Origin of the sequence: Proteiniphilum sp., from assembly GCF_040307845.1 — a bacterium.
Classification (GTDB): Bacteria; Bacteroidota; Bacteroidia; order Bacteroidales; family Dysgonomonadaceae; genus Proteiniphilum.
In genome coordinates this window covers 1-49,328 of record NZ_JAWRIS010000051.1, presented here as the reverse complement: position 1 = coordinate 49,328, position 49,328 = coordinate 1, and the positions used below count along the sequence as shown (strand labels likewise).

39 protein-coding genes and 1 pseudogene are annotated in these 49,328 nt (G+C 45.1%); 24 read left to right on the top strand and 16 right to left on the bottom strand.

What is annotated here, in order from left to right; all coding sequences use genetic code 11:
* The 3 genes and pseudogenes from ABV001_RS12295 to ABV001_RS12285 all read left to right on the top strand — a co-directional run.
* Positions 1 to 109: pseudogene (locus tag ABV001_RS12295) on the top strand (IS4 family transposase); the annotation flags it as partial.
* 26 nt (positions 110 to 135) lie between these two features.
* Positions 136 to 495 carry an APC family permease gene (locus tag ABV001_RS12290; protein WP_352423079.1) on the top strand — a complete coding sequence of 120 codons (360 nt, stop codon included), beginning with the start codon at positions 136 to 138 and terminating at the stop codon, positions 493 to 495.
* 168 nt (positions 496 to 663) lie between these two features.
* Complete coding sequence (locus ABV001_RS12285) at positions 664 to 846, top strand: hypothetical protein (RefSeq protein WP_352423078.1); 183 nt, start codon at positions 664 to 666, stop codon at positions 844 to 846.
* A 106-nt stretch (positions 847 to 952) separates the two neighbouring features.
* On the opposite strand, the gene ABV001_RS12280 is transcribed toward ABV001_RS12285, so the two are convergent.
* Complete coding sequence (locus ABV001_RS12280; protein WP_352423077.1) at positions 953 to 1,150, bottom strand: hypothetical protein; 198 nt, start codon at positions 1,148 to 1,150, stop codon at positions 953 to 955.
* 162 nt (positions 1,151 to 1,312) lie between these two features.
* On the opposite strand from ABV001_RS12280, the gene ABV001_RS12275 reads away from it, so the two are divergent.
* The 8 genes from ABV001_RS12275 (at position 1,313) to ABV001_RS12240 (ending at position 9,796) form a co-directional block, all read left to right on the top strand.
* On the top strand, positions 1,313 to 1,738 hold the full coding sequence (locus ABV001_RS12275; RefSeq protein ID WP_352423076.1) for a DUF2975 domain-containing protein: 426 nt from the start codon (positions 1,313 to 1,315) through the stop codon (positions 1,736 to 1,738).
* Positions 1,739 to 1,747: 9 nt separating this feature from the next.
* Positions 1,748 to 1,957, top strand: a complete 210-nt coding sequence (locus tag ABV001_RS12270; RefSeq protein ID WP_323424898.1) for a helix-turn-helix domain-containing protein — start codon at positions 1,748 to 1,750, stop codon at positions 1,955 to 1,957.
* Between the two features lie 36 nt (positions 1,958 to 1,993).
* Positions 1,994 to 2,968: a CPBP family intramembrane glutamic endopeptidase gene (locus ABV001_RS12265; RefSeq protein ID WP_352423075.1), complete on the top strand. Its 975-nt coding sequence runs from the start codon at positions 1,994 to 1,996 to the stop codon at positions 2,966 to 2,968.
* A gap of 131 nt (positions 2,969 to 3,099) precedes the next feature.
* Complete coding sequence (locus tag ABV001_RS12260) at positions 3,100 to 4,521, top strand: tetratricopeptide repeat protein (RefSeq protein ID WP_352423074.1); 1,422 nt, start codon at positions 3,100 to 3,102, stop codon at positions 4,519 to 4,521.
* A 9-nt stretch (positions 4,522 to 4,530) separates the two neighbouring features.
* Complete coding sequence (locus ABV001_RS12255; protein ID WP_323424895.1) at positions 4,531 to 5,040, top strand: NfeD family protein; 510 nt, start codon at positions 4,531 to 4,533, stop codon at positions 5,038 to 5,040.
* 28 nt (positions 5,041 to 5,068) lie between these two features.
* Positions 5,069 to 6,055 carry a flotillin-like protein FloA gene (gene floA, locus ABV001_RS12250; RefSeq protein ID WP_323424894.1) on the top strand — a complete coding sequence of 329 codons (987 nt, stop codon included), beginning with the start codon at positions 5,069 to 5,071 and terminating at the stop codon, positions 6,053 to 6,055.
* Positions 6,056 to 6,076: 21 nt separating this feature from the next.
* The gene (locus tag ABV001_RS12245; RefSeq protein ID WP_323424893.1) at positions 6,077 to 6,943 is read left to right on the top strand and encodes a nucleoside phosphorylase; all 867 of its coding nucleotides are present in this window, start codon (positions 6,077 to 6,079) and stop codon (positions 6,941 to 6,943) included.
* A gap of 48 nt (positions 6,944 to 6,991) precedes the next feature.
* Positions 6,992 to 9,796, top strand: coding sequence for a M16 family metallopeptidase (locus tag ABV001_RS12240; protein WP_352423073.1), 2,805 nt, complete (start codon positions 6,992 to 6,994; stop codon positions 9,794 to 9,796).
* 59 nt (positions 9,797 to 9,855) lie between these two features.
* Here ABV001_RS12240 and ABV001_RS12235 read toward each other — a convergent pair whose 3' ends face one another.
* The 5 genes from ABV001_RS12235 to dut all read right to left on the bottom strand — a co-directional run bounded on the left by ABV001_RS12235 (position 9,856) and on the right by dut (position 15,835).
* On the bottom strand, positions 9,856 to 11,136 hold the full coding sequence (locus tag ABV001_RS12235; RefSeq protein WP_352423072.1) for a nucleoside permease: 1,281 nt from the start codon (positions 11,134 to 11,136) through the stop codon (positions 9,856 to 9,858).
* Between the two features lie 154 nt (positions 11,137 to 11,290).
* Positions 11,291 to 12,640 carry a murein hydrolase activator EnvC family protein gene (locus tag ABV001_RS12230; protein WP_352423071.1) on the bottom strand — a complete coding sequence of 450 codons (1,350 nt, stop codon included), beginning with the start codon at positions 12,638 to 12,640 and terminating at the stop codon, positions 11,291 to 11,293.
* Between the two features lie 134 nt (positions 12,641 to 12,774).
* Entirely contained in the window at positions 12,775 to 13,623 is an 849-nt protein-coding gene (gene lolB1, locus ABV001_RS12225) for a lipoprotein insertase outer membrane protein LolB1 (RefSeq protein ID WP_352423070.1), read from the bottom strand.
* Positions 13,624 to 13,625: 2 nt separating this feature from the next.
* Positions 13,626 to 15,377, bottom strand: a complete 1,752-nt coding sequence (locus ABV001_RS12220; RefSeq protein WP_352423069.1) for a tetratricopeptide repeat protein — start codon at positions 15,375 to 15,377, stop codon at positions 13,626 to 13,628.
* A 23-nt stretch (positions 15,378 to 15,400) separates the two neighbouring features.
* Entirely contained in the window at positions 15,401 to 15,835 is a 435-nt protein-coding gene (gene dut, locus ABV001_RS12215; protein ID WP_323424935.1) for a dUTP diphosphatase, read from the bottom strand.
* Between the two features lie 104 nt (positions 15,836 to 15,939).
* Here dut and ABV001_RS12210 point away from each other — a divergent pair, with 104 nt between their 5' ends.
* The 7 genes from ABV001_RS12210 to ABV001_RS12180 all read left to right on the top strand — a co-directional run bounded on the left by ABV001_RS12210 (position 15,940) and on the right by ABV001_RS12180 (position 30,029).
* Positions 15,940 to 16,665 carry a hypothetical protein gene (locus tag ABV001_RS12210; protein ID WP_352423068.1) on the top strand — a complete coding sequence of 242 codons (726 nt, stop codon included), beginning with the start codon at positions 15,940 to 15,942 and terminating at the stop codon, positions 16,663 to 16,665.
* Between the two features lie 26 nt (positions 16,666 to 16,691).
* A complete protein-coding gene (locus ABV001_RS12205) occupies positions 16,692 to 19,574 on the top strand; it encodes a triple tyrosine motif-containing protein (protein WP_352423067.1) in 2,883 nt (960 codons plus the stop codon).
* 279 nt (positions 19,575 to 19,853) lie between these two features.
* Entirely contained in the window at positions 19,854 to 22,871 is a 3,018-nt protein-coding gene (locus ABV001_RS12200) for a SusC/RagA family TonB-linked outer membrane protein (RefSeq protein ID WP_352423066.1), read from the top strand.
* Between the two features lie 29 nt (positions 22,872 to 22,900).
* Positions 22,901 to 24,391, top strand: a complete 1,491-nt coding sequence (locus ABV001_RS12195) for a RagB/SusD family nutrient uptake outer membrane protein (protein WP_352423065.1) — start codon at positions 22,901 to 22,903, stop codon at positions 24,389 to 24,391.
* Between the two features lie 238 nt (positions 24,392 to 24,629).
* Positions 24,630 to 26,000 (top strand): glucoamylase family protein, encoded by a 1,371-nt coding sequence (locus ABV001_RS12190; protein ID WP_352423064.1) that lies wholly within the window; start codon positions 24,630 to 24,632, stop codon positions 25,998 to 26,000.
* Positions 26,001 to 26,107: 107 nt separating this feature from the next.
* On the top strand, positions 26,108 to 28,411 hold the full coding sequence (bglX, locus tag ABV001_RS12185; RefSeq protein ID WP_352423063.1) for a beta-glucosidase BglX: 2,304 nt from the start codon (positions 26,108 to 26,110) through the stop codon (positions 28,409 to 28,411).
* A 283-nt stretch (positions 28,412 to 28,694) separates the two neighbouring features.
* Positions 28,695 to 30,029 (top strand): ATP-binding protein, encoded by a 1,335-nt coding sequence (locus ABV001_RS12180; protein ID WP_352423062.1) that lies wholly within the window; start codon positions 28,695 to 28,697, stop codon positions 30,027 to 30,029.
* Here the strand turns inward: ABV001_RS12180 and ABV001_RS12175 are convergent, their stop codons facing one another.
* The 3 genes from ABV001_RS12175 to ABV001_RS12165 all read right to left on the bottom strand — a co-directional run bounded on the left by ABV001_RS12175 (position 30,030) and on the right by ABV001_RS12165 (position 35,512).
* Entirely contained in the window at positions 30,030 to 31,712 is a 1,683-nt protein-coding gene (locus ABV001_RS12175; RefSeq protein ID WP_352423061.1) for a THUMP domain-containing protein, read from the bottom strand.
* Positions 31,713 to 31,803: 91 nt separating this feature from the next.
* Positions 31,804 to 33,324, bottom strand: a complete 1,521-nt coding sequence (locus ABV001_RS12170; RefSeq protein WP_352423060.1) for a glycoside hydrolase family 10-like protein — start codon at positions 33,322 to 33,324, stop codon at positions 31,804 to 31,806.
* Positions 33,325 to 33,442: 118 nt separating this feature from the next.
* On the bottom strand, positions 33,443 to 35,512 hold the full coding sequence (locus ABV001_RS12165) for a cation:proton antiporter (RefSeq protein WP_352423059.1): 2,070 nt from the start codon (positions 35,510 to 35,512) through the stop codon (positions 33,443 to 33,445).
* Positions 35,513 to 35,713: 201 nt separating this feature from the next.
* Between ABV001_RS12165 and uvrA the strand changes: the two genes are divergently transcribed.
* Entirely contained in the window at positions 35,714 to 38,509 is a 2,796-nt protein-coding gene (gene uvrA / locus ABV001_RS12160) for an excinuclease ABC subunit UvrA (RefSeq protein WP_352423058.1), read from the top strand.
* A gap of 102 nt (positions 38,510 to 38,611) precedes the next feature.
* Here uvrA and ABV001_RS12155 read toward each other — a convergent pair whose 3' ends face one another.
* From ABV001_RS12155 to ABV001_RS12130, 6 genes are all read right to left on the bottom strand, one after another.
* On the bottom strand, positions 38,612 to 38,995 hold the full coding sequence (locus ABV001_RS12155) for a DUF2752 domain-containing protein (protein ID WP_352423057.1): 384 nt from the start codon (positions 38,993 to 38,995) through the stop codon (positions 38,612 to 38,614).
* Between the two features lie 8 nt (positions 38,996 to 39,003).
* A complete protein-coding gene (locus ABV001_RS12150) occupies positions 39,004 to 39,363 on the bottom strand; it encodes a CD225/dispanin family protein (RefSeq protein ID WP_352423056.1) in 360 nt (119 codons plus the stop codon).
* An 18-nt stretch (positions 39,364 to 39,381) separates the two neighbouring features.
* The gene (locus ABV001_RS12145; protein ID WP_352423055.1) at positions 39,382 to 39,945 is read right to left on the bottom strand and encodes a GYF domain-containing protein; all 564 of its coding nucleotides are present in this window, start codon (positions 39,943 to 39,945) and stop codon (positions 39,382 to 39,384) included.
* An 11-nt stretch (positions 39,946 to 39,956) separates the two neighbouring features.
* On the bottom strand, positions 39,957 to 40,358 hold the full coding sequence (locus ABV001_RS12140) for a DUF8479 domain-containing protein (protein WP_352423054.1): 402 nt from the start codon (positions 40,356 to 40,358) through the stop codon (positions 39,957 to 39,959).
* Positions 40,359 to 40,549: 191 nt separating this feature from the next.
* Positions 40,550 to 40,957 (bottom strand): helix-turn-helix domain-containing protein, encoded by a 408-nt coding sequence (locus ABV001_RS12135; RefSeq protein ID WP_323424852.1) that lies wholly within the window; start codon positions 40,955 to 40,957, stop codon positions 40,550 to 40,552.
* Positions 40,958 to 40,997: 40 nt separating this feature from the next.
* A complete protein-coding gene (locus ABV001_RS12130) occupies positions 40,998 to 41,420 on the bottom strand; it encodes a helix-turn-helix domain-containing protein (protein WP_323424851.1) in 423 nt (140 codons plus the stop codon).
* Between the two features lie 203 nt (positions 41,421 to 41,623).
* Between ABV001_RS12130 and ABV001_RS12125 the strand changes: the two genes are divergently transcribed.
* The 5 genes from ABV001_RS12125 to ABV001_RS12105 all read left to right on the top strand — a co-directional run bounded on the left by ABV001_RS12125 (position 41,624) and on the right by ABV001_RS12105 (position 49,127).
* Complete coding sequence (locus tag ABV001_RS12125) at positions 41,624 to 44,653, top strand: SusC/RagA family TonB-linked outer membrane protein (protein ID WP_352423053.1); 3,030 nt, start codon at positions 41,624 to 41,626, stop codon at positions 44,651 to 44,653.
* Between the two features lie 123 nt (positions 44,654 to 44,776).
* Positions 44,777 to 46,444 carry a RagB/SusD family nutrient uptake outer membrane protein gene (locus ABV001_RS12120; protein WP_502929886.1) on the top strand — a complete coding sequence of 556 codons (1,668 nt, stop codon included), beginning with the start codon at positions 44,777 to 44,779 and terminating at the stop codon, positions 46,442 to 46,444.
* A 420-nt stretch (positions 46,445 to 46,864) separates the two neighbouring features.
* Positions 46,865 to 47,551, top strand: a complete 687-nt coding sequence (locus ABV001_RS12115; RefSeq protein WP_352423051.1) for a S24 family peptidase — start codon at positions 46,865 to 46,867, stop codon at positions 47,549 to 47,551.
* A gap of 153 nt (positions 47,552 to 47,704) precedes the next feature.
* The gene (locus ABV001_RS12110; protein WP_352423050.1) at positions 47,705 to 48,472 is read left to right on the top strand and encodes a type IV toxin-antitoxin system AbiEi family antitoxin domain-containing protein; all 768 of its coding nucleotides are present in this window, start codon (positions 47,705 to 47,707) and stop codon (positions 48,470 to 48,472) included.
* 16 nt (positions 48,473 to 48,488) lie between these two features.
* Positions 48,489 to 49,127, top strand: a complete 639-nt coding sequence (locus ABV001_RS12105; protein ID WP_352423049.1) for a nucleotidyl transferase AbiEii/AbiGii toxin family protein — start codon at positions 48,489 to 48,491, stop codon at positions 49,125 to 49,127.
* Here the strand turns inward: ABV001_RS12105 and ABV001_RS12100 are convergent.
* Positions 49,103 to 49,328 (bottom strand): transposase (locus ABV001_RS12100; protein WP_352421729.1); only part of this gene is annotated, 226 nt, incomplete at its 5' end. The genes ABV001_RS12105 and ABV001_RS12100 overlap by 25 nt on opposite strands.

The following is a 49,328-nucleotide window of genomic DNA, read 5'->3' as shown; positions in this document are numbered from 1 at the left end:
CATCTCGTTGACCGATAAGACGAATCTTCGGGAACTTTTTGACAAAACTAAATTTCAAAATGACAAAGAACGATTTGGGCTCAATGGGCCAGGTTTATTTGATTTTTAATAACGTCCCTTTTTTATGGGACACTAGTGACACCACATATCACCACAATCATTATCGGGATCCTTGCCGGGATCATGTCCGGACTATTTCCCATCGAACTGCTCGGGCACATGGTTTCCATCGGGACACTACTGGCTTTCATTATTGTGTGCATAGGCATCATCATTCTACGCAAAAGGGAACCTGATGCGCCTCGTGCTTTCAAAACGCCATGGGTTCCCTTTGTACCCATCCTGGGGGCAATATGCTGCCTCGCGCTGATGGCCTCGCTCCCCATCGATGCATGGATAAGGCTGATAGGATGGATGACTATCGGCATGGTCATCTATTTCCTGTATGGCCGGCGCCACAGCCATGCAAGGAAAATGATGAATAAAAACAAATAACCATGGCGATATTGGGCTTGGTATAGATTTGAGCAAGTATCTGTGAGCAATTATTATAAGTATAAAGTCATTTTACAATAAATTTTTATCGTTTTTCGATATATTTTTATTGTTATATGAAAATATTATTTTATATTTGCGGCATCAATCTTTCAAAATGTGCCGAATATGAAACGAATTTCAGCTAAAAATTCACTTGCTTTTCTCTGCATTCTGGCGGGTATTGTTTATTTGCTAATTCTCATCCCCGCTATCATTAGAGGCATAGAAGGAGGTGTTGTCGCATTAATTATTTCCACAGTAATGAAACGTGCGATCGAGATAAAGGAAGAACAAGACCTCACTATTTAATTGAAAGAAACATGAAAACTAAATCTTTAATAAACAGCTGTTATGCCATCAGCGGAATTACCGCGATGATTGGAGTATGGGAACTTATGAACATAGCTACATTATCTTACGAAATGGGAAAAGACAGTAGTGATAGTTTTATATGGTATTTTCTCACTCGGGGAATACATGCCTGGGGGATAATAGGTAGTTGTGTTGTATTTTTCATCTTGGCCAACCAGGCCACAAAGTCAGCTATTTTTACCAAGGCAAACGAATCACTTCTGATGATTTCAGGATATATCATGATTGTTCTCGGTTGCATATCTTATCTCTTAATCAAATTACTCCCCATTGACTCGTTCTCTAGCCCAGCAAGTATCTTACTGATTCTGGAAGGACTCTCCTTCATATTTTTCTCTTTGATATTCAGCATATCACGAAAGTTAAAGGAAGAACAAGACCTCACAATTTAATTAAGACAGATATGGAAATAAAGCATTACAAAAGGATTAGCAACCTAATTGGTTTTTTATTGGGAATTTTTGTTTTCAAAGACATATTGGATTATCCTCTTTTATTCACCAATCTTTCTGAGAGTTCCACAAATAACCTTATTCCCCAGAGTATTTTTATACTTGGGTCAATGTTTCTTATTGCTTTTTACGCTACAATCTTACAAAACATAAAAAAGAGAGGCGTTTTTATTCGCAGAAATGAGATAACCTTCCGCTATTTTGGTTTTGTTATCCTTTTTCTGGGACTTTTATCTGACATACTTTTCGCATACTTTACAAGTGACAGACCTTCCGGGACACGCATCCTTGCTATTCTTGGCGGGACACTTGTCTTTGTATCCTATATTTTTAAGATCGGCATAAAAATGCAGGAAGAACAAGAATTAACTGTTTAAAAAACACGTATGCCAATTATTATAAATTTAGACGTAGAGATGGCCAAGAAAAAGATTTCCCTGAACGAATTATCGGAGCGCGTGGGAATCACTCCGGCCAATCTTTCGATCCTGAAGACGGGGAAAGCCAAAGCCATCCGTTTCAGTACGTTGGAAGCCATCTGCAAGGAGCTGAACTGCCAACCGGGAGATATCATGGAGTGGCGAGATGATGAATAATTGTAATGAAGAAATAATCTTTTAAACATATCAAAAATGAATCATTTAGAACGAGCCCTACAAGGCAAAAACAGTATCGGCCGCTATATCCTAATGGCCGTATTGGTATTTTTTATAGCACAAATGGCTGCTCTTCCCTTATTCCTTATATTGCTTCCTGCAATACTGTCCAATGGGGGGAATATCGGTGATTTCTCGGCCGCCATGCAAAACCCATCCGACTATGGTATCTCATCAAATCTTTTCTTACTGGTGATGATGGGCACCTTTGTCATCATGTTTTTCCTGTTTGCGGTATTGGTAAAGCCGTTGCATGGTCGTACAGTGCGTGAAACCATCAATGGATGCAAAAAAATACGATGGGATCGTATCAGGATGGGAATCATCGTCTGGGGAATCATCATCTTGGCAGATACAGCTATCAGTTTACTGGTCTCTTCGCCTACCGAATATGAATTCCGATTCAACGCCGCCGCATTTATTCCTTTATTGCTGATTGTCCTTATTGTACTACCGTTCCAAACAAGCATTGAAGAACTTCTTTTCCGTGGTTACCTGGCGCAGGGTGTGGCGCGATGGACAAAAAGCCGCTGGTGGGCGCTGATTATTCCCTCGGTGCTGTTTGCCCTGATGCACATAGCCAATCCCGAAGTGAAAGAATACGGCTTTTGGCTATCCATGCCACAATATCTTATCATGGGGTTGATGCTGGGACTTATCTCCATCCTCGATGACGGTATTGAATTGGCGTTGGGCATCCATTTTATCAATAACGGGCTCACCGCCCTGCTTGTCACGCATAAGGCCTCCGCATTTCAAACCGACGCTTTGTTCCTGGTCCACGATATCGATCCGGTAGCAAGCCTTATCTCCATTTCTGTCGCGAGCGTACTCCTCATCTTCATCCTGCAACGGATCTACAAATGGGATTTCGGCATTATGAACAGGAAAGTGCTCCCGGAACTTCCTCCCATCCCACCAATAGAGGCTGAGACTGTATCAAACCAATAGTCACACTAACCCTTCGTTTATCTTTACTCCTTATTCTTTACTCTTTGTTCTATGCAAAGTAAATTCTCACCCTGAATATAGGGCAAAAATGAAACAAATTATTATCTTTGGGGATTAGTTTGTAACGCTGTATGAAAATAAATCGCTTTTTTTCGATCTATATTTTACTGTTTTTTTGTCTTTGTGCAAAAGGGCAAACGCTGGATGAGGCCAAAAGTTGGTATCTGGAAGGCCGTTATGTCGAAGCGTTACCCGTTTTCCAGGCAGAATATCTCAATAATCCCAATAACCCGTCGGTCAATCAATGGCTGGGTGCAAGTCTCTACGAAACCGGAAGAATAACAGAAGCACAGAAATATCTTGAATTTGCTTCGGGGCGAAAAATCGTTGACGCCTATCTCTACCTGGGTAATCTCTATGCCCTACTCTATCGCTTTGAAGATGCAGAGAAAGAGTTTAAAAAGTACCAGCAAGCCAAGCGTAGAGACCGGGAAGCGTTGGATGTACTGGAAAAAAAGCGGGCGAACGCTGAAAATCTGCAAAGAGCGGTCAACCGGGCAGAAGATCTGCAGATCATCGACAGTCTGGTGGTCTTGAAGTCTGATTTTCTGTCGGCTTACAACCTGAGTGCCTCATCAGGCTCATTAATGCCGGTGCAGGAATTCTTCTCCGGACGTCCGGGAACCGACCAGACTCTCTATATGAACGAGCGCCAGGACAAGATATATTATTCCGACGGTGATGCTGCAAGCGGTACGGATCTTTATACAATGGACAAATTGCTTGATACCTTTGGAAACGAGAAAAAATTACCTTCCGCCATCAATAAAGAAGGTAGCCAGGCATTTCCATTTGTATTGAGCGACGGGATGACCCTCTATTTTGCGTCTACGGGTGAGCCTTCGTTCGGTGGGTATGACCTGTTTGTTACCCGTTATAATCTTAATTCTGACTCATATCTCAATCCCAATCAGTTGAATATGCCCTTCAATTCGCCTTTCAACGATTACATGTTGGCGATTGATGAAGAAAAAGGCATCGGCTGGTTTGCATCCGACCGCTTTCAACCGGCCGACTCGGTATGCATATATACTTTCATCCCAAACCCGCAGGTGCAACTGATCGAAGGTGAGGATGCCGATTATATGGCAAGAAGAGCGCGGATATCTTCCATAGCCGACACATGGAAGGAAGGCGCAGACTATGGACCGCTTCGCTCACTGGCGCAACAGAGGAGGGTCTCACGGGAAGAAACTACCGGTGATTTTACATTTGTGATCAATGATCTGGCCACTTATCATACCCTTTCGGAGTTCAGGAATGATCATGCCAGATCCCTCTTTTCTCAGGCGTTGGGGTTTGAGAAACAGTTACAGGCGATAAAGGAAGAACTCACACAGAAAAGAGACCAGTATGCCGGAGGAGCGGTAAATGACACCCTTGCTGCATCAATCCTCAGACTGGAAAAAGAAAGTGAATCGCTCTTCAGGGAGATGGAAAGACTCAGGATCCAGGCAAGAAATGAAGAAATACGTACTCAGTTTAATCAATAGTAACCCTATATGACATTCGATCTGATCATTATCATCGCCGTAATCCTATTGGGAGTAGTGTTCATGCTCATAGAGATTTTCCTGCTTCCGGGAATCAGTATTGCAGGAATTGCAGGTGCCATTTTCCTGATAGGGGGCATAATATATGCCTACATTTTTCAGGGTAGCACCATAGGAAATATTACATTGGCAGGGACCGCCGTGCTACTGGGGGGAAGTTTCTTCTGGCTGCTGAAATCAAAATCATTGCGAAAAATCTCGCTCGACACCAATATCGAAGGAAAAGTAGACACTTCCTATTTGCAGAAAATTACAGTTGGCGACATCGGTGTAACGCTTTCACGACTGAATCCCATCGGGCAGGTACTGGTCAACGATGTGGAAGCAGAAGCCAAATCGTTCGACGGGGAATTCATCGATGAAGACACCGAAATAGAAGTGATAAAAGTGGAAACCTATAACGTGCTGGTAAAAAGAAAAGAGGTCTTTACATCTTTAGAGAATACAAAAAACAACTGAATATAAGAAACACCTAAAATAAATAATTATGGATTTATTATCGTTCCCACTGATTATTACGATAGCCGTAATCGTCATCTTTTTATTGATATTCTTTCATTACGTCCCCTTCTTCCTGTGGATCAATGCGTTATCAGCAGGAGTACGGATCTCGCTCGTACAACTCTTCCTGATGCGCTTGCGCCGGGTACCGCCCCATACCATCGTTTACGCGATGATTGAGGCTCACAAGGCAGGACTGAAGATGGTTACCCGCGATAACCTGGAAGCACACTATCTTGCCGGAGGACATGTGGAAAAGGTAGTGCATGCCTTGGTTTCCGCCTCCAAAGCAAATATCGACCTCACGTTCCAAATGGCCACAGCCATTGACCTCGCGGGCCGTGATGTATTGGAAGCCGTGAGGATGTCTGTGAACCCGAAAGTGATCGACACGCCTCCCGTTTCTGCCGTAGCCATCGACGGTATCCAGTTGATCGCCAAAGCGCGCGTGACAGTACGCGCCAACATTAAAAGGTTAGTAGGTGGTGCCGGAGAAGAAACCATTCTTGCCCGTGTGGGTGAAGGGATCGTCTCCTCCATCGGTTCAGCCGTATCCCATAAATCGGTACTCGAAAACCCGGATTCGATCTCCAAGCTGGTATTGAAAAAGGGACTGGATGCAGGAACCGCATTTGAAATCCTCTCTATCGATATCGCCGACATCGATATAGGTAAGAATATTGGTGCCGTACTACAGATGGATCAGGCCCAGGCCGACAAGAATATAGCACAGGCACGTGCAGAAGAGCGTCGGGCCATGGCTATCGCTTTAGAGCAGGAGATGAAGGCCAAGGCACAAGAAGCCCGGGCAAAAGTAATTGAAGCCGAGGCGGAAGTTCCGATTGCTATGGCAGAAGCCTTCCGCAACGGAAACCTCGGTATAATGGATTATTACCGGATGGAAAATATCAAGGCCGATACGGATATGAGGGATTCTATCGCCAAACCGCAAAGCGGCGGAAATAAAAAATAATTATCACAGACAATACATATTATGAGAATCATACCTGAATCGGAGTTTATCATCAACTCCGATGGGAGTGCTTTCCATCTTCATATCCGACCGGAACAACTTTCGGATAAGATAGTAATGATGGGAGATCCCGATCGCGTAACAATGACAGCCGAATTTTTTGACAGCATTGAATGTGATGTGCACAGCCGTGAATTCCATACTGTCACCGGTACTTATAAAGGTAAACGGATCACTGCACTCTCTCATGGAATAGGCACGGACAACATAGATATCGTGCTCACAGAGTTGGATGCATTGGCCAATATCGATTTTAATACCCGGTTAGTCAAAGATGAACTCAAACAACTTACCATGGTGCGCGTAGGCACATCGGGGGGCATGCAACCACACTGTCCGGTAGGATCTTATGTGGTATCGGAAAAATCAATTGGGTTCGATGGACTTATCCATTATTATGCCGGTTCCGAATCGATCCGCGAAGAAGATTTTGAAGAGGCTTTTCAAAGGGAGGTAGGCTGGTCGCCATACCACTGCTCACCTTACGTGGTGAGCGCCGATGAAGAACTCGTCGACCGTATAGGCCACGATATGATCCGGGGAGTCACCATCTCCGCCATTGGTTTTTATGGCCCCCAGGGAAGACATGTACGCCTGCCGCTGGCCGATCCCAACCTGAACGCTAAGATTGAATCGTTCCGCTTCGGGGAGTATTCTATTACCAATTACGAAATGGAAAGCTCTGCCATCGCGGGTCTGGGAAAAATGATGGGACATAAAGCTATGACTGTCTGTGCTATCATCGCTAATCGCGTAGCCTTGAAATCAAATGCCGATTATAAAGGTTCTACTGAAGACCTGATTAAAATAGTTTTGGACAGGATTTAGGTTTTTAGAACAAAGAGTAAAGAACAAAGAATAAAGACTTTGAGTCAAATGAAAAAAACAATCACCCTACTGCTTCTTGTAACCACAATGGTTGCATTCGCACAACAGAATCCTCCTCTCCCTGTAGATCCGAAGGTGAGGACAGGAAAGCTGGATAATGGGCTCACCTATTATATCCGGCAAAACAACCTCCCCGAAAACAGGGCCGATTTTTACATCGCTCAGAAAGTAGGGTCCATGCAGGAAGAAGATAATCAGGCCGGACTGGCTCACTTCCTGGAACACATGGCTTTTAACGGGACAACCAATTTTCCCGGCAAAAGCATGCTCAACTACCTGCAGGACAATGGTATCAAGTTCGGCACCAACATCAATGCTTATACCTCTTTTGATGAAACGGTTTATTTTATGTCTAACATCCCGACAACCCACAAAAATCTGGTGGACTCGGCTCTCCTGGTGCTGTATGACTGGTCTTGCGGCATTGCCCTCGAAGAGGAGGAGCTTGAAAACGAACGGGGCGTGATTCGTGAAGAGTGGCGTACGGGCGGCGGTGCGCAGCAGCGTTTATGGGAACAATTACTTCCCAAAATGTATGTCGGCAGCAAATATGCCAACCGCTTACCCATCGGCAGCATCGACGTGATCAATAATTTTAAGCCTGAAGAGATCAGGGCCTATTACCATAAATGGTATCGTCCCGATTTGCAAGGCATCATCATCGTGGGTGATTTCGACGCGGACGAAATGGAACAAAAGGTAAAGGAATTATTCTCCGCCATTCAACTCGATGAACAGAGGGCTGAACGGGAATACTATCCTGTTCCTGATAATAAGGAACCGATCGTAGCTGTCGCCACCGATAAGGAAGCCCGCAACACGCGGATAACACTGTATTACAAGCACGATGCGATGCCCGACGAGTTGAGAAATACCCAGATGGGCTATATCACAGAATATATATTGAATGCCGCTGCCACAATGATGAACCAACGGTTTGCCGAAATCTTACAAAAGCCCGATGCGCCTTTCACTTCCGCCATGGCTTATAACGACGATTATTTCGTGGCCAGGACAAAAGATGCCTGGACCGTGGTGGCAGGAAGCGCGGAGGACAAGATAGAGGACGCGCTGGCAGCTATGGTACGTGAGACGGAAAGGGTCAGGCAGCATGGCTTTACTGCGTCGGAATACGAAGTGGCACGTACCAACATACTCAAGGGATATGAAGATGCCTACAACAACCGCGACAAGCAGCGGAACTCCTCCTATTCCCAGGAATATGTACGAGCTTTTACCGACGGGGAACCCATTCCGGGTATTGAGTTCGAGTATCAGTTTATGCAGGCGGTGGCTCCTAATCTCCCGGTAGAAGCGGTCAACCAGACCATCCGGCAATTGATTAGTGATGAAAACATAGTAATCGCCATCACCGGCCCTGAAAAGGAAGGGTTGGTCTATCCAGCCGAAGAAGCTTTACTTAATGTGCTGGCGTCCATTCAGTCCGAAACCATCGAGCCTTATGCCGGGGAAGTGATCGATGAACCGTTGGTGGCTACGCCTCCTACTCCGGGCAAGATCATAAAAACGGAAAAGGACGAGGCGATGGATGCCACAGTGTGGACATTGGAAAATGGGATGAAGGTAATCCTGAAAAATACCGACTTCAAGGATGACCAGATCATCATGACCGGCACCAGCGCCGGAGGATACTCCCATTATGGGGTGCAGGATCCGGTGAACAGCAGGCTGATGGCCAATATCGCCACACTGGGAGGAGTGGGAAAATTCAGTGCCACCGACCTGCCCAAAGTGCTGGCGGGACATACCGCATCCGCCCGTCCGGGTATCACCCTTACCACGCAGGACTTCAATGGATCTTCCTCCATGAAGGATTTCGAGACCATGCTGCAATTAGTGCACCTCTATTTTACTGCTCCACGAGCGGACAACGACGCTTTCCAATCGTTCATCCAACGCATGGAGACCCAGTTGAAAAACCAGGAAGCCGAACCGATGGTAGCTTTCAGCGACTCGGTATCAAGTGCTTTGTATGGTGATAATCCCTTGACAAAAAGGATAAAAGCCGACGACCTGAAAAAGGTCGATTACAATCGTGTTATGGAGATGTATGCTGAACGGTTTGCCAACCCCGGCAGTTTTGTGTTCACCTTCGTGGGCAACATCGATGAAGCGAAAGTACGGCCTGTCGTAGAACAATATCTGGCCTCGTTACCGGGCAAAGCGGAGAAAGGTGAATTCGTAAGGATTCCGATGGATTTCCAGAAAGGAAGCTTCGAAAATATTTTCCAACGGGAGATGCAAAATCCCAAAGCCTCGGTATTCAACATAATAACCGGAAAGACAAGCCGGGACATGAAGAACCGGATACTGATGAGCATGTTCGACCAGATCCTCGATATCATCTATACGGAAAAAGTACGTGAAGAAGAGGGCGGAACGTATGGCGTGTATGCAGGAGGATCCATCTCCCGTTATCCGGAAGGCCAGACCATCCTACAAATCATGTTCGACACCGATCCGGAAAAGATGGAACATCTCAATCAACTTGTCCTGGACATATTGAAGGAGTTTGCAGAAAACGGTCCGCGTGAAAGCGATTTCACAAAGGTGAAAGAGTATATGAACAAGAGCTACAATGAAAACCTGAAAGAAAACAGCTACTGGCTGAATATCCTTGATAACAAATATTTCTACGGTGAAGATAATCACACCCAATATATCGAAACCGTAAATGCCATCACAAAGGATAACCTCCGGAATTTTGCCAAAGCACTGCTCGACCAGGGTAACCTGAAAACGGTAGTGATGATGCCGAAGGTAACGGAGTAAGCTATCATTAAAAGATCTCATTATACAAACCCGCTTCGGAATTTCGGTGCGGGTTTGTTTTATTTTTCCGGTTGGTGCTTATACCGGAACAGGATGGCAAACAATATAGCTACCACGAGGGCATATCCGGCAAAGATAAACCATACGCTCTGCCAATCGCCAACCAGCAGGGATTTGGTGGTAGAACCCACAGTTAGGTCCGTCCATGAGCAGAAGCGGTTTACTACCCACTGTGCCCATAATGTACCAATGGTGGCTCCTATGCCGTTGGTCATCAACATAAACATTCCCTGGGCACTGGCGCGAATATTATGCGGCGCTTCCTTATCCACAAATAATGACCCCGAAACGTTGAAGAAATCGAAAGCCACGCCGTATACCAACATTGAGAGCAACAACAGCCAAACCCCATTGCCGGGATTACCCAAACCGAAGAAGCCGAAGCGTAATACCCAGGCCAACATGGCTATCAACATCACGTTTTTTATACCATACCGTCTCAGGAAGAAAGGGATGAGCAGGATGCAAAGTGCTTCCGATATCTGGGAAAGGGATATTAATATATTCGAATGCTGTACGCCAAAGGTATTGGCATACTCAGGATAAGCCTCGAAACTGGCTATGAAAGGATTGGCAAACCCGTTGGTAATCTGCAGGGCGACTCCCAGTAACATTGAGAAAATAAAAAAGAGCGCCATCTTCTTTATTTTAAATAGCTTAAAAGCATCCAGACCAAGGGCCTGAAACAAGGTCTTACTCCCAACTTCCTTGCTCACAGGACAATTGGGAAGAGTAAACGCGTACAGTCCCAGCATAAGCCCCAATAGGGCACTTACCACAAACTGCATCGATGAAGTCTGATACCCCAATATATCCACCAGCCACATCGTACAGATAAAACCGACCGTACCAAATACACGTATAGGAGGGAACGTCTTGACCGTATCCATTCCTCCCTTTTCCAGTATAGTATAGGCTACGGAATTGGATAAAGCAAGGGTAGGCATGTAAAAAGCCACGCTCAAGGTATAAAGGGTAAAGATAATGGAAAAAGAAACTCCTCCATCGCTGTATAACCCATACAAACCGGCCGAAAGCATAAACCCGGAGGCCAGCAAATGACTTATACCCAGCAGTTTTTGTGCCGGCACCCATCTATCAGCTACAATACCCATAATGGCAGGCATAAAAATGGAAACTATCCCCTGTACGGAGTAAAAAATACCGATATGCGATCCCAGCCCCGCCGGTCCCAAGTAACGGGACATGGAGGTGAGATACGCCCCCCAGACTGCAAACTGGAGGAAATTCATGATAATTAGCCTAACTTTCAATGACATATATTTCGATTGTTATTCAGTTGTTATTCAGTTGTTATTCGGTTGTTATTCGGTTGTTATTCGGTTGTTATTCGGTTGTTATTCGGTTGTTATTCAGTTGTTATTACGTGCAAAGCGTAAATGACACGAAGTGAATAACAACAAAATTGAATACCTATCTACTGAGCCAGGGTGCCGGATTAAGTTTATTGGTCTTCTGCCACAGTTGGAAGTGCATCGTGGAAACACCCGTATCGGGATCGGTAAAGATCCGACCTAACGACTGTCCGGTTTTCACTTTGTCTCCTTGTTTCACGAACAAGTCGTATATATTGGCATAAAATGTATAATAATCACCGTGACGCACTATCACACAGGTGTTGGAGCCGGGGAAGGAGAATACTTTCGAGACCTCCCCGTCGAACACACTGCGTATATTGGCCCCACTTTCAGCCTGAATATCAACTCCATTACTATTGGTAGTCACATTCCACTCACTGTGTTTCTTCGCGCCGAAATTACCCACAATCGCGGCTGTGCCACTAACCGGCATAGGCAATCTGCCCTTATTGGCCGCGAAATCTTTCGACAAATTAAAAGTCTCATCCGCGACAGCACTCCGCCCAATCCTGGGCCCCGGTGCTGCTTCGGAAGCATGTTCTTCCGCCCTGGCAGCAGCTTCACGCTTGATTTCCTCCTCACTCTTCCCTCGTCGGCGTGCCTCAGCCTGTTTCTCTGCCTCTTTTCTCCGACGTTCCGCCTCTTCGGCTTTTCTTCTGGCCTCAGCCTCACGCTCCTGGCGTGCCACCTCTTCAGCGATCAATTTCTCAATCTGGACATTTAACTGGTTGGCGCGTTGCTGTTTTTCACGGAGTGTTTTCTGCAATTCACGCTCTTGCCCCTTGACAGTTGCCATCTCCGACTGACGTGTTTTCTCTTCTCCCTGCAATTTTTTCTGTTCCTCCTGTAGCGCAGCCAATGCTTTTTCTCTATCAGTTTTGGCCTTAGCCAACAATTCCTGCTTTTCCTTTATCTCTGCATGCTGTTTCTTTATTTCTTCAGCCTGCGTCTTCTGCCACTTGGAATATTCCCGTAAATATTGCATCCTGCGTAGCGATTCACCTACCGATTTGCCGGACAGGATAAAAAGGAGTTTATTCTGGCTAAATTTATGATTCAACATGCCTCTCATCGCATCGGCATAGTTCCCTTGTTTTTCTCTCAGCTCCGCATTAAGCCTTGATATCTCGCTCTCGAGACGCGCTTCCTCTTTGCGCAATGCTTCAATTTCCCGATTCTGCACATCTATCAACTCTTTGCGGGCTGATATTTGATTATTGATCAGGTTGATCCTATCTAAGATACTTGTACTCTGCTTCCTAACGTCAAGATAAAGTTTATTCGTATTTTTTATCTCTTCCATCAACGCCTTCTGCTGCCGCTGCAAATTCTCAATCTGCCGGGTTTGCGACAGCAAGATGAGGGCAACAGCATGGAAAAGTAATAAGAGAACAAATTTTTTCATATAATTACCAGAGAACTGAGAACTAAAAACTGAGAAATTAAGAAGTTAAGAAGTTGAGAAATTGAGAAATTAAGAAATTCGATGTTCCATTCACATACCTAATCACTCAACCACTTAACCACCTTTCCACTTAGTCACTTTTTCGGCGAAAGTATTTTCAGAACCTCATTGATGGAAGCTTTCGAATAATTGGACGGTATATTCAGTTCCAGTTGCAAAGGGGTATTCGTAACCACATCTGAAAAGACCAACTCGGCATTGGTTTTCCGTGATGCGGATGAGAACGTCATATTCATCTTGTGAGGGAATATAACGTTATCCAACATCACAAAGTTATGGTATTCCCACTGCATATACAGCTTTTTCTCCGACTGCATCAGATAGGTGGAAGTGATCCGGTCATCTCCATTGACAGTAAATGCATAATCTATTCCTGAATCGGTGTCCTGGGCCATCATATGATAATACTGGTCAGAGGCCTGGTTATAACTAAAAGTGTCATAATCGGCAGCATCAATCTTATCTTTTCCTGAAACAAAAAGTGCGTTCGTAAACAATGACTGCATCGTATAATAATCGAATCCAACAGGATAGAGTTCTTTTAAAGTGGAGAACGATTCCAGCACATACCGTTTATTCATCCTGTCGAGCAGGAAAAGCGTATCGGGATTAATATAGAGCCGGAACATCTCTACGCCGAAAAGCGGCTGGATAGAGATCTGAAGGGCTTCGTCCTTTATAATCCGCAGATTTGCCCTGGAGTTATAAGATTTCGTACCCGAGGTCATTCCCATATTGAGTTTGGCGGAAAAGGTACGATAGGGAAATTCACAGGCAATCACATCATTGAAAAGTTCATGATTCGCTTTCTCTTCCACCGGAGAGGTAGAGTAAACGATCTTCTGTTTGGGTTTGCAAGCCGTAAATGCCACAGCAGATAACAGACAGATGATCAAAATTTGTCGATAATGAGAATTATTCATAATTACAATTCGCCGGTTTTAATTTTTTTATTCAATTCAGGAGATTCACCTCCTGCCTCATTGGCTTTCTTCCACTGTTCCAATGCCTTTTCTTTATCTCCGGTCCGGAACAGCACATCTCCATAATGCTCCAAAACCTCTGCGGAGAGATCGTCGTCCTTACTGTTCTCAACCGCCCGTTCTATATATATCTTAGCCAAGGTATAAGATCCTTGCTCATACAACACCCATCCATACGTATCGAGATAGGTAGGATTGGTAGGCTCTGCCTTCACTGTAATACCACTCATCTGTTCCGCCTTATCAAGGTCTTTCTTTTCCAATGACAGATAATAGCTGTAATTGTTTAAAACGGGGAGATTCTGAGGATAGAGTTGCAATGCCTTTTCGTAACTTTCGAAAGCCTTTTCCTTATCCCCGAGGAAATAATTCAAATCACCAATCTGTCCATGAAATTCGGACTCCACAATTGGGTTCCGCATAGTAGCATTGGCCAATCCCTCCTCGAAAACCTTCAGTGCCTCCCGATGATTTCCCTGTTGGAAGTATGCTGCTCCCAAATAAAAGTAGAATTGGGCTTCTTCTGGCAGATGTTCCAACGCCTCGGTGGTTACGAGTATTATTTTTTCCAGATCCTGTTCGGGTAAGGCAAGGCGAAGCAGTTGCTCATATCCTGCAGGATCTTCCGGATTCGATGCAACATATATTTCGAACTGTTTTATAGCACCCTCTTTATCTTCCTGTAATAAAAGGACGTTCCCATAGATCATATTCAGTTGGGAATTATTAGGATGTTGTTCAAAGAGCGTCTCAAAAAGAGAATTAACCTGCGTCATATCCTGTTGACTCTGTTGCAGGATACCCAGATAACGGGTAAGCAACTGTAATTTCACCTCTACATCCATCAACGAGTTTGTTACGGCCTTTTGTAACTCCGCTTGTGCCGCCTGCTTGTCGTTCGTCCTCTCATAATAATTTACCATGGAAAGGATAAGCGCCGGGGAATCGGGATCAACGGCCATAGCCCTCTTATAATATTTCAACGCCTCTTGAGGTTGATCATCTTCCAGATAAAGATCTCCTATCAGGATAAGGTATCTCGGCTCTGACGGATTTTTTTCAATGATCTGCCTTATCTCGTCGAAAGCTTGTTCTTTCTCTTCCATCATTGAATAGAGCCGAAACTTATTCAGGGCAATCATTTCATTGATACCGGTATTTTTTTCCAACTCGTCGAGTGTATTGATGGCGTCCTGAAACTCTCCAGCATCGGCAAAAGCATTCGCCAATTCGAAACGGACATCGAGTTTTTCAGGATACAATTGCGACAAATGCCGGTAGATATCAATTACCTCCTCCTTCAACCCAAGTTCCTTACTCAAACCGGCCAGCATCATGTTGTAATAATAATTATCAGGATCATAGTAAACAGATCGACGGAAAAAATCAAGAGCTTTATTTTTCTCCTGCAACACATTATAGAATGTTCCCAGTTCCACCAGCACATTCGCGTTGGTAGAATCGAGCGCATAACAATGCTGAAACAAATCGATTGCTTGGTCATACTCCCCCAGAGCCTTTGCATTCAATGCCCCGTAAAAATAATAATCGAATTTACGTCGTGCCTCTTCGTTGAGCCGGATCCCTTGTTTTTCTTGTTGCGCCGCCATTTTTACCGGCCATATTGCAGATACAGACACGAACAGAAGAAAAGTGAGAACTGTTTTTTTTATTACAATGATTGAATTTGACATTCTTGTTTTTATAAAGTTGTGGTTTACTGCCTTCCGGTATGCCCGAATCCCCCGGCACCGCGCTCAGTTTCATCGAGTGAATCCACCGGCTTCCACTCTACATGGGCATGTTGTGCAATTACCATTTGGCAGATACGCTCTCCGTCATGGATGGTAAAATCCTCGTTCGAGAGATTCACCAGAATTACCCTTATTTCACCCCGATAATCGGCGTCTATAGTTCCGGGAGCATTCACTATTCCAATACCATGTTTGATAGCTAATCCGCTACGGGGGCGGATCTGGGCTTCATACCCTGCTGGCAGTTGAATATAAATACCGGTGGGTACTAATGTCCGTTCAAGCGGTTTCAATACGATAGATTCTTCTAAATTGGCGCGTAAATCCATACCTGCAGCAAATGCAGTAGCATATTCAGGTAACGGATGCCGCGATTTATTGACTATTTTAATTTCCATCAGAAAGGTCTCATCTTGTTTAATCATGCGAATTTATATAATTCTGAGGAATTAAGAGCCTATTTGATGAAATTTAATGATGAAAAAGTCTTATCTTTGTAATTATGAGTGATCACAATGATCTTTTGGCGAAATTGCGCCAGACACTAAATGAACAAGGTATAGACTCATTCCATATTCTCGAAGACCTGGTACCGATTGAGGAACAAATGGAATTTTTCAGGTACTTCGACCTATTACGGAGGGAGAACAGCCCCTTTGTGCGCGATGATGAAGTGAGTATATTATTCTCTCCCGATGAGCCTATTGACCGGAAGAAGAGAAGCTTAACCCTGTTGGCATCCATTCCCGACGTGGGAGCTTACCGTTCCATAGAAACTTACCACAGCAGCCCGTTGGAACCCGAATTGGTACACTGGTCGTCGATGGCACTGGTCAGCAGCCGTATTGTGCTAAGTTCCGATCTTTCCGGTCACCAGCAGGTCTATATCTCTTCCGGATTGGGGGGGCAGGATAAAAAATTGCGTTTCTTCGCCCTTTTTACAACCAGTAACAGGCAACACTTTACCGAGTTACAGAAAGAGATGGTTGAACGTGAATTCACCTTTCAATTGCAAAAGGCAGATGTGGTGATAGAAAAATTCGAGATCAGGGAAAATTACTTTACCATTCTCATTCTTTTCCCTTTCAATAAGGATATAAAGTCGAGTCTCAACGACGCCGTCAATGAATGTAACCAATACGGAAATTTTCTTGATACTAAATTTCTTTTCACCAATGTGAAAGTGCTGAGCGAAAAAGAGATTGAAAATATACTGGAGAAAAAATAATCTTCTCCCCTGCGTGATATCCAGATATGATGATGCAACCGGCCTGTAGAAAACAGTTTTGCACGGTATTTTTCACCGTGATCTTCATGGCTTTTGCCATGCCATCCATCGCGCAGAAAATTCCCTTTATTCCTCCCGTATACAACTACACTACCGATCTTTATAATGCAGGGAACCAGAACTGGGCCATTGCACAGGGAAGGAACGGGATCATTTATTTCGGCAACAATAATGGACTCCTCAGTTATGACGGCGTCAACTGGGAAATGCATCATCTGCCCAACAACCTCTCCGTCAAATCCATCTATATCGATTCCAATAATAATTACGAGCGCATTTACGTGGGTTCATTCGAAGAATTCGGTTATTTTGAATCCAACGAAACCAATCAGCTCATTTATCACTCACTCAGCCGGAATATCAAGGATCATCAATTTCATAATGATGAGATATGGAATATCTATCCGTTTGGCGGAAAACTCTATTTCCAGACATTTGCGACTATTTTTGTGTACGATGGTGCGGAGATACGGGTCCAGAAGCCGTATCCCGCAGTGTTATATTTTTTTCCCGTAGGAGAAAAGATGTTTGCACAACTTATAGGCGGTGAATTCAGCCTCTTCGACGGTGAGAATTTTCATCCGGTATTTACACGAGATCGGTTGAATAACGACAACGCTATTGCCATGCTCCCCTATGGTGAAGATTGGCTGCTGGTTACTTCAAAAAACGGGTTATACCGGTTCTCCGAAAAAGAAAACACATTAACGCCATGGCATATTTCCGGCAGCAGTGAATTGCTTCAGAGCTCCATTAACCGCGCTATCGTTTCGGGCGATACGTATATCTTCGGGACACTCAACAGTGGAATTTTTGCCATTGATAAAGACGGTAAACAGTTATGGCACATCCACCGGGACAATGGTCTCAATAATAATACCGTACTCGCACTTTTCAGGGACCGTGACCAGACAGTATGGGCTGCTCTCGACAACGGCCTCTCCAACATCAGGACACACTCCCCGCTATCGTTTTTCGAACCGGCAGACAGCCAGATCGGACCGGTAGAGGATATACTGTTCCACGACAACCGTTTGTATCTGGCCACTAACCAGGGGATTTTCAGTTTCTCCGACACCGATGGAAAACTCACCCCTGTGCCGGGGCTCGATATACAGTCGTGGTTCATTAAAAGTTTCGGCAATCAGATCTTCGTAGGACATAACTTAGGGACATCCCTTCTGAAGGATATGCACGAGATTCCTGTTCAGGAGGCACACACGGGCGGCCTGGATATGAAACAGGCAACCATCAACGGCAGGGATATCCTGTTGGAATCTACTTACACCTCTTTACTCGTGTACGTGCGGGACAATTCCGGCAACTGGACATTTAGCCACCCGGTGGAAGGTTTTTCAGACCTGATAAAAAACCTTGAAATAGACTATGCGGGGAATATCTGGGCAGGACATATGTACAAGGGCGTATACCGTTTGAAACTCGATAGCGGGTGTATGAAGGTGATTGAGATGGAGAACTACTTGTCGTTCGACAGCACGCAGGTCTCAACCTACCGTCCTATCAAAGTGATGAAGTTAAGGGGAAGGATCGTTTTTGCCGATGGGGACCGTTTCTTCACCTATGACGACATTGAACACAAAATCATTCCTTTCGATTTATTGAATAATGACCTGCCCGGTTTTGCCGATACCCACCGGATCATTCCCCTGAATGACACACTCTTTTGGTTCATACGCCATAAAGAGTATCTTCTCGTGGAGTACCGCGACAACAAATACGTCATCAAAGACCGCATACCCTACAACATCCTGAATAATCCGCCCAATGCGGGGAGAGCCAACCTACTGGTTACCAACGGAAACAGCTCTTTCTTCTGCATGAACGGAGGAATTGGAAAATATTCGCTTTCTGGAGGACAACCGGAGGTAGAGAGAGAGTTGCAAACCGCCTCCATTACCTTTCATAACCGGAATAATGACCAGTTGTTTTATCTCGATCCTTCCCGGAAAGGAATACTCGCTTACCAGAGCAACAACATCACATTCAGATTCCGGTATCCCGAATTTTCTAAAAAAATATTTCAGGTGGAAAGTTATTTACAGGGATACGACAACCGATGGTCAAGTACGGATGGAACCAGATCGACCGCCTATTATAATCTCCCCGCAGGCGATTATATCTTGTATGCGCGCATAAAAGACAGTTCAGGAAAAGTGCTATCTACGATAAACTATTCGTTCCGCATTAAAAATCCATGGTATAAAACATGGTGGGCATATCTGATATATTCCCTCATTATCGGCTCCCTGGTAGCATTTTTAATAAAAAGGCACATACGGAAAGTTGTCCGCAAGAAACAAAAACTCTTCGAAGAACAGGAAAACAGACGACTTTCACAGATAGAACGGCAGGAAAAGGAGATTGCCACATTACAAAACGAAAAACTGGAGGCGGAATTAATTCACAAAGGCAAAGAGTTGGCCAGTGCTGCGATGATGTTGATCAACCACTCCGAGTTCTTAAAGAATTTACGCGAAAATGTCCAGTCGCTCATCCTTGCGGGAAAAATCAACCGTACTGAGGGGAATGAACTTCTCACCATGATCGGAAAAAACCTCCCCGAAGAAGATGAGTGGAGCCTGTTTCAGAACAACTTCGACCTGATTCATGAAAATTTCTTCCGCAATCTTAAAAAAAGATATCCGGCGCTCACCCCCACCGACCTGAAATTATGCTCCCTGCTCAGGTTGAACTATTCATCGAAAGAAATTGCCGAAATGTTGAACATCTCCATCCGCGGCGTGGAAGCCGCAAGATACCGGTTACGCAAGAAACTGAATCTTTCGGAAACCGACAATCTGGTCGAATTTATGATCAAATTCCAATAATACGGTACTGCTGTACCGGCTATATTCACTTTTACAATATACTCATAAACACACAATTACCATAAACAGAAGTAGTAAAAAAGTATCCTTTAAAAATATGTTATACAACATAGCGTACTTTTAACGGGGGTTTTTATTTCGTTAACGAGCAAGTCTGACCTTACTTTTGTTCAAAAATAATATAATGCTATTTATGAGCTATTTCTTTAAATCAAATGAGAAATAGTGAGGCAAAATGCAAGTCGTTTTTATTTTATTGAACAAATTAAAAAAGAATCCATGAAACTGAAAATTGTAACAGTATTCAATTTTTTCTTCTGTTCTCTACTTTTATCTGCACAGCAGGTAACCGTTTCGGGAACAGTAACGGAAGAAGCCACGGGAGAGCCCGCCATCGGGGTCACCGTGTTAGTGAAAGGTACTACCCATGGTACCGTGACAGATATGGACGGGAATTACTCTCTGCCTGACGTAGCGGGTGATGCAACCCTGATCTTTAGTTATATAGGAATGTTGAGTTTGGAGGAACCGGTTAACGGACGTACCACGATTGACATAACCCTGAGAGAAGACGTACAGGCATTAGAAGAGGTGGTAGTGATAGGTTACGGCTCTGCAAAATCGAAGGACTTGACCGCACCTATAAATGTGGTGAAGGAAAAAGAGATTGTAAACGTGCCCACATCGTCTCCCATGGCGGCTTTGCAGGGAAAAGTACCAGGTGTGAACATCATCAACTCGGGAACACCAGGCGACGGCCCCAAAGTTACCATTCGCGGTATGGGTTCTTTCGGCGACACTTCACCCTTGTATGTGGTGGACGGTATGTTTTACGACAACATCAACTTCCTGAACAATTCCGACATTCAGGACATGACCATCCTGAAAGACGCCTCCGCAGCGGCCATTTATGGTGTGCGGGCGGCTAACGGCGTTGTCATCATCACAACAAAAAGAGGTGTGCGCAACCAAGACGCCAAGGTTACGTACAACGGATACATGGGTATTCAGAAAGCCACCAACCTGCTGAAAATGGCCAACTCCCACGAGTATGCGACCATGTTGATGGAAGCCGATCCGGCCACTTACGGCTATCTGTTCGAAGGTTCCGTGAATGCGTTTGGCGGCGACCTCAATTCGTTGACATTCAATGCCGACACCGATTGGTACAACGAACTGTTGCGCACCGCCATGATGACCAACCATAGCCTGAACGTATCCGGCGGAACGGATAGAGCCACTTATTCCACCGGCTTAAGCTATCTGTCGCAAGACGGCGTCATGGACATCGAGAACTATTACCGCCGCCTCAACTTTCGCGCGGCGTTGGATTTCGATGCCAAAAGTTGGCTGAAAATCGGTTTCAACGGTGTGTTCAGCAACGCGCAACAGCAAATTCCGAACAATGCCGCATGGCAAAATGCGTTTAACATGCCGGGTATTATTCCGGTTTACGATGAATCGCGCGACTCGTCCATCTTTCCGGAAAAATATGCGTCACCCGAACAAGTGGGGTTATCCACTAATTTCTACAATCCGGTGGCCACGGCAACGTATTACGACAACCGCAACGAATCATATCAGGTGCTAAGTAATTTCTATGCGCAGTTCAACATCCTGCCCGAAAAATTGAACGTACGTTCGAGCTACAGCTACGATTATTCGCAAATCCGCGGCACCAATTTCACGCCCACTTATTACGTAAGCGCCAACCAGAAAGCAACGGTTACGAGCCTGACCAAAGAGGACTCGAACTATTACAAATATATTTGGGACAACACGGCAACTTACACCGATAAATGGGATAAGCACGCCTTCACCGGCATGCTGGGCGTTTCCGTGCGGCAAGAGCAATACAAATTCCTGTCGGGCACGGCAACCGATGTGCCCGAAGGCAGTGACGTGTGGAAATACATCGCCTTGGGCAACAAAGAAGGCGCAACCGTTAAGGACGACGGATGGCGTTACCGCGGATTGTCGTACTTCACGCGCTTGAATTACAATTACGACGACAAATACATGCTGATGTTCACCTTCCGCGCCGACGGTTCGTCGAAATACAATGACAAATGGGGCTATTTCCCGTCCGTTGGCGCCGCTTGGGTGGTTTCGCAAGAGCCGTTCATGAAAGACCAGCACGTGTTCGATTACTTGAAACTTCGTGCAAGCTGGGGTAAGTTGGGCAACGACAAAATTGCCGCAAGCGCCGGTTTTGCCAGTATCAACAATGTGCAAGGCGTGTTTGGCACCAACAATGCCATTGACGGTTACACCAACTCGTCCAACTTCAGTTGGCTGGGTTGGGAAGTGGTGAACGAAACAAATGTTGGCGTGAATTTCTCGACATTGAGAAACCGCTTGGAGGCCGATATCGATTGGTACTACCGCCTCACGGACAACGCTGTGATTTCGCCCAAAATTCCAATGCAAAATGCCACGCTGGCTGGAAACTACGGCGAAATTCTGAACACCGGCGTAGATGTGTCACTGAACTGGAACGACAAGTTGAACAAGGATTTCGCCTACACAATCGGCGCAAACCTTTCGTTCCTGCACAACGAAGTGAAGAGTTTGAAAGACAACATGACCATCATCAAAGGCGGAAAAACGGTGAACAAAGTAGGCGAGAAAATGAACTCGTACTACGGATTCAAAGTGGTGGGAGTTTATCAAACGCCGGAAGAAGTACAGGCCGATGCGGTAGCCGTGGCAAACGGCCTCGAACCGGGCGATTTCAAGTATGAAGACGTAAACAACGACGGCGTCATCGACGGAAGCGACAAACAAGTCCTCGGCTCGTATATCCCCGATTTCACCTACGGATTCAATTTGGGATTTGCCTACAAAAACCTCGATTTCGCCGTTACCACTTACGGACAAGCTGGCGGCGAATTGTGGAACCGCAAACGCGCGTTGCGCTATGCGGCATCGAACTACAATTTCGACAAAGACCAATTCGACAACCGCTGGACAACTGCGGGTTCCACCAACAGCAATCCATCGTCCAAAGCGTTGTTGAAAACGTGGAACGTTTCCGATAGCAACAACGCATCCTATTTTGTGGAAAGCTCCAACTATTTCCGCATTCAAAACGTCACGCTCGGATATTCGTTCCGCGACATCAAAATGGGTAACTATACGCTGCCCGGCATTCGCCTTTCGCTGACTGCCGATCGTCCACTCATCCTGTTCAAGGCCAACAGCTTTACGCCCGAACTGTCGGACGCCGAAGGCTGGGACACGCAGGTTTATCCTTTGACCGCGACTTATACATTCGGTGTTCAAATTGATTTCTAAACAGACAAAAACATTAAAAACTTATCGCAATGAAATTTCTGAAGAAAACATTCGCATATATTCTCCCAATGGTTTTGATATTGGGAGGCATCACAGCTTGTTCGGATTTCCTCGACATCGATCCCGAAAACAAGGTGCCCGAAGAGAGCGTCGATTTCACCCAAACCGCAAACATGTACGAACCCGTTGTAGGTGTTTACGCGCAACTGCGCACATCGGGCATGCACTGGGCCAACAAGCTGCTGATGATTACCCGCGACGGCGACGTGTGGTCGGGTCGCACCGACGACCAAGGCGCAGCCGTGGATTTCGGGCGCAACTTCAATTATTCCAACTCGTTTTGGGCGCTCAACAACGTATGGGTCACGTTTTACGAAATCATCCGCATCTCCAACTCGGCGCTGGAATCGCTCGACGGCTATGCCGCCTACCTCACCGAAGGATCGGACGATTACAAGAGCTATGAAAGTTATTGCGGCGAAGTACGTACCATCCGCGCATGGGCTTACTATCAGCTGGTTACCAATTTCGGACCGATTGTAATCTACAAAGACAACAAGCAAACCGATTTCCGCCGCTCAAAAGTGGAATCTGTTTACAATTACATGCTCGAAGATTTGACGTATGCCAAAGACAAACTGCCGCGCGTGCGCCCCAACCAAATGACGCATGCCGGTGCCGTAAGCGCATTTACCGCCGAAATGATAGCCGCCAAAGTGTATCTGCTGACGGGTGATTACGCGCAAGTGGAAACACTGACTGACGACATCATCAACAACGGCAATTTCTCGCTCTATTCCGATTTTTACCAGCTGTTCAAAATTCCGGGTAAACTTTGCGACGAATCACTCTTCGAGTGTCAAGTTACGGACTACGGAAACGGTTCGGGCGACTACATCGGGGTTGGCTCGTGGTTCCCGTTTTCAGGCCCGTTCTCCATCACAAGTTCATCGGGAACGTCATTCGGCGGATGGGGATTCATCGGCTATGAATCCGATTTCGTAACTTGGGCGGAAGCCCGGGGAGAAACGGTACGTGCCGAAACGTCCTTCCTGAAAGCCGGCAGCACAACCCAAGAGGGTTGGATGGTGAGCCCAGTGCAAGGCACCTCCACCAATTGCTGGAACGGCAAGGATTATCTGCCTTACAACCAGCTCACCACTGGCCGCACCGAATACGGACAAAACAATAACGTGCGCATCCTGCGCTACGCCGAAGTGCTGCTAATGAATTCCGAAGCCAAAATCCGCTTGGGAAAGAATGGCGACAGCGGCTATAACCTGGTGCGTGAACGCGCCGGGATGTCCACCAAAACCGGCGTAACGCTGGACGACATTTTGGACGAACGCCGTATGGAACTTTGCAGCGAATGGGGCACCCGCTACGTCGACCTAGTACGCACGGGAGAAGCTGCCACCGTATTGGGAGCAAAGGGCTGGACGGAAGCTAAGACGTATTGGCCCATACCCTCCTCGCAGTTGGACGACCTTCCCGATTTGGCACTCGATCCGTTGGATTAATTTACTGGTGGAATAGCATTTGTTGCTTTGGCGACAAATGCTATTCTCAAAAAATCGGCCGGTATGAGAAAAACAGGTTCTCCACAGGAATCGATCCGGCAGATAAATTCTCCCGTATTTCCGAGATACAGGAAGGATTAACAAAACTTGGTTTCGAGTATTCAAATTAACTGATCTGATTTCATGTCACGGCTATTCCAACAAAGAAAAAAGTAAAACAATTATAGTATTAGTAAAGATGAACAACCGGATTTTCTTATCAATCACCCTACTGGCTCTCAGCACTGTTTTTCTCATAACGTGCAATAACAATAAAAAAGAACAGGCTACAACCGGACAAGAGAGCCGTCCCCTTTCTTTTGCCTCGGACGATGAATTACTCGACTTTATTCAAAAAAAACATTTCAATTATATGTGGGAAGGAGCGGAGCCGACTTCCGGGTTGGCACCAGAGCGCATACATATAGACGGAGTCTATCCTCAGGATGACGCAGACGTCATCACCACAGGGGGTAGCGGCTTCGGTATTGCCGGTCTGCTCGTCGGTATCGACCGTGGATTTATCACCCGTGAAGAGGGGGTTGAACGATTGCATAAAATTGCCGATTATCTGGCTACTGCCGACCGTTTCCATGGTGTCTGGCCTCATTGGTTACATGGTCCCACGGGTAAAGTAAAACCATTCGGACAGAAAGATAACGGTGGTGACCTGGTAGAAAGTGCTTTCCTTATGCAAGGCCTGCTCTGTGTGAGAGAGTATTTCAAGAATGGAAACGAGAGCGAAAAACAACTGGCGGGAAAAATCGACATCCTTTGGAAGGATATGGACTGGACATGGTACCTGAACGGCCAGGATGTACTCTACTGGCACTGGAGCCCGGAATACGGATGGGAAATGAATTTCCCGCTGGAAGGATACAACGAATGCCTTATCACCTATATCCTGGCAGCCTCCTCACCTACCTACTCTATTCCTGCATCGGCCTACCATAATGGATGGGCACGCGGCGGAGCTATCAAAAGCGATGCGGTTGCCTATGGTCATCCATTAATATTGAAGCACAACGGGGCAGAGGAGTACGGAGGTCCATTGTTCTGGGCGCACTACTCCTATATCGGACTTAACCCGAAAGGATTGAAGGACCAATATGCCGATTATTGGCAACTCAACAGGAACCAGGCTCTGATCAACTACGAATACTGCGTGGAGAATCCCAAAGGATACGAAGGATATGGAGAAAACTGCTGGGGATTGACCGCCAGCTACTCGGTGAATGGATATTCGGCCCACATGCCGGTAAAGAATGACCTGGGGGTAATCACACCTACGGCAGCATTATCCAGCTTTCCCTACACACCCGAACAATCGATGAAAGCATTGAAACACTTCTATTTTGATCTGGACGATAAAATATGGGGAAAATATGGTTTCTACGATGCATTCAGCATACAGGACGACTGGTATCCCCAACGCTACCTGGCCATTGACCAGCTTACGATCGCTCCGATGATCGAGAATTATCGTACCGGTCTTCTCTGGAATTTGTTTATGGGTGCACCCGAGATTCAGGAGGGGTTGAAGAAACTGGGATTCACCTTTGAAAAGTGAAGAATGAAGAGTGAAGGATGAAGGATGAAAAGTGAAAAATGAAGGATGATTTAGGATTTCGTTATTCTCCACTTCTTAACTTCTAAAAACAACAAAAACAATAAAGAATGAAACGATACATTACTTCAATAACATATATACTGGCGGTGATTCTACTTGCAGCCTGCGGAACACCTTCATCTGGAACTACAGGCGCTACGGGATCCGGCAAGTGGCAGAGCTTCAGTGGCGACAAGCGGATTGAACAGCGGGTGGATTCGGTGCTGAAACTGATGACGCTTGAAGAAAAAATCGGACAGATGACGCAATTCTCCGCCAACTGGTCGATTACCGGCCCGGTGATGTCGGATGATTTTCAGCCCTACCTCGAAAAAGGATTGATCGGCAGTATTTTCAATGCCACTTCCGTGGAGGGGATCAGGAAGATGCAACAGATTGCCGTGGAAGAAACCCGTCTCGGAATTCCCATTCTCTTCGGGCAGGATGTGATCCACGGTTACAAGACCATCTTCCCCATTCCTCTGGCCGAGGCCTGTTCCTGGGATCTGGAGATGATGCAACGAACAGCCGAAATCGCAGCTATTGAAGCAGCATCCGACGGGATCAACTGGACATTTGCACCTATGGTCGATATTGGTCGTGACGCCCGCTGGGGGCGTGTGATGGAAGGTGCAGGAGAGGACCCTTATTTAGGGAGCAAAGTAGCTGAAGCAAGAGTGACCGGCTTTCAGGGAGGAAAAGATATAAGTTCCCTGGGTGAATCTACTACCCTGCTTGCCACCGGCAAACATCTGGCGGCCTATGGGGCCGCTGAGTCGGGCAGGGATTATAACCCTGCTGAACTTTCGGAACATACCCTCCGCAATGTGTACCTGCCGCCCTATCAGGCTGCGCTCGAAGCAGGTGTAACGACTTTCATGGCCTCTTTTAACGAGATCAACGGCGTGCCGGCTACCGCAGACCGGTGGCTGTTAACCGAAGTACTGCGCAATGAATGGGGCTTCAAAGGCTTTGTTGTCAGTGACTATACCGGTGTCAATGAGTTGGTGCCTCATGGCGTAGCAAAAGATGAGAAACAGGCTGCTGAACTGGCGGTAAACGCGGGGGTCGACATGGATATGACCGGTGCTACCTACATCAAGTACCTGACAGAGTCGGTTAAAGAAGGAAAAGTATCTGAAAAGACCATCAATAATGCGGTACGGAGTATCCTCGAAATGAAATTTCTGCTGGGTCTCTTCGATGATCCGTACCGCTATCTCAACGAAGAGAGAGCAAAACAGAACACAATGACACCCGAATTTATGGAAACGGCACGCAAAGCCGTAGCTTCATCGGTGGTACTGCTGAAAAACGACAATCAGGTCCTTCCCATCACCAAAGAGAGCGGAAAGACCATTGCCCTGGTCGGTCCGCTGATGAACGATTCCATCAACCTCAATGGTGAATGGGCCGGATTGGGCGACCGAAATAAGAGTATACCTATACTGAAAGGACTCACTGAAAAATATGAAGGCACTACGATAAAACTTATCTATACAGAAGGAGCCTCTATCACTGAAACTACGCCGGCAAAGATAGCCGAAGCAGTAGCGGCCGCACGACGTGCCGATGTCGTGATCGCCGCGATGGGAGAAGATTTCAACTGGTCGGGCGAGGCAGCCGTAAGAACCGATATACGCTTACCCGAAGCCCAGCGCGAACTGTTAAGGTCTTTGAAGGAGACCGGAAAGCCGGTGGTACTGGTCACCCTGAGCGGCCGTCCGCTCGATCTTTCATGGGAAGATGAAAATATGGAAGCCATCCTGCAGTCATGGTTCCCCGGCACACAGGGAGGACACGGCATTGCCGACGTGATTGCGGGTGATTATAACCCGTCGGGACGGTTGGTGATGTCATTTCCACGTAATGTGGGACAAGTACCCATCTATTACAACCAAAAGAATACCGGCCGGCCGGTGGACCTGGACGATGAGTCAATAGACTACAAATCCAGTTACCTCGATACCTCAATCACACCGCTTTATCCTTTCGGATACGGATTGAGTTATACCACGTTTGTGATCAATAATGCAAAGATTGATAAAAAGGCATTAAAGACAAAAGATGACAAGATCACCGTCACTGCAAATGTCCAAAACACAGGTTCTGCCGACGGAGAGATCGTGGTACAATTATACACCCGCCAGTTGGTTGCCAGTGTAACCCGCCCGGTAAAAGAGCTCAAAGGATTCCAAAAGATGGCATTAAAAGCAGGCGAGTCAAAACAGGTAACATTTGAGGTGACTTCCCATGATCTGGCTTTCTATGGTATCGATATGCAGAAAAAGACGGAACCGGGTAATATGAAACTCTGGGTAGCACAACATGCGGCCGACAATTCCAATGAAATCGATTTCTGGATTGAGTGATAATTGATGTGATGATGTGATGATTGATTAAATTTGATGATTCCATAATTTTAGAATCTCGAATTGAAAATCGACCCTATTTCACCATCGAAGCATTCAATGAGAATGGAATCTCTATTCCTTTAAAGATTATCCATGTGAAATAAGAGTATAAATCCAAATTAAATTCCGCGGCGGCGAAAATAACCGCCGTAAAATTTTGATTTCACCTGGGAACCTTCTATATTTGTATAAATTTCCGCAGCCGCGAAAATAACGGTCGCGACAAAACGAATATACCATTATGAAGTTTTATAACAGGGAACAGGAACTGGAATTATTGGCTCATACAAGGGATATTGCTTTCAAGAACCATTCTCAAATGACTGTCTTGACTGGACGTAGACGTATCGGCAAGACAAAACTGATTTTAAAAAATTGCGAGAATACACCCACTGTCTATCTATTTGTCAGAAGGAGTAATGAGGCAACAATATGTGCTCAATTTGCGGCAATCGCAAGTCGAGCACTCAACACCTACATTCCCTCGGAGATTACTTCCTTCGTAAGTCTCTTTGAGACATTGATGACTGCCGGACAACAGACCCATTTCAATTTAATAGTGGATGAGTTTCAAGAGTTCTTTTACATCAATCCCTCCATATATAGCGGCATACAGGATGTTTGGGACAGGTATAAAGACAGGACGCATATCCATTTTATAGCAAGTGGTTCTGTCTATACACTGATGCATCGGATCTTTATGGAGTACAAGGAGCCGCTATATGGGCGCGGCGACAGTATGATCAAGCTGAAACCCTTTCCGACGACAGTGCTCAAACAAATACTCTCCGACTATCATCCGGGCTACACCAATGATGATCTTTTGGCACTCTATACAATCACGGGAGGAGTCCCCAAATATATCGAGTTCTTATTGGACAACGGATATTTCACCATGGAAGCAATGATAGATGCTATCATACAAGAAAATTCTATTTTTCTTGAAGAAGGAAATATTTTGCTTATTCAAGAGTTTGGAAAAAAATACGGGAACTACTACGCCATCCTTTCCGCCATTGCTTCAGGAAGAAACACAGCTTCCGAGATATCGACATCTATTGGCAACAGTAGTGTTGGGGGTTTATTGCAGCGATTGGAAGAAGACTATGAGGTCATTGCAAAGAAAAGACCCATTTTATCTAAAGAAGCGACGCAGAATGTACGGTATGAAATCACCGATCATTTCCTTCGTTTTTGGTTCCGATACATCGTCAAATACCAGGATTTTGTACAGGCAGGGTTGTTCTCAAAACTTGCCGAAATCATAAAGGCTGACTATCCCACCTATTCCGGTTTCACGTTGGAAAGCTATTTTCGAGAGCAACTCAAAGAAAAACAGATTTATAAAAATATAGGAGGATGGTGGGAAACCTCCAAAGGAAAAAATATAGATCAAAATGAGATCGATATTGTAGCAATTTCTGCTGAATCAGAAAAAGTATTCATTGCTGAAGTCAAACGCCATCGTAAGAATTTCAAGCCGGCACGGTTCCAGCAAAAGGTAGAAGTGATGCGCTCCAAATTATTTTTCAATTATGTAATAGAGACCGCTTGTCTGACGCTGGAAGATATGTAATTATTTTTTTCTGAAATTTCTTGGTTTTGCATCCTTACCGGAGAAGGGCTTACCGGATTTGAAGGGTTTATCCGATTTAGAAGATTTGGCTCCGGACCTGTCAGGACGTCCTCCTCTTCCCTCTTCGCGAGAGGTACGTTCCCGCGACTTGAAGGGTTTATCACTCTGATTGGCTGAACGAAACTCCCGTTTTTCTCCGGTGGGCTTTTCGGAGCGTCCACGGGATTTAAAAGGCTTGTCCGATTTCATAGGCCTATCGGAATCAGAAGACAACCTTCGTGGTCTAAACGGTTTATCAGGCTTATAAGATCGGTCTTGCTCCCGAGCATTGTTGTTTCTCTTAGAACGGTACTCATCCCGGGGTTTTTCTTCTCCTTCCTCGCTTGCGCGTTGAGAACGACGGTAACCCTCACGGGAATTTCTTTCGTCGTGTGCTTCGCGCTCAGGAGACCTTTCTCTGCCACGCGTTCCTCCTTTTGCCGGACGATCATCCCGTTTACCGGAAAAGATCTCGTATTCGCGCATCTCACACTCCAAGGCACCGTTATAAAGGAAGTAACGGGCGGAGTGCTTCAGCCCGATCGCATCGAATGACTCCTTCCGGTAACTCAACACATAAGCACGGTATCCGGGAAAGACATGTTTTAACCGTTCGCCGATCATCGAATAGAGTTCATCCAGGTCCTCCACTTTAAGCCTCTCTCCGTAAGGAGGATTTGTCATCAGTAATCCTTCTTTTGTTGGCGCTTCGCTGAACTGCTGAAACGGCTTCACCTCCAGATCAATATATTTTTTCAGTCCCGCATTCTTTACATTCTTCTCTGCTATGGCAATCGCTTTGGGTGATATATCGAAACCCATGATGCGATGGTTGAATTCCCGGGCTCCTGCATCATCATTGTAAATAATACTGAAAAGTTCACTATCGAAATCTTTCCATTTTTCAAAAGCGAAATGCGTACGATGAATACCCGGAGGAATACCCAGGGCAATCATGGCCGCCTCAATCAGCAACGTACCCGAGCCACACATCGGATCAATAAAGTCGCACTCTCCTTTCCAGCCCGTTTTCAGGATCATACCGGCTGCCAGCACCTCGTTCAGGGGTGCATCCCCCTGTGCTACCCGGTAGCCGCGTTTATGGAGCGATTCCCCTGAACTATCAAGCGACAGGGTACATTTATTATGCGCCACATGGATATGCAACATGATATCAGGATTCGACACACTTACAGAAGGACGTTTATCGTACTTTTCGGTGAACCAGTCGGCAATAGCATCTTTCACCTTGTATGCCACAAATTTCGAATGAGTGAAGATATGCGAGAAAACTACGGCATCAATGGAAAATGTGGTATCTAATGTAAGGTAATCATCCCAGTTGAAATTCTTCACCGCTTCATATACCTCTTCGGCGCTCTCCGCCTTGAAAGTATAAAAAGGTTTCAGTATCCTCAACGCCGTGCGGCAATGCACGTTTGCCTTATACATCAGTGCCTTGTCGCCCGTGAACGACACCATCCGGGTACCCATTTCCACATTGTCCGCACCCAGCGCGATCAGTTCTTCCGCCAGTACATCCTCCAACTCCGCCAGGGTTTTGGCAATCATCGGAAAATGATCACTATGACTACCCGCATCTTCAAACTCATTCACTTCATGAAAGCCTTCGTTTTCAATCATCTGTTCTCTTTATTAATCCTGGCACAAAGATAACACCCGTGAAGCGATTTTACCTTATTACATCCTAATAAAATCAATATTTATCAAAGTTTCATAATTTCACTTTTATTTTTGCCGGTTTACCTTCGTTCTGGAAAGCATCAAGTGCGGTTATCACGTATGTATAACGGCTTTTTTTCCTTTCATAGGGCAATACGAAGAAGTTGTCGGGCGTGATCCTGATAATATTCTCCGCCCGGTTGGTATCGACTTTTTCTCCCTTGCGGAAACGGTACACCACAAACCGTTGGGGTGACTCGGGGTTCAGCGGCTCCTTTTTATGTTCCCATGTGAGGAAATGCATATCTTCGGTGTATACATCCTTCAGTTTCTTCACGGTTGCAGGAGTTCCTTTATGCAGATGGGTATAGGCCGGGATCAATGCTTTAGAACGGTGGATATCGGTTCTCAATACATCTGCAACTCCGGCGAAATTATCCAGTATCTGGTATCCGTACCAGTAACAATTGCCGTGTACGAAAGACATCTCCCGCGATTGGCGGATTTTTACGTTCAACTCGTTCTTATCGATGCTTCGCTTCAGGTCTTGCCCTATATAGAGGTGCTGTTCAAAATTATTGGCATTCCACCAGTGCAGCAGGGTGGTATAATCGGCAGCGCTATGTCCGATCTCCCAATAGAGTTGCGGAAGGTTATAATCGATCCACCCTTTCTCCACCCACAGTTTGATATCGGCATAAAGGTCGTCGTAATTCTGCAAACCGTTGGTATCACTACCGTTCGGATCACTGCGTTTATTTCGGTAAATCCCGAAAGGACTGATGCCGAAACGCACCCACGGCTTGGTGCCGGCAATCGTTAATTTTATCTGTTGGATAAGCAGGTTTACGTTATTCCGGCGCCAATCACCTCGCTGAGAAGAAGAAAATCCCTGAGCAGCAGCATATATGCTAAAACTCTTATCGTCGGGGAAGGAGGACCCTGCTATGGGATAAGGATAAAAATAATCGTCCATGTGGATGGCATCTACTTCATAACGCGTGACGATATCACGTACCACTTCACAGATAAATCCCCGGTTTTCAGGCAAACCAGGATCAAAAAACAACTGGTTCCCGAATTGCACAAAACGCTCCGGATATTTCCAGTAGATATGGTCTTTTGAGAGTGTGTTGCTGATATTGGTCTTCACCCGATAGGGGTTCAGCCATGCGTGCAATTCCATTCCCCGTTTATGGCACTCTTCGATGATAAACGCCAGGGGATCGAAGGAAGGATCGTCAGGTGCTTTTCCCTGTTCACCGGTCAGAAAACGACTCCAGGGCTCCAACTCCGAACGATAGAACGCATCAGCTTCGGGACGGACCTGAAAGATCACTGCGTTGATACCCGCCTCATCGAATTTACGCACCATATCAGTAATATAATGCTTCATAGCAGCGCTATTCATCTGACGATAACGAGATTGCCCCACCGTCTGCACCCATGCTCCGCGAAACTCCCGTTTCGGCGATGCATCCGGAGTACGTGTAAGAGACTGTTTGGAAGTACCACATCCTGTGATCAATACAACAATAAATAATAAAAAACTTAACCGAACAAAACGACTCATCTTCTTAATTACAAATTACAAATGACTAATTACAAATGACTAATTACGAAGTACGAATTACTAATGACTAATTACAAATTATCGTGCGAAACTCATTATCGCCGAAGGTATATCCTCCCTACGGAATAAAAATATGGTCTTCACTCTCCAACAGCTGATCCGCCAGATGTTGCTTGGGATAAACCACGATACGGTTATGATGGGGAAAACGGTTCTCCAATCGGGTAGGCAGACTCTCCATGACAGGAATATGGGAAATATAACCCACATGGGCAGAAATCAGTATAATCAAATCATCTTTTTTGATCAGATCACCGCAAGACAACGGATTATTCCAATCTACAAACGGTTGGAAAATAAAATTCCCCGATTTTTTTTGCCCGGAGATGACCTCCTGTGTTTCAGGGTGCCCCAGGTGTAACACCGGAACCGACAACTCGGACGAAAGCTTTGACACTTTATTTACCCATAATCCGAATCCGTCTTCCTTCTCCGCCAGCGGCGGCGAGATTACCACAATACGTTTGTTTGAAATGAGATTTTGCTCCACATGGCAGACAAACAAGTTTTTATCCATACTCTTGATGATCAGGTCGACTTTCTCTCCCAGCAATTTATCTAAAAAGCCCACTTTACCGGGCCACCCCAGGATAACGATATCCGCCATTGTCTCACGGGCTGTCCGCACAATGCCATCCGCCGGATTATGGTCGATAGTAGTGATAATATCCACTTTCACTTCAGCTGCCGTAGCTTTGGAGACAAGTCCCTGCAATTGCTTCCTGAAACTCACAATATTCTTTTCCGCCTCCTGGTTGTTAGGTACGACTCCCAGCAAAGAGACGGGATTTACAGATTTCTTGTCTTTCAACAGCAACGCCAGTTCCACATGTTGACCGATATTGGTAGGATTGGCAATAGGCACGAGAATCTTCTCCTGCGCAAACTCTCCCATCGAAGAGGGAGTCAACGGTTCATTCTCTTCACTGATCGCAATCTTTTTTGCCGCTCTCTGCGTAAAGACAGAAGCCACTATGCAGGTAATCAGAATAAGGATAATGGTACCGTTCAAAATATATTCGTCCAGTAGATCGGCCCTGTAGCCCACAAGGATAATGGCAAGGGTAGCGGCGGCATGCGAACTGCTCAACCCGAAGATAAGGGTCCGCTGGGTATTTGAGTAATGGAACGCTTTTTGTGTAACCCATGCTGCCAGCCACTTACCTACCAAAGCCATCAGGGTAAGCGTTAATGCCACGACAAGGGTACGGGGGCCCTCCAATACCACAGAGACATCCACCAGCATCCCCACAGAAATCAAAAAAATAGGGATAAAGAGCGCGTTACCGAAAAACTCAATCCGGTTCATCAATGCCGACGAGTGAGGGATTAACCTGTTCAATGCCAGTCCGGCAGCAAATGCACCGATGATAGGCTCAATTCCACCTAACTCTACAAGGAAGCCCGCAGAAAAGACGACGAGAAGTACAAAAATAAAAGTAGCATATTTCTCGGAGGTAGCTCTCTGAAAAAACCATTTGGCAATACGTGGCACTATCAGAAAAATAATCAGGGAGAAGAGCAGTAATGAGAGCAATAACCTTATCAGAAAACCGACATCAAGCCCCCCGTTACTGTTGGATAAAACCAATGCCAGTATGATCAATACTGCCGTATCGGTAAGGATAGTACCTCCCACCGTAATAGCGACCGCCTGATTACGCGCTATTCCCATACGGCTCACAATAGGATAAGCCACCAAGGTATGGGTAGAAAACATGCTGGCCGTAAGGAAACTGGCGTTTGGACTGTAACCGAGCAGATAATGACAAACGGGATAACCCACAATCAACGGGATAATAAAAGTAAAAAAACCGAAGGCAAGACTTCTGTCCTTATGGAGTACAAATTCACCCAAATCGAGTTCCAATCCCACAATAAACATAATATACAACAATCCTATGGTCGAGAACATTTCCACATCCGCATGGGTATTATCGATCCAGTTAAGCCCGTGGGGGCCGATGATGACTCCGGCTATAATCAATCCTATAATACTGGGGACATTGATTCTTTTCAGCAGGATAGGCGCGAGAAGTATGATCGACAGAAGCACAGCGAATATCAATACCGGATTGGAAAACGGCAAAGTGAACTCATGTTGGATTTCTGACAAAAAAGTTTCCATAGGATGACTTTTGATTCTCTATTATCACCTACAAATATAATTAATCTCTTTCATTTATCCGACAGCCGGCCTCTTTTTGTCGAATTATTGTTTATCTGCAGATGCGGAAAAACTAAACAATAAAGTTCACTCAATTGTTGAAAGAAGCACATTGTTTTTGGAGATAAAATCTTTATCTTTGTGGGTTATAGCAAAGGTCATATGAGTAATTCAAATCAGATCGAAATAAAGGGTGCACGCGTCAACAACCTCAAAAACATCGACGTAAGCATCCCCCGCAATACTTTCACGGTTATCACAGGACTCTCCGGATCAGGAAAATCATCACTGGCATTCGACACATTATATGCCGAAGGACAACGTCGCTACGTAGAGAGCCTCTCGGCTTATGCGCGGCAGTTCCTTGGCCGGATGAATAAGCCGGAATGCGATTATATCAAAGGAATCCCTCCCGCCATTGCCATCGAGCAGAAGACCACGTCACGCAATCCCCGCTCCACGGTAGGCACTTCCACGGAAATTTATGAATACCTGCGGCTGCTATATGCCCGCATCGGCAAAACGATCTCCCCCATTTCGGGCACGGAAGTAAAACGCCATTACGTACACGATGTGGTGTCAAAAATGGAAGAATACCGCGAAGGCACCCGTATGGCGGTGTTATCGCATATCCAGTTGCGGAATGGCCGCGACCTGCGAAGCCAGTTGGAGATACTCTTGAAAGAGGGCTTTACCCGCGTGGATGTGGGGGAACAATTTTACCGCATCGACGAACTGCTGGAACAGAAAAAACTGCCTTCGGAAAACGAAGTGTTACTGGTGATCGACCGCCTTTCCTGCTCTTCCGACAAGGCGACGGTAAACCGTTTGTCCGACTCGGTAGAGACTGCTTTTCTGGAGGGTAACGGCGAATGTATCGTCCGGTTCTGGAGCGGAGACGGCATTGAGTCGTTCACCTTTTCCAACCGGTTCGAAGCGGATGGCATCACTTTTGAGGAACCGACCGAGATGATGTTCAACTTCAACAGTCCTGCCGGAGCCTGTCCCAAGTGTGAAGGATTCGGAAAGGTAGTCGGTATCGATGAGAACCTGGTGATCCCCGACAAAAGCCTTTCGGTGCAGGAGGAATGTGTACAATGCTGGAAGGGAGAAAAGATGAGCGAATGGCGACAGGAATTCGTGCACAATGCCTATAAAGTCGATTTCCCTATCCACCGGGCTTATTACGATCTCACAGATGCGGAAAAAGATATCCTGTGGAATGGTCGGCATGACTTCGGGATTTATGGGATCAACGACTTTTTCGGGATGCTCGAGAAAAATCTCTACAAAATACAGTATAGGGTCATGTTGGCACGATATCGGGGCAAGACCGCTTGCCCCCTGTGTAGAGGATCGCGGCTAAAAAAGGAAGCCTCTTATGTGAAAATAGGCAGAAAATCAATTACCGAATTAGTCGTGGTACCGGTCACCGAATTAAAAGAATTCTTTGAACACCTCACCCTGGACGAAACCGATACCGCTATCGCAGAACGGTTACTTACAGAGATCAGGAACCGGATACAGTTTCTTTTGAATGTAGGATTGGGGTATCTTACCCTTAACCGGCTCTCCAACACTCTTTCGGGAGGTGAGAGCCAGCGTATCAACCTGGTATCGTCATTGGGCAGCAGCCTGGTGGGATCGCTCTATATCCTCGATGAACCGAGTATCGGGCTTCATTCACGTGATACCCACCTGCTCATCGGCGTACTCCGGGATCTGCAACGCATGGGAAATACGGTAGTGGTGGTGGAACATGACGAGGAGATTATTCGTGCAGCGGATTATATCATCGACATAGGCCCCAAAGCCGGTCGCTTGGGAGGTGAGGTGATCTACCAGGGCAGTGTGGCGGAACTGGAAGAAAAAAGTAACAGCTACACTGTCAGATACCTTACAGGCGAAGAACAAATCGAGATTCCCAAGGTACGGCGAAAATGGAACAATTATATAGAAGTGAAGGGAGCCCGGCAGAACAACCTGAAAAATATCTATGTGAAATTTCCATTGAACGTAATGACCGTAGTGACGGGCGTCAGCGGGTCAGGTAAATCGTCGCTTGTAAATGATGTACTTTTCAATGCATTGCAACACCATTATAAGGGAACATCCCTTGAACATGCCGAATTCAACGGAATAGGAGGCGATCTCAACCTGATGAAAGGGGTGGAATATGTAGATCAGAACCCCATCGGGAAGTCGTCACGTTCCAACCCGGTGACTTATCTCAAAGCTTTCGACGAGATCCGGAAACTTTTTGCAGCACAGCCGTTAGCCAAACAGATGGGTTTTTCCCCGGCTTATTTCTCTTTCAATGTGGAAGGGGGTCGCTGTAGTGAATGTAAGGGTGAAGGGACCATTACCGTGGAGATGCAGTTTATGGCCGATATCCGGTTGGAATGCGAATCATGTCACGGGAAACGGTTTTCGCCCGAAGTGCTGGAGATAGAGTACAAAGGAGCAACAATCTATGATGTATTGGAGATGACGGTCAACCAGGCGATCGAATTTTTCGGGCAACAGAAAGGGACGACAGAGAAGAAGATCGTGAAAAAGATGCAACCCCTCCAGGATGTGGGGTTGGGATATATCAAACTGGGACAGTCCTCCTCCACCCTCTCGGGCGGTGAAAACCAACGGGTGAAACTGGCTTATTACCTGGGAGAAGAAAAAGCACAACCGACCATCTTTATCTTCGACGAACCGACCACCGGTCTTCATTTCCACGACATCAAGACACTCCTTCAGGCATTTAATGCACTGATAGAGCGCGGCCACACGGTAATCATCATCGAGCATAATATGGAAATCATCAAGTGCGCCGACCATATTATCGATATCGGGCCGGAAGGAGGGAAAGCCGGCGGGCACATCGTCTGTGAAGGCTCCCCCGAGCAAATCGTAAAATGTAAACAATCACACACCGGGCGTTTCCTTAAAGAGAAACTCCATTGACATTGCTCCTGAAACCGGATATGGGATGGGTAAACCGTTGGAATCTGATATTGTAGCTGAGCCCTAATTTTTGGAACCGATAGCATTCCGAAAAAATCTGAACTATATTAGATTCCTTCCAACCCAGAAAGCAATTATTATAACCAGTATCGCCACAGCCGACCATCTTCCAAAAAAGAATTCTTCGACTGATGGAAACCGCCTTTTCCCTCCGAAATATTCCAGGTAAATACCCAGTAAAATATAGGGTAGCGCCAGCACCATAAAGGCATTGTACTTCAACGCGGCGCCTATTTTGAGATGAAGAAGGCTGTGGATTGCCCTTTGCGAACCACAACCGGGACATTCATAACCGGTAGCGAGCAAAAAAGGGCATTTCGGGAAAACAGGTTGTACTTCCGGATCGAAAGTATAAAAGATATAAAGTGCTGCCGCAAGTAAAACCACCGCGACAGCACCTATCCCTATTTTCAGTTCTTTTCGCACTACTGCGCTTAGAAATTATAACCGCTTGCACCCCTCTCGATAATATTCTCCATATATTCCGGCAGATTACCGGTCGCAAACAGGATTATCCAGAAGATAACATATAACAATGCTGCCCCCACTGAAGCCAGAGTCCACATTCTTGCTTTCCGGGACATCCGTTCCGACTCTTCATACTTTCCGTTAAAGTAAAGCGAATCAACTTTTGCGGCATAGATGATTCCTACAATTCCCAACGGAATACAACAAAGGATAGTAGCCACTATAGACTGCCACAGCCAGTTACGGGGTTTCAACGGCGGTATGTCGTATTCCCGTGTATCTTGCGGCGGCAGAGGTGGAAGTGTAGTGTTATTTTGATATTCCATTCCAAGATTTTTAGATGATCAGGTATTCAACAGATCTCCCATGCCGGAAAGATCCGAAAGGGAACCGATAAATACAAAAAACAATACGACGCCAATGATGATAAGAGCAATCCAGCCGATAGCTATCCACATGGCAATTTTGGTCCATTTTGCCGCAGAACGTGAAGATTCCAGCGAAGCAGCATAATCACCCCTGTTATAGAAAGATTCTACTTGTGCCGCATAGACGATACCGATTATTCCGAGGAGGCTGAGGAAACTACTGCATAGCATAAACGGAAGGATGGTGAACAGAATCGATTCCACCAGCCATGTCTTGGGCATCGGCTGCAACGGTTGTGTCTCGGCGGATCTGCCCGGACGGTCATACCGCACAGTAGGTTGGTCCACATTTGTCAAAGGCTCCCTGTACGCATCGGAAAACAAGAAGTATAGGTCTTCCGTCTCTTCAGCCCGTTTCCACTGCTCCATTCCTTGTGTCCATACAAGTGTATCGCGTTTTATCCCTTCTTGTCTCAGTTCTTCGGGCGAGAAGGTTCCTTTCTGCTTTCCTTCCGCGTCAATATAAAAATATCGGTTCATATATCTTTTTTTTACTGGTAATCCTGGGGGCCAATTTGCAACGATCGGATAATCCGTCCGGTCTCATCGTTGTAAACATATTCCATCGTCACATTGTTCTCCTTAAAAATACGAAGATCGGGATTCGAGGAGAATTCTTTTCCTATATTTTCTTTTAATGACTGCAATCCGTGTTCGACTAACGAATCGGCATTCGAGGTGTTCAATACCGTATAACGATACCGGAATATATTCCCCTGCACCACCGAAGCCTCCTCAAACCGGGTGTACTGGTCGAGCATTACCGGAGCCGACTCATTGAGATTCGCAGCCATCTCTTCCAGCTTCTTGTTGAGCGCCTTTTCTTTTGAATTGCACTGTATAAAAGAGAAAGAAAGGAGGAGGACAGAAAAAATGAAAATTATTTTTCGCATACCTTAATTTTATAGTACAAAAATATGCAAAAATCGGGATATGATAACTACCAACTCGTCAATCTTTTGTCTCAGGTATTTAATTTCTTCTTTCAACCAATTAATCTCTTCGTTTTTTGCGGTGATTAGTTCATTTGCCGTTTTTTCTGAAATATAGTTTTCACATACGGTTTTAACAATTTCACAACTGTCTATTCTTTCTCTTTTTTTAAAGATTCAAATTTCTCTCTTTCAATCTTCAATAACTCCTCAAATAGTTTTACGGCTTGTTCCATTGAAAAGTGATTGAGATTTTCTACATTGCTGATAGGTCCAATATTTGAAGCATTTACATGAGAATTCTCATAAAAGTTATTGGTATAATATAAAACAGTTTCTTCGGTAAACTTCTTCAGTCCCTCTTCGGTAACACCCAAAGCTTCGGACACCTGTTTCAGCTTATCATCATCTATTTTTTCAGTCTGCTCCATTTTTGAGACAGCCTGCTTTGTTACTCCCAGCAAGTCTCCCAAATCTGTCTGAGTCATTCCGCGCAGCCTGCGTATTCTTTCGATTTTTCTGCCTATATGCAAGGTATTCGTGTAGGTATCAGTGCCCATAATTTTAATCTAAGTTTATTTTTTAGCAAAGGTAATAATATCATCTGTTTTTTAATAACTCAATTTTTTCCCTTTCACTTTTCAGCAAACGCTCATATAATTCCACTATTTTGTCTAACGGATTGTTAATTTGTTGAGTAACAGACGTAGCGCCATGGTCAACTTGAGAAATTGAGGTAAAACCTTGCTCAAAAGTATTATCCCTGATATTGTTGATATTGTAAATGGCCTTCTCAATATCAAAGTCCCTGATTATCTCCGGAGATACACCCAATACATCGGCAATTTGTGATAATAGCCCTTCTTCAATTTCATCCTGCTGTTCGATCTTCGACACTTCGGACTGGCTGATTCCCAAATCAGAAGCCAATGCTTCCTGCTTGATGCCAAAATACATCCGAACCCTCTGTACATTCCGTCCGATATGCCTCCTGCTTAATTTTTTCGTCGGTTCAACATTCATTTTATCAAATATTTTTAAAGTGACTACGCTTTGGCAAAGTTAATAAAAATCAATCGATTTGGAATAATTGTCAACTCTAATTTTTTTGACCCGGAATAGAGGACATCTAACTTTGTCGGCATGAAGACACGCAGAATATTAATCAATTTCGGCAATACACAAAACATATACAATATTGTATTTTTTAATTCAATTTTAATCGCATGAACAAGACAATGAAAATCATTCAATTACCTCAATGGAGGAAGGCAGGGTCATTCCTGTCCATTCATTTCGTTTCTGTTTTTATATTATTGGGTACCTTCAACAGTTTTGCCGGCAGCAATATTTCCGACACTCAAACCTATTTTGTTGATCAACAGCAAAAAAGAACAGTTTCGGGAACCGTAACGGATATAAACGGCGAAGTTGTTATCGGTGCCAACGTAATGGAGAAAGGTACCACAAACGGTACTGTAACCGATATCAACGGACGTTTTTCCCTCACCATAGAAAACGACGGCGTACTCCAGATATCTTATATCGGTTACCTGGCGCAAGAGGTTCCTATTACCGGCAAAACTGTTATTGAGATTGTATTGCAGGAGGATACCAAAATGTTGTCAGAAGTGGTGGTCATTGGCTACGGCTCATTGGATAAGCGGCAGGTAACGAGTGCTATCACTTCATTGAAAGGTGAAGATATGATGGTGGGGGTTGGCGGTGCCGATATTACTTCTGCCTTGCAGGGAAAGATCGGCGGCCTTGTTATGAACAACTTGGGAAGCGCCAATTCAGGTACGACAATCCAATTACGCGGAATGACATCCATCAATGCCGGAAAATCGCCTTTAATCGTGATTGACGGCTTTCCGGGCGGGGATATCCGTTCATTGACGCAGGAAGATATCCTGTCGATCGATGTGCTGAAAGATGCTTCCGCGGGAGCCATCTATGGAACGCGTGCGGCATCGGGCGTGATCCTGATTACCACGAAAAGCGGATCGAATACCGACGGTGAAGTCAAATTGACCTATACGTCGGAATTCTCTAAAAAACAGGACTACAATGCCCTCAAAATGCTTTCCGGACGCGAATATGCAGAATACGGCATAGGCACCGACTATGGCGATGATGTAGACTGGTGGGACGAATTGATCGATCACGGCAATTTTTCACAAAAGCATCATGTAGCTCTGGAAATGGGAACGAAGAAAGCACAGGTATATACCTCGTTCTTCTATGAAAACAATGACGGCATCGCTTTACAGGACAGCCGTAACGACTACGGAGGAAGGGTGAATGCCTCCTTCCGTTTATTTGATAACTGGCTGGAAGTACGCCCGAATATGGATTATCGCCAGGCCGCCCGTAACAACCGTTTTCCTAACTTCCAGCAGGCATTGCGTAATAACCCGACCCGTTCCCCTTATGATCCGGATAGTGAAACGGGCTATAATGTCTGGATAAACGAGTCGTTGGATTATAATGTTGTCGCAGATGCGATGTTAGGGACTTATGAAGGACTCGACAAATGGTTTAAGCCGGAAGTCAATATCAAACTGAATATAAAGCCCGTCCCGGGACTAACATACCAGCAGGTGGTCGGTTATGAGAACCGTCAGTGGGAACTGCATACCTATAATTCAAGATACCACAGGGATGAATTGGAAAATTCCCGGAGAGGGAATGCTTACTTAGGATTCAGCAAGACCGAACACCTGACATCCGAAGGATATTTCTCGTATATCACGGAGTTTAAAGAAGGTCATGACTTGAATGCAACGGTAGGGTATTCTTACTTTGAACGGAACGGGGAGAACTTTAATATGAGAAACTATGACTTTGCCGTAGATGGTATAAAATATTGGGATATCGGTAAAGGAAGTTACCTGAGTGACGGGCAGGCGTCAATGAGTTCAGGCAAGGACATCACGGAACGCCTTTTCTCGGTGTTTGCCCGTGCAAATTATTCTTACCGGGATAAATATATGATTTCTGCTTCATTCCGTCATGAAGGTTCCTCCAAATTTGCGGTGGATAACCGTTGGGCTGATTTCTGGTCGGCGAATGCCGGATGGAGAATCTCGGGCGAAACGTTTATGAAAGATGTGGACTGGGTCAACGACCTGAAGGTGCGTTTCGGATATGGTGTTACCGGGAATAATGATTTTAGTTCTTCTTATTCCGCAAATATGTTAGGTTCCGATGTTTACTGGCTGTTACCCGACGGACGCTGGGAGTATTCCTATGGGAAGAGCCAGAATGTGAACAGGAACCTCGGTTGGGAGGAAAAGAAAGAATGGAACCTCGGAGTGGATTATTCGTTATTCAATAATCGCCTGTATGGTAAATTTGACTTGTACCGACGGAAAATCGACAATCTGATATACAGCGTCAAGGTCCCTCAACCACCTTACACACAGGGCTCTCAATGGCAGAATATCGGTAGTATGGAAAGCCGGGGATGGGAATTTGAGGTCGGCGGAAGGATTATCCAGAACAAGGACTTTACTTGGACATCCAACCTCAATCTCTCGCATAACGAAGGAAAAATCCTGACCCTATGGGGAAATAACACCTACTATAATGGTAATGGATTTCCTGCACCCGGCTCTCCAGGCGATGCGGCCCGTATAGAAGAAGGATCGACCATTGGTGCATTCTACTTATGGAAGTCGGCCGGATTTGATGATGACGGGGGTTTCCTGCTCTACAATAAAGAGGGAGAGGTGATTCCCGCAGCAAACAAAACGGAGAACGATAAACAATATGTGGGGAATTATACGCCTAAGCTGATTGTAGGATGGAATCATACCCTTACCTACCGGAACTGGGACATGGGGATCAACCTGCGCAGTTGGATAGACTTCGATGTATATAACGCCATCAACATGTATTTCGGTATCCAGGGGCAAGGGAATACCAATGTCCTTAAGGATGCTTATGGCAAGTTTGACCATATAAAGGGCGAAAAACAACTCAGCGATTACTATCTGGAGGACGGCACGTTCCTGAAAATCGACGCAATCACGTTGGGCTATACTTTGCCGATGAAAAAGTATACTCCGTTTATTGACCGTATCCGTTTTTACGGAACCGTGGGGAATGTCTATACATTCACCGGATATAGCGGTATGAATCCGGAAGTGAATATCACCGGTTGGGACCAGGGTACTGAAAAATTCTGGGATACCGGTTCTTTTTATCCCCAGGTACGTACCTATACATTAGGATTACAGTTTAACTTCTAATCTGGAAATGAAATGAAACAAAAAAATATATTCATTAAAATTAGTCGTTTTCTGCACTCGGCAAAACAAATAAATTTGTTCTGCCCTCGCTTAACGAAAACGTTCAATTCATTATTGTCGGGAATCATTGTTTTATCTATCAGCGTCTCTTGTGATGTGGATCCTACATTTCATTCACAGGTTGTCCCGGAGACATTCTATACTTCACAGGACGCGGTCTGGGCGCGCTTTAACCGTCCCTTTACCCACTGGCGCTGGTACATAGCGCATAATGAGCCGCGCTGGATGATGCAGGAACTGGGGACGGATGAATTTTGCCTGCCTACAAGAGGGAGCGACTGGTATAACGGCGCTTTATATCAGAAAATGCACCATCATGAATATTCCGAAGATATGGCATGGATCGAAACCGGATGGACTAACTTCGCCATGGGAGTGGCGTTGGCCTGGGATGCCCTGGAAGACCTGGAAGGGGTTGATTTCGATGCGCTGGGATTCGAGGAAGGAACCCGGGAATCCATGCTGAACCAGCAAAGAGCACTGGTCGCCTCGTTCTATCTGGACGGACTGGATTTCTTTGGCGGGGTTCCCTTGTATACAACGACCCAAAGTGAAGTGAAAGGCCGTTCTACTGATCTGGAAACATTCAATTTCATAGACTCGTTATTGAATGTGGCTATCCCCAACCTGCCATTGAAAGAAACATTGGGAGGCATGGAGAACGGTAGTATACACCGTGCTACCGGCGCCGCATTACTGGCCAAACTTTATTTCAACGCCCAGCCTTATATCGGAAAGGATATGTATGCCGAAACGGCTGAAATATGCCAGGATATTATCGACGGGAAATACGGCAGCTATGCACTGGAAACCGATTGGACAAATATATTCGGATTCGATAACGAAACTTGTCCGGAAATTATCTGGTCTGTACCGAGTGAGAACTCAAAACTTCAAACCGACGGCACTTTGTGGTCCTATATGGTACCTTACAATTACAGGGGATATTTGGGAGGACTGGAAGGTTCCGGCTCCAACAATGGTATCGGTCTTATTCCCAGCCTTGACCCAACGGGTGAAAGATATTCCTATAAATTAGGTGGAGCCTATGCCAAATTCCATGACCAGGATATCCGTAAACAGCCCTATGTCTACGAAGGAGGCGGGAAATACAGGGGTATGTTCATCGTGGGTGAACTCAGGAACCCTATAAATCCTGAATGGGTTTGTACCGGTAGCCGCGAATACCGGGGCGAAGTCATTACGATGGTCGACCAGGTGGCTTACTTTGCGAAGGTAGGAACGGAATATGCTTCTGTGAATGAACTTCCTTCCACCATCGCCACCGCCGAAGAAAATTCATGTGTCCGGGTGACGAAACGGAGTCCCCGGCCTAACCAGGATGAGAAGAACCGGATGTATGATCCCGATGTGCCAATTATCCGCCTCGCGGAAATTTACTATATGCTGGCGGAGTGTAAGATGAGGGCCGGAAATAAGGCTGAGGCGGCAGGGCTCATCAATACTGTCCGTAACCGTTATTTTGTTGGAGGCGTCGATCCCGATCCGGTTACGGCTGAAAATCTGGATAAGTACCGCATGCTGGACGAATGGCAGGTTGAATTCCTTGCCGAAGGGCGCAGACGTACCGACCTGGTCCGCTGGGATACATATGTGACCGAAGACTGGTGGGATCATAAGGCAACCAATAACACCAACCTGAATCGTTTCCCTGTCCATTACAGTCTGATCGGTGCAAATAACCTGCTGGAACAAAATCCTGGGTATTAAAGCATTCGGCAGAATGTCTCTCGACACTCTGCCAAACATGTTGACCTTAAATCTAATATTATTATGAAAAACCCGGATTGGCTTCTTTTAAATACGACCCTATGTTTAAAAGACAGAGATGGAAACTGTCACCCTTAAAGATACCATTGTCGCCGAATATTATGCGAATAGTCGTATCGGCTAAGATCCTCCCTCAGTTCCGATCTGACACGCCGAACGAAAAACATGAAAAATTTGTAAGGATTAGTTTCGCTTTCACGGCTGCACTCCTCTTTATTCGCCGTATTTTGCAGCGGCAGTCTGAACAATTCGTCCATATATCTGGTTGGTAAAAATTTTGTTTCCATATTGTCCGATTTAAAAATTTACCTAACTTTATGGTGTGTTCGGTTTTATTTGTTAATTTCGAAACTTTTACACTTGGCAGAAAATACAGACATATCTGACAGATTATCAGAACTCGCGAAAGTTTATGCGGGTGGTAACAAGACACGTTTTGCCCAGATGCTCGGTACGAGTGAGGCCAATATCCGTAATTATATTGACAACGGCAAATTGCCTAAATTTGATTTTATCAAGAAAGTATGCGAAACATTCGAAATTAGTTACGAATGGTTTATTTCCGGTATAGGGGAAATGGGAAAAAAACGGCGCGAATACGGCAAAAATCTTGGACCTTCCGACAACGATGATAATTCCCGGCGAGTACCAATTATAGATATCGAGTCCGCAGCCGGTAACGACACCTTGAACGTCGATCATATGGAGGTACTGGGATATGTAACTATTCCCGAATGCATGTTGCAAAGCCATACAGCAACATATTATGCCATCCGTAGCCGCGGAGACTCCATGTTTCCCATTATTTTAGATAAGGATATGCTCATCGTTCGTGTTCTTGATCGCGAAGAGTGGCAGAATATCCGCAACGAACACAACCATCCGAATTTCACAATCGAGGCCGGCAATCTTCATTTTGTCCTGTATCCCGAACTCCGGTTATCCCCACACCTACCAAATATAAATACCACATACGCCAGCCGCCTGAAAGACCTCGAAGATCGTATCGATGAAATAGACATTTGGCGTAAACGTATCGAGGGATAAAATATGAAGATACATTCCAGTAACTGATTAATCCAATAGAATAACAAGTTTAAAACGGCCCGGATTCATTAAGATTCCCAACTGTTTATTTTATTTTTTCCCCGATAATACATATTTTTATGTATCTTTGTGCGTAAAATAAAATATAATGTAATGATCAAATACATAGAAGGATTTCATAAACTTAAAATCTTCCAGAAGAAAGATGTTGTTGCATTGACAAATGACGAAAACACCGCAAAAGAACTCTTGAGAAGATATAAGAAAGACGGATTGATATCACAGGTAAGGCGCAACCTTTACGTTGTAACGGATTTAGCGACTAAAGCCAGTTCTGCTTCAAAATATGAAATCGGTAGTCAGATAACCCCGACTTCCTACTTATCTTATCATGCCGCATTAGAATATCATGGTTTGGCCCATCAGTTTTTTTATGAGATAATGGTTTCATCTAAAGAGAGATTCAACAATTTTGAGTATGACGGAATTAGCTATATCTATTCGGAATCGAAATCAAATGTCGGGGTTATTATTCCCCCTACTGATACTTTAATCAGAGTAACTGATTTAGAACGCACTGTTTTGGATTGTATTAATCGGATTGACCTAAGCGGAGGATTAGAAGAAATGATAGAGTGCTTTGCCCTTATCACTTATATGAATGAGAATAAATTACAAAATTATTTGAAACTATTCAATAAACAGGTTCTTTATCAAAAGACAGGGTTTGTTCTTAGTTATTTTCAAAAAGAGATGAAACTAAGTGATGATTTTTTGAGATTTTGTAAATCAAAAATTGGGAAAAGCATTCGTTACCTGACTGACAAGGAGGAATCTAATTCTTATTTTAAAGAATGGCAGCTTTATGCTCCTACAAATATTCTTTCATTTTTAGAACAGGGGGGGGATGTAAATGTATAATTATAGTAAGAATGATTTGGAGAGAATTGCTTCCGGTACAGATTTTATTCGGGATAATCTGGAAAAAGCGTTCCGTCTTTGTGATATCTTGAAGTACTTAAATGAAAATCCTTTATTTGGTGAGCATTTGGCCTTGAAAGGAGGAACAGCGATTAACCTGACGATTTTTAATCTTCCTCGTTTATCGGTTGATATTGACTTAGATTTTACAAAAGAATGTTCCCGTGATGAAATGATGACAATCCGGGAGAATATTAATCAGGATTTTCTAAATTATATGTTTTCCCAAGGATATGCGTTAAGTCCGCATACAAAAAGTCCGCATTCACTCGCTTCATGGGTGTTTTATTTTCAAAATGCAGGAGGAAACAAAGATAACCTAAAAGTAGAGATAAACTATTCCTTACGAAATCACATCTTACCGATAGTCAAGAAGAAAGTAAATATAGAGTTTCTACAATTTATTTCTGAAGTAAAAACTCTATCTACTCTTGAGTTATTTGGAAGTAAAATTAAAGCTCTTATTGAGCGGACAGCACCACGGGATTTGTATGATATTCACAATATGTTGAAATATAATATTATTCATCCTGATGAAACAGATAGACTTCGTAAAATTATATTATATGATTATCCGCAATATGACCTATTGTAAATTTTCGATTTGAAATCGGGGCTGTACGACACAGCGGCAATGACAAGCCTGTCGAAAAGTTTCTCCGGGAAGAATCTCCGGTTAAACTTATAACAGAATTCATTGAGGTAGTATTGCAGGTATTCTGGTTTGAGTTTATTGTGGTGCACGTCCAGTAGCAGCCGTTTGACATTGCTGATTGCCGTGTGTACCCAGGGAAGC

Excerpts from the sequence above, each read along its gene's own strand:
- ABV001_RS12285 (WP_352423078.1), top strand. The coding sequence starts at position 664 with ATGAAACGAATTTCAGCTAAAAATTCACTTGCTTTTCTCTGCATTCTG.
- ABV001_RS12280 (WP_352423077.1), bottom strand. The coding sequence starts at position 1,150 with ATGCAACCGAGAACAATCATGATATATCCTGAAATCATCAGAAGTGAT.
- ABV001_RS12275 (WP_352423076.1), top strand. The coding sequence starts at position 1,313 with ATGGAAATAAAGCATTACAAAAGGATTAGCAACCTAATTGGTTTTTTA.
- ABV001_RS12270 (WP_323424898.1), top strand. The coding sequence starts at position 1,748 with ATGCCAATTATTATAAATTTAGACGTAGAGATGGCCAAGAAAAAGATT.
- ABV001_RS12265 (WP_352423075.1), top strand. The coding sequence starts at position 1,994 with ATGAATCATTTAGAACGAGCCCTACAAGGCAAAAACAGTATCGGCCGC.
- ABV001_RS12260 (WP_352423074.1), top strand. The coding sequence starts at position 3,100 with ATGAAAATAAATCGCTTTTTTTCGATCTATATTTTACTGTTTTTTTGT.
- ABV001_RS12255 (WP_323424895.1), top strand. The coding sequence starts at position 4,531 with ATGACATTCGATCTGATCATTATCATCGCCGTAATCCTATTGGGAGTA.
- floA (WP_323424894.1), top strand. The coding sequence starts at position 5,069 with ATGGATTTATTATCGTTCCCACTGATTATTACGATAGCCGTAATCGTC.
- ABV001_RS12245 (WP_323424893.1), top strand. The coding sequence starts at position 6,077 with ATGAGAATCATACCTGAATCGGAGTTTATCATCAACTCCGATGGGAGT.
- ABV001_RS12240 (WP_352423073.1), top strand. The coding sequence starts at position 6,992 with ATGAAAAAAACAATCACCCTACTGCTTCTTGTAACCACAATGGTTGCA.
- ABV001_RS12235 (WP_352423072.1), bottom strand. The coding sequence starts at position 11,136 with ATGTCATTGAAAGTTAGGCTAATTATCATGAATTTCCTCCAGTTTGCA.
- ABV001_RS12230 (WP_352423071.1), bottom strand. The coding sequence starts at position 12,640 with ATGAAAAAATTTGTTCTCTTATTACTTTTCCATGCTGTTGCCCTCATC.
- lolB1 (WP_352423070.1), bottom strand. The coding sequence starts at position 13,623 with ATGAATAATTCTCATTATCGACAAATTTTGATCATCTGTCTGTTATCT.
- ABV001_RS12220 (WP_352423069.1), bottom strand. The coding sequence starts at position 15,377 with ATGTCAAATTCAATCATTGTAATAAAAAAAACAGTTCTCACTTTTCTT.
- dut (WP_323424935.1), bottom strand. The coding sequence starts at position 15,835 with ATGGAAATTAAAATAGTCAATAAATCGCGGCATCCGTTACCTGAATAT.
- ABV001_RS12210 (WP_352423068.1), top strand. The coding sequence starts at position 15,940 with ATGAGTGATCACAATGATCTTTTGGCGAAATTGCGCCAGACACTAAAT.
- ABV001_RS12205 (WP_352423067.1), top strand. The coding sequence starts at position 16,692 with ATGATGATGCAACCGGCCTGTAGAAAACAGTTTTGCACGGTATTTTTC.
- ABV001_RS12200 (WP_352423066.1), top strand. The coding sequence starts at position 19,854 with ATGAAACTGAAAATTGTAACAGTATTCAATTTTTTCTTCTGTTCTCTA.
- ABV001_RS12195 (WP_352423065.1), top strand. The coding sequence starts at position 22,901 with ATGAAATTTCTGAAGAAAACATTCGCATATATTCTCCCAATGGTTTTG.
- ABV001_RS12190 (WP_352423064.1), top strand. The coding sequence starts at position 24,630 with ATGAACAACCGGATTTTCTTATCAATCACCCTACTGGCTCTCAGCACT.
- bglX (WP_352423063.1), top strand. The coding sequence starts at position 26,108 with ATGAAACGATACATTACTTCAATAACATATATACTGGCGGTGATTCTA.
- ABV001_RS12180 (WP_352423062.1), top strand. The coding sequence starts at position 28,695 with ATGAAGTTTTATAACAGGGAACAGGAACTGGAATTATTGGCTCATACA.
- ABV001_RS12175 (WP_352423061.1), bottom strand. The coding sequence starts at position 31,712 with ATGATTGAAAACGAAGGCTTTCATGAAGTGAATGAGTTTGAAGATGCG.
- ABV001_RS12170 (WP_352423060.1), bottom strand. The coding sequence starts at position 33,324 with ATGAGTCGTTTTGTTCGGTTAAGTTTTTTATTATTTATTGTTGTATTG.
- ABV001_RS12165 (WP_352423059.1), bottom strand. The coding sequence starts at position 35,512 with ATGGAAACTTTTTTGTCAGAAATCCAACATGAGTTCACTTTGCCGTTT.
- uvrA (WP_352423058.1), top strand. The coding sequence starts at position 35,714 with ATGAGTAATTCAAATCAGATCGAAATAAAGGGTGCACGCGTCAACAAC.
- ABV001_RS12150 (WP_352423056.1), bottom strand. The coding sequence starts at position 39,363 with ATGGAATATCAAAATAACACTACACTTCCACCTCTGCCGCCGCAAGAT.
- ABV001_RS12145 (WP_352423055.1), bottom strand. The coding sequence starts at position 39,945 with ATGAACCGATATTTTTATATTGACGCGGAAGGAAAGCAGAAAGGAACC.
- ABV001_RS12140 (WP_352423054.1), bottom strand. The coding sequence starts at position 40,358 with ATGCGAAAAATAATTTTCATTTTTTCTGTCCTCCTCCTTTCTTTCTCT.
- ABV001_RS12135 (WP_323424852.1), bottom strand. The coding sequence starts at position 40,957 with ATGGGCACTGATACCTACACGAATACCTTGCATATAGGCAGAAAAATC.
- ABV001_RS12130 (WP_323424851.1), bottom strand. The coding sequence starts at position 41,420 with ATGAATGTTGAACCGACGAAAAAATTAAGCAGGAGGCATATCGGACGG.
- ABV001_RS12125 (WP_352423053.1), top strand. The coding sequence starts at position 41,624 with ATGAACAAGACAATGAAAATCATTCAATTACCTCAATGGAGGAAGGCA.
- ABV001_RS12110 (WP_352423050.1), top strand. The coding sequence starts at position 47,705 with ATGATCAAATACATAGAAGGATTTCATAAACTTAAAATCTTCCAGAAG.